This is a genomic window from Fischerella major NIES-592 (assembly GCF_001904645.1).
GTDB lineage: Bacteria > Cyanobacteriota > Cyanobacteriia > Cyanobacteriales > Nostocaceae > Fischerella > Fischerella thermalis.
This window is the reverse complement of the sequence record NZ_MRCA01000005.1, coordinates 1-57,671: the sequence shown is the minus strand read 5'-3', so window position 1 is coordinate 57,671 and position 57,671 is coordinate 1. Positions and strand designations below refer to the sequence as shown.

The 57,671-nt window shown below is 40.2% G+C and carries 37 protein-coding genes and 2 pseudogenes (1 of these 39 running past the window's edge); 19 read left to right on the top strand and 20 right to left on the bottom strand.

The window, feature by feature from the left end; translation table 11 throughout:
* Positions 1 to 5,237, bottom strand: the 5' portion of a protein-coding gene (locus tag NIES592_RS11135) for a PAS domain S-box protein (RefSeq protein WP_073555761.1). It extends 1,588 nt beyond the left edge of the window; 5,237 of the gene's 6,825 nt are visible here — the first part of the coding sequence; it begins with the start codon at positions 5,235 to 5,237; the stop codon falls past the left edge of the window.
* 23 nt (positions 5,238 to 5,260) lie between these two features.
* A complete protein-coding gene (locus tag NIES592_RS11130; protein ID WP_009454175.1) occupies positions 5,261 to 5,461 on the bottom strand; it encodes a hypothetical protein in 201 nt (66 codons plus the stop codon).
* A gap of 542 nt (positions 5,462 to 6,003) precedes the next feature.
* Between NIES592_RS11130 and NIES592_RS11125 the strand changes: the two genes are divergently transcribed.
* Together NIES592_RS11125 and NIES592_RS11120 are read left to right on the top strand one after the other, a co-directional pair.
* Positions 6,004 to 6,564 (top strand): SRPBCC family protein, encoded by a 561-nt coding sequence (locus tag NIES592_RS11125; protein ID WP_062246347.1) that lies wholly within the window; start codon positions 6,004 to 6,006, stop codon positions 6,562 to 6,564.
* 5 nt (positions 6,565 to 6,569) lie between these two features.
* On the top strand, positions 6,570 to 7,145 hold the full coding sequence (locus NIES592_RS11120; protein ID WP_009454177.1) for a DUF924 family protein: 576 nt from the start codon (positions 6,570 to 6,572) through the stop codon (positions 7,143 to 7,145).
* A 95-nt stretch (positions 7,146 to 7,240) separates the two neighbouring features.
* Here the strand turns inward: NIES592_RS11120 and NIES592_RS11115 are convergent, their stop codons facing one another.
* The 4 genes from NIES592_RS11115 to dnaK form a co-directional block, all read right to left on the bottom strand.
* The gene (locus NIES592_RS11115; RefSeq protein ID WP_073555760.1) at positions 7,241 to 7,471 is read right to left on the bottom strand and encodes a Nif11-like leader peptide family natural product precursor; all 231 of its coding nucleotides are present in this window, start codon (positions 7,469 to 7,471) and stop codon (positions 7,241 to 7,243) included.
* Between the two features lie 345 nt (positions 7,472 to 7,816).
* Positions 7,817 to 9,565, bottom strand: a complete 1,749-nt coding sequence (locus NIES592_RS11110; RefSeq protein ID WP_062246344.1) for a protein kinase domain-containing protein — start codon at positions 9,563 to 9,565, stop codon at positions 7,817 to 7,819.
* 1,192 nt (positions 9,566 to 10,757) lie between these two features.
* Positions 10,758 to 11,744, bottom strand: a complete 987-nt coding sequence (locus tag NIES592_RS11105; RefSeq protein WP_009454180.1) for a DnaJ C-terminal domain-containing protein — start codon at positions 11,742 to 11,744, stop codon at positions 10,758 to 10,760.
* 270 nt (positions 11,745 to 12,014) lie between these two features.
* Positions 12,015 to 14,108 (bottom strand): molecular chaperone DnaK, encoded by a 2,094-nt coding sequence (dnaK, locus tag NIES592_RS11100; RefSeq protein WP_062246342.1) that lies wholly within the window; start codon positions 14,106 to 14,108, stop codon positions 12,015 to 12,017.
* A 115-nt stretch (positions 14,109 to 14,223) separates the two neighbouring features.
* Between dnaK and NIES592_RS11095 the strand changes: the two genes are divergently transcribed.
* From NIES592_RS11095 to NIES592_RS11085, 3 genes and pseudogenes are all read left to right on the top strand, one after another.
* Complete coding sequence (locus NIES592_RS11095) at positions 14,224 to 15,069, top strand: M28 family peptidase (RefSeq protein ID WP_073555759.1); 846 nt, start codon at positions 14,224 to 14,226, stop codon at positions 15,067 to 15,069.
* Positions 15,070 to 15,420: 351 nt separating this feature from the next.
* Positions 15,421 to 15,498: pseudogene (locus NIES592_RS25855) on the top strand (DUF2891 family protein); the annotation flags it as partial.
* 498 nt (positions 15,499 to 15,996) lie between these two features.
* Positions 15,997 to 17,424, top strand: a complete 1,428-nt coding sequence (locus tag NIES592_RS11085; protein WP_073555758.1) for a serine/threonine-protein kinase — start codon at positions 15,997 to 15,999, stop codon at positions 17,422 to 17,424.
* 345 nt (positions 17,425 to 17,769) lie between these two features.
* Here NIES592_RS11085 and NIES592_RS11075 read toward each other — a convergent pair whose 3' ends face one another.
* The gene (locus tag NIES592_RS11075) at positions 17,770 to 18,564 is read right to left on the bottom strand and encodes a S1 family peptidase (RefSeq protein ID WP_073555757.1); all 795 of its coding nucleotides are present in this window, start codon (positions 18,562 to 18,564) and stop codon (positions 17,770 to 17,772) included.
* A gap of 409 nt (positions 18,565 to 18,973) precedes the next feature.
* Between NIES592_RS11075 and NIES592_RS11070 the strand changes: the two genes are divergently transcribed.
* Together NIES592_RS11070 and NIES592_RS11065 are read left to right on the top strand one after the other, a co-directional pair.
* Positions 18,974 to 21,694 carry a chloride channel protein gene (locus tag NIES592_RS11070; protein WP_073555756.1) on the top strand — a complete coding sequence of 907 codons (2,721 nt, stop codon included), beginning with the start codon at positions 18,974 to 18,976 and terminating at the stop codon, positions 21,692 to 21,694.
* 611 nt (positions 21,695 to 22,305) lie between these two features.
* Positions 22,306 to 22,701, top strand: a complete 396-nt coding sequence (locus tag NIES592_RS11065) for a VOC family protein (RefSeq protein ID WP_062246332.1) — start codon at positions 22,306 to 22,308, stop codon at positions 22,699 to 22,701.
* 725 nt (positions 22,702 to 23,426) lie between these two features.
* On the opposite strand, the gene NIES592_RS11060 is transcribed toward NIES592_RS11065, so the two are convergent.
* Together NIES592_RS11060 and NIES592_RS11055 are read right to left on the bottom strand one after the other, a co-directional pair.
* Positions 23,427 to 26,687: a hybrid sensor histidine kinase/response regulator gene (locus NIES592_RS11060; protein WP_073555755.1), complete on the bottom strand. Its 3,261-nt coding sequence runs from the start codon at positions 26,685 to 26,687 to the stop codon at positions 23,427 to 23,429.
* 239 nt (positions 26,688 to 26,926) lie between these two features.
* A complete protein-coding gene (locus tag NIES592_RS11055; protein WP_073555754.1) occupies positions 26,927 to 27,697 on the bottom strand; it encodes a hypothetical protein in 771 nt (256 codons plus the stop codon).
* A gap of 526 nt (positions 27,698 to 28,223) precedes the next feature.
* Here NIES592_RS11055 and NIES592_RS25095 point away from each other — a divergent pair.
* The 4 genes from NIES592_RS25095 (at position 28,224) to lpxD (ending at position 31,156) form a co-directional block, all read left to right on the top strand.
* Positions 28,224 to 28,394 (top strand): hypothetical protein, encoded by a 171-nt coding sequence (locus tag NIES592_RS25095; protein WP_178379525.1) that lies wholly within the window; start codon positions 28,224 to 28,226, stop codon positions 28,392 to 28,394.
* Positions 28,395 to 28,491: 97 nt separating this feature from the next.
* A complete protein-coding gene (locus NIES592_RS11050) occupies positions 28,492 to 28,746 on the top strand; it encodes a hypothetical protein (protein WP_009454195.1) in 255 nt (84 codons plus the stop codon).
* Positions 28,747 to 28,749: 3 nt separating this feature from the next.
* Positions 28,750 to 30,000 carry a murein transglycosylase A gene (gene mltA / locus NIES592_RS11045; RefSeq protein WP_073555753.1) on the top strand — a complete coding sequence of 417 codons (1,251 nt, stop codon included), beginning with the start codon at positions 28,750 to 28,752 and terminating at the stop codon, positions 29,998 to 30,000.
* 109 nt (positions 30,001 to 30,109) lie between these two features.
* Complete coding sequence (lpxD, locus tag NIES592_RS11040) at positions 30,110 to 31,156, top strand: UDP-3-O-(3-hydroxymyristoyl)glucosamine N-acyltransferase (protein WP_062246326.1); 1,047 nt, start codon at positions 30,110 to 30,112, stop codon at positions 31,154 to 31,156.
* A gap of 709 nt (positions 31,157 to 31,865) precedes the next feature.
* On the opposite strand, the gene NIES592_RS11035 is transcribed toward lpxD, so the two are convergent.
* The 5 genes from NIES592_RS11035 to NIES592_RS11015 all read right to left on the bottom strand — a co-directional run bounded on the left by NIES592_RS11035 (position 31,866) and on the right by NIES592_RS11015 (position 36,998).
* Positions 31,866 to 32,627: an LEVG family PEP-CTERM protein gene (locus NIES592_RS11035; protein ID WP_073555752.1), complete on the bottom strand. Its 762-nt coding sequence runs from the start codon at positions 32,625 to 32,627 to the stop codon at positions 31,866 to 31,868.
* A gap of 539 nt (positions 32,628 to 33,166) precedes the next feature.
* Entirely contained in the window at positions 33,167 to 33,928 is a 762-nt protein-coding gene (locus NIES592_RS11030) for an LEVG family PEP-CTERM protein (protein ID WP_073555751.1), read from the bottom strand.
* A gap of 637 nt (positions 33,929 to 34,565) precedes the next feature.
* Positions 34,566 to 35,231 (bottom strand): phycobilisome degradation protein NblB, encoded by a 666-nt coding sequence (gene nblB / locus NIES592_RS11025; RefSeq protein WP_073555750.1) that lies wholly within the window; start codon positions 35,229 to 35,231, stop codon positions 34,566 to 34,568.
* A 118-nt stretch (positions 35,232 to 35,349) separates the two neighbouring features.
* Positions 35,350 to 35,814: a CBS domain-containing protein gene (locus tag NIES592_RS11020; RefSeq protein WP_009454208.1), complete on the bottom strand. Its 465-nt coding sequence runs from the start codon at positions 35,812 to 35,814 to the stop codon at positions 35,350 to 35,352.
* 131 nt (positions 35,815 to 35,945) lie between these two features.
* Positions 35,946 to 36,998, bottom strand: coding sequence for a M42 family metallopeptidase (locus NIES592_RS11015; protein ID WP_073555898.1), 1,053 nt, complete (start codon positions 36,996 to 36,998; stop codon positions 35,946 to 35,948).
* 171 nt (positions 36,999 to 37,169) lie between these two features.
* Here NIES592_RS11015 and NIES592_RS11010 point away from each other — a divergent pair.
* Positions 37,170 to 37,700, top strand: a pseudogene (locus tag NIES592_RS11010) (class II aldolase/adducin family protein); the annotation flags it as partial.
* A gap of 12 nt (positions 37,701 to 37,712) precedes the next feature.
* Here the strand turns inward: NIES592_RS11010 and NIES592_RS11005 are convergent.
* Positions 37,713 to 38,696, bottom strand: coding sequence for an SGNH/GDSL hydrolase family protein (locus NIES592_RS11005; RefSeq protein WP_073555749.1), 984 nt, complete (start codon positions 38,694 to 38,696; stop codon positions 37,713 to 37,715).
* Positions 38,697 to 39,068: 372 nt separating this feature from the next.
* On the bottom strand, positions 39,069 to 40,493 hold the full coding sequence (locus NIES592_RS11000) for an S-layer homology domain-containing protein (RefSeq protein ID WP_073555748.1): 1,425 nt from the start codon (positions 40,491 to 40,493) through the stop codon (positions 39,069 to 39,071).
* 827 nt (positions 40,494 to 41,320) lie between these two features.
* Between NIES592_RS11000 and NIES592_RS10995 the strand changes: the two genes are divergently transcribed.
* Together NIES592_RS10995 and NIES592_RS10990 are read left to right on the top strand one after the other, a co-directional pair.
* Positions 41,321 to 42,526, top strand: a complete 1,206-nt coding sequence (locus tag NIES592_RS10995; RefSeq protein ID WP_178379533.1) for a histidine kinase — start codon at positions 41,321 to 41,323, stop codon at positions 42,524 to 42,526.
* Positions 42,527 to 42,960: 434 nt separating this feature from the next.
* The gene (locus tag NIES592_RS10990; RefSeq protein ID WP_009454222.1) at positions 42,961 to 43,800 is read left to right on the top strand and encodes an SPFH domain-containing protein; all 840 of its coding nucleotides are present in this window, start codon (positions 42,961 to 42,963) and stop codon (positions 43,798 to 43,800) included.
* Positions 43,801 to 43,880: 80 nt separating this feature from the next.
* Here NIES592_RS10990 and folP read toward each other — a convergent pair whose 3' ends face one another.
* The 4 genes from folP to NIES592_RS10970 all read right to left on the bottom strand — a co-directional run bounded on the left by folP (position 43,881) and on the right by NIES592_RS10970 (position 48,343).
* Positions 43,881 to 44,726: a dihydropteroate synthase gene (gene folP, locus NIES592_RS10985; protein WP_062246316.1), complete on the bottom strand. Its 846-nt coding sequence runs from the start codon at positions 44,724 to 44,726 to the stop codon at positions 43,881 to 43,883.
* Between the two features lie 43 nt (positions 44,727 to 44,769).
* Positions 44,770 to 45,495 carry a triose-phosphate isomerase gene (tpiA, locus tag NIES592_RS10980; RefSeq protein ID WP_073555897.1) on the bottom strand — a complete coding sequence of 242 codons (726 nt, stop codon included), beginning with the start codon at positions 45,493 to 45,495 and terminating at the stop codon, positions 44,770 to 44,772.
* A 197-nt stretch (positions 45,496 to 45,692) separates the two neighbouring features.
* Positions 45,693 to 46,745 (bottom strand): tellurite resistance TerB family protein, encoded by a 1,053-nt coding sequence (locus tag NIES592_RS10975; RefSeq protein ID WP_062246314.1) that lies wholly within the window; start codon positions 46,743 to 46,745, stop codon positions 45,693 to 45,695.
* A 368-nt stretch (positions 46,746 to 47,113) separates the two neighbouring features.
* Complete coding sequence (locus NIES592_RS10970) at positions 47,114 to 48,343, bottom strand: hypothetical protein (protein WP_073555747.1); 1,230 nt, start codon at positions 48,341 to 48,343, stop codon at positions 47,114 to 47,116.
* A gap of 700 nt (positions 48,344 to 49,043) precedes the next feature.
* On the opposite strand from NIES592_RS10970, the gene ppsA reads away from it, so the two are divergent.
* The 5 genes from ppsA to NIES592_RS10945 all read left to right on the top strand — a co-directional run bounded on the left by ppsA (position 49,044) and on the right by NIES592_RS10945 (position 57,606).
* Positions 49,044 to 51,572 (top strand): phosphoenolpyruvate synthase, encoded by a 2,529-nt coding sequence (gene ppsA / locus NIES592_RS10965; RefSeq protein WP_073555746.1) that lies wholly within the window; start codon positions 49,044 to 49,046, stop codon positions 51,570 to 51,572.
* Between the two features lie 17 nt (positions 51,573 to 51,589).
* A complete protein-coding gene (locus NIES592_RS10960; RefSeq protein WP_073555745.1) occupies positions 51,590 to 53,059 on the top strand; it encodes a dolichyl-phosphate-mannose--protein mannosyltransferase in 1,470 nt (489 codons plus the stop codon).
* A gap of 521 nt (positions 53,060 to 53,580) precedes the next feature.
* Positions 53,581 to 55,884 (top strand): sensor histidine kinase, encoded by a 2,304-nt coding sequence (locus NIES592_RS10955; protein WP_073555744.1) that lies wholly within the window; start codon positions 53,581 to 53,583, stop codon positions 55,882 to 55,884.
* On the top strand, positions 55,832 to 56,278 hold the full coding sequence (locus NIES592_RS10950; protein ID WP_073555743.1) for a response regulator: 447 nt from the start codon (positions 55,832 to 55,834) through the stop codon (positions 56,276 to 56,278). The genes NIES592_RS10955 and NIES592_RS10950 overlap by 53 nt, the downstream gene beginning before the upstream one ends.
* 152 nt (positions 56,279 to 56,430) lie before the next feature.
* Complete coding sequence (locus tag NIES592_RS10945; RefSeq protein ID WP_073555742.1) at positions 56,431 to 57,606, top strand: ATP-binding response regulator; 1,176 nt, start codon at positions 56,431 to 56,433, stop codon at positions 57,604 to 57,606.
* Positions 57,607 to 57,671: the final 65 nt, after the last annotated feature.

Here is a 57,671-nt window from a genome sequence, read left to right as displayed (position 1 = left end):
TGGCTCATGTTGGCTAGGAATTCACTTTTGGCACGGTTAGCAGCATCAGCAGCGATGACAGCTTTTTGGAGTGCGCTTGATTGCTTTTGAGTTCGTGCTAGTAATTCTGCCTGCTGCAAAGCTACTCCCAATTGATTGCCAATTTGCACGACAATGTTAATTTCTCCTTTTTTCCATTGTCGAGAACTGGAATTTTGATAACTTGCTAGTAGTCCCCAAAGTTGATTACCACAAAAGATAGGAACTGTAATGTAGGCTCTGACTTGAAAGCGTTCTAACAGATTGATGTAACAAGGATCAAACCCAGCTGTATAAATATCTGGTACGCACAGGAAACTCGCACCTCTGGTATACACACCACCTTGGGTTTGTTGCAGATAGGTATCAAGTACTTGGTTATCTCCACTATTCAAAGTTGTGACTGTACAGCGTTCGTTTTGGGTAGTAGTTTCTCTGAGATGAGGTTGATCTTGTTGTTGTTCAATTAGCGATACCCAACCGCTTGCTACTGACTCGGCAACAAAATCGCCACTCCAGTCAGGGTTAAAACGATACACAACGACGCGATCGCAATTCAGCACTTGCCGCAATTCTTGGGTAGTGGCAGTAAAAATTGTTGCCAGATCCAGTGTCTGACGCATTCTCTGAATAACTTGAGCTATGGCTCTTTCTCTGTCTGCACTTTCGCGTAAGGCATCTTCGGCAAATTTGCGTTCGGTAATATCTGTGACTGTGCCAATGTAGCCTTTAAATTCACCATCATCTCCAAATTCTGGTAAGGCTTGACCTATGACCCAAATAACCCTGCTATCAGTGTGTACAAAGCGATACTCAGAATAAAAAGGCTTTTTTGTTGATATTGTTTCTTGCCACTCAGCAAAGACGCGATCGCGATCATCTGTATGTATAATTTCATGCCAATACTTATCTAAATCAGCTTTGGAAGCAAGTCCGGTAATCTCACTAAAACGCTGATTGACATACAGGTACTTACCATGAGGATCAGTGTGGAAAATGCCTACAGGTGAGGCTTCTGCTAAAGTTTGGTAGCGACGTTGACTTTCTTGCAAAGCTAGTTCAGTATGCTTACGATCTGTGATTTCTATCACAACTGTACCTACACTAGCGGGGTGATTGTCCTCTCCAAAAATGGGGAAGTAAGAAGTTAAAAAATGCCGTATAATACCAGGCTGCAAAGGTAATGCTGTACTTAGCTCTATGTTGAGAACAGGCTTACCAGTTTGCATGACTTGTTTGTGGATTGATGCGATCACAGGAGCTACTTGGGGTACTATTTCCCAAAGGGTCTTGCCTATATGCTCACTTTGGGATAATCCATTAATACCTGCTAGCACTTCGTTGATCTGCACATATCGCAATTCCTCATCTAATATTGTTAACCCTACAGGAGCGCAGGAGAAAAAAGCATGGAGGCGGGCTTCCCGTAAAGCTAATTCTCTTTCTAAAGTTTTACGTTCGGTGATGTCTTTGTGCGTACCCGTCATCCGTAGCGGTTCTCCCGATTCATCGCGCTCAAAAACCTGAGCGCGAGACTGTATCCATTTCCATTCATCGGATTTAGAACGCAGGCGAAATTCTACTTCATAAACTGGACTTTCACCACGCAAATAAGCATCCAATGCTGATTTGATAACTGGTGCATCGTCTGGATGCACCAACTCCCCAAAAGCGTGGGAATCATCTGTAATTTCCTGTGGTTCGTATCCCAGCATTTTCTTCCATCGCCAGTCACGATAGACTTTGCCAGTTTTGATATTCCAATCCCACAATCCTAAATCACTAGCTTCTAGTGCCAGTTGTAAACGTTCTTCGCTTTGGCGATGGGCTGCTTCTACCTGTTTACGTTGAATGAGCGCCCCTAGTTGAGCTGCGACAGCACCCACTAAATAGAGCAAACGGCGATCCAAAGCATGGGAGGTGTTTTTAAAAAAGGCGAGTACAGCTACTACTTGATTATCAGCTAAAATTGGCACGGCAAAACCTGCTTTTAATCCGATTTGCGCTGCTTGGTGCGTTCGCACAAAAGCTGATTCTGTCACTTGAGAAACATCTTCTATCCATTCTGGCTTTTGCTGGTGCCAAACTCGCCCCAACAATCCCATACCTTTTTCGAGTCTGACAATCTGGGTGTATTGGCAAAATTCTTCTAAGTTGTTGTGGCGTCCATACCAACCTAAGCTATATTCCAAAGCAGTGCCGTTGGCATTGGGTATCCACGCTTCAGCAAAATCCCAATCGATAGTAGTACAGATGAGGCGTAGAACAAGGGCTAGGGCATCGTTGACATCTACAGCACGACTAATGGCTTGGGTTGTTACCAATAATAAACGGCTTTCATTTTCAGCTTGCTTACGTTCTGTGATGTCATGAGCAGTACCAAGTAAGTACTGTTGTCCGTCTATTTCTATCAATTCAGCACTGAACAGTGTCGTCTTTAGCTCTCCGTTGGCAGTACGGAACTCAACCTCGTGATTGCGAATTGCTTTTGTATGGCGCAGAACTTGGGTGAGCATGGTACATTCTTCTTGATTCACCCAAATATTTAATTCTCGATAATTGCGATCAATTACCTGAGAACGAGAATAGCCAAAAAATCTACAAAAGCTATCATTAACTTCTATGTAGCGGATCTCTGGGAAAGTAGTGAGGGTGATGGGATCGGGAGATGAGCGAAAGGCTGAGGCTAGCTTGGCTTCCGACTGTCGCAGTGCTGCTTCGGTGCGTAACCTCTCCCGTGCTTCTAGTGCTAGGGAGACTAAATTGCTCAAAGAGCGTGCAAAATTTTGATCTTCTGGTGTCCAATCACGAGTAGTACCTGTGTGTTCTAGACATAACACACCCACTGTCATACCCTCCAGCTTGACGGGTGTGTCAAGCATTGCAGTAATTCTCAGTGGACTTAAATAAGATTCAGAAAATTCTTTGGTTCTAGAGTCGGTATGGGCGTCTGTGGCTACAATTGGTTGGTCTTGCTGCAGGGCTTGAAAATAAGATGGGTAGTCTGCTACTGCTAGAGAACCACCGTCGCTGTGCCGATTACTACTTTTTTCAAATAAGTCAAGGCATTGGATTTGAGTACGTGTTTCCTCATATAGCCAGATACTGACTCGTTCTACTTCGATATTTTTGGCTGCCGCTTCAGTGATATTACGTAAAGCAGCTTTTAAATCACCTTGATAAAGTACTTGATTTTTGGCAAGTTGGGTTAATACTAAGTTGTGATTGCGAAGCTTGTCAGCACTTGCTGTTAGCGCTTGTTCTGCGCGTTTGCGCTCTGTAATATTGGTGGCTGTGCCTGTAACACCGACTATTTTACCCTCTTCATCTTCTACGGCGATCGCATTCAAAATCAGGTAGACTAAGCTACTATCTTTGCCAATGCGGATGGTTTCATACCCAAAAATAGACTCTCCATTGAGGATACACTCAAATGCGCCAAGGTCTTGGGCAAGTTGTGCCGATGGAACAAATTCAGTGAAGCAACGCCCGATCATCTCCTGTTGTTCATAACCAAGAATCTGTTTGACAGCAGAGTTGACATAGGTAATGCATCCGGAAGTATCCACTGACCAAATGATATCCCGGGAGGTTTCTACTAAGTGACGATACTTACTTTCACTGGCTCTTAAGGCTGCTTCCGCGTTGAGGCGATCGCGAATTTCTTGCTCTAATTTTATCCGGGCTTGTTTTTCCTGTTCTAGTAGTTTGGCTTGGGCGAGGGCAATTCCCAATTGGGCGGCGATCGATTCTAGGAGTTCCATTTCTTGTGGACTCCAGTCTCGGTAGCGATCGCACTGATGTAAACAAATCATGCCATTTGCTTGGCTGTTGTAAGAAGTGCGTACTGCTAGTATGGACTTGATGTTATATTCTCGGCATAATTCTTGACAATTCTTTAATAAGGGATAAGTATAAACATTTTTAACTGCTATAGCTTGATCTTGAGCTAATAACTGTTGAACGTGAGGATTTCCGCTTACAGGTATTTTATAATGACTTATAGAAGTACACCCAGTAGTCAAAAATTCTGCAAATATGGGGATTTGAGGAGTTGGTGAGTCTACGTAACTATGAATCAGGGCACGGCTTACATCCAAAGCCTCTCCTATTTGTTGCGCAGCAGTTTTGATAATATTTTCTGTGTCTAATTCCGAACGGATTTTGTTTGTAATTTTCCTGAGAATATTACTACGTTCTAGTTGTTGTTGTAATTCTAAATCTGATTTATAGCGTTCATAGGCTATAGAAATTGCTCCGCCAACTGCTTGTAAAAAAGCGATCTCTGAAGCTTCCCAAAGACGTGATTCTATACAATTATCAAAGCCAATAAAACCTAAAAATTCTCCCTTAGCAATAATTGGCAAAATTAGAATCGAAAGTATACCTTGCGGTTCTAAAATTGCCCGTTCTGATGCGGGTAATTCTGCGACAATGCCAGAAATAATTTTGCCCTGTGGCAGTAAAGCAGCCCAGCGAGGAAAATATTCTTCATAAGGCAAGTTTTGCAGAATGGGATTATTAATTTCGGAATTAATACCCTCAGCACACCACTCAGCCCGTTGACTCATCAGCAACTTGCCATCATCTGCATAATGATTCTCAAATACGTAGACGCGACTCGCCTTGGAAGCACCTCCCAGAATTGGCATAATATCTTGGTAGCATTTATTGCTGTCATCAAATGACAGCAACCGATGCTGTACTTCTACCAGTGCTGTCAGATATTGTTCGCGCAACTGTCGCGCGGCTTCAATACGTTGACATTGTTGCATTTCCAGCAGCAACTGTTCGTTTTGTTTTTTGAGTTGCTGTTGGAGTTTCTGGATAGTAATTTGATTTTCTACACGTACTAAAACCTCTTCTGCTTGAAAGGGCTTAGTAATGTAGTCTACAGCACCAATTTTAAAAGCTTTAACTTTGTCAAAAACATCATGATACACACTGAGAAAAATTACCGGAATATGGCAAGTCGCTTCATCGGCTTTCAGTTGTTGACAAACTTCATAGCCATCTATATCTGGCATTTTAATATCAAGCAAAATCAGATCCGGTAAAGCTAATTTTGCTACTTCTAGAACCATTGAACCTGTAATTAAACCCCGGACTGCATACCCATATCGGGACAAAGTAGCAGATAAAGCTTGTAAATGTTCCCAGGAGTCATCAACTATGAGGATGCTTCCTTTGCTTGTTTGCTGTGAATTGCTGCTACCCATAATTGGTTTTTAATTGACGTGGTTTAGAAACGCCACCAGGTTTTTTGCAAGTGACTGAGAATACCTATTGCGATCGCTACCAATAACAACATTAAAATAATTCCTCCAGGAAGAAAAGTCAGTACCCCAAATCCCCTTAATACCCAGACGGCGATTGTAATCCCAAGAACAATACCAACTGCTTGGGTTAATCTGCGATTTAATTTAGAAGAAGATTGGCTCATATTGCTACCTATTGTCTCAACAATTAAGCTTATTCCAAGGATGAAGTATGAAGTGTGAAGTATGAAATATTAATCACTATTTTTAAACATCTGTTTTTAGCTTTATACCAATTTAATATGAAGTTACAGACAAATAACCCCACCCCGAAATCGGGGAGGAGATTAAGGGGTGAGGTATAAAGATATTTGTGCAAGGGGTTTATTCTACCGATGAATATGGCAGTTTTTGGATTTTTAAGTATTATTATTTACAATTTTTAGTGATTAAAATCACTTTAGGTTCATGAAATTTTGGGCATAATAGCCGAGAAAACAGCATCTCCGGAAATTATATATCTGGAGTTGGAATTAGAATTGATCGGATAGACTCTATCAATTGAAGTGATCACACCTTATAAACCGATGAAATAAGTAGCTATCATGAACTGCATAGGCCAGGAAAGAGTTAAAGATCAAAAGCTAGGAAAGAAACTTTTTCCTTCTACCTTTTGCATAGCTAACTACCTTCTGCTTTCGATGTGTTGAGGAGTGAGTGAAACGTTATGTCTGCATCTTATATTTCAGACTCATTTACCACAGGTTTGCCAATGACTTGGAGTCAAGACAAGCAACAGAAAATCATCCAGGGTGAAATTTTTACAGAAACGCGAACGCATACGTCTTGGGGTGGTTGTGTTACTGCTTGGATGTATTTACCCCTGCTGCGATCGCAAGTATTTTCCCAACTAACAGATTACCCTCGTTGGGTACAGTATTTTCCTGATATTACCAGAAGCGAGGTTTTGCAAATCAAAGGTGAAGCCAAGCGTCTGTATCAAGCAGCACAAAAAGTCTTCTTGTTTTTCACAGCCCATGTGGAAATTTACCTAAACGTCATTGAAGAATTAGGACAAAGAGTGCAATTTCGCCTAGAAAAAGGTACTTTTCACGACTTCAGCGCTGAATTATACTTACAAGATTATGCTAACGGTACTTTGTTGAGCTATACAGTACAAGCGACTCCTAACATCCCCATACCGTCTATTTTTATTCAACAAGCAATGAATTTTGAATTGCCTGCAAATATGCGTAAAATGCGACAAGTTATTTGTAATGCTCAGTAAAATCAATGTCACAGGCACAAGAAATATTAGACTTTTGGTTTGGTAAGCCCGATCAACCTAATTACGGTAAACCACAGGAATTTTGGTTCCAAAAGAAACCAGAGTTTGATGAACAAATACGAAATAGGTTTTTTAAAGATTATCAAAAAGCAGCAGAGGGTTACTTAGATGACTGGATGGAATTTCCAGAGTCTTGTTTAGCACTAATTTTACTGCTAGATCAGTTTCCTCGTAATATGTTTCGTGATACTCCACAAGCCTTTGCCACCGATTGGGAAGCACTTTCAACAGCTCATCATGCTGTTGCCCAAGGATATGATCAAAAATTGCTACCTGTACAGCGTTGGTTTATTTATTTACCTTTTGAACACAGTGAAAACCTAGAACATCAACGTCAAGCAGTTAAGTTATTTAAACAACTCAGTGATGATCCTGATAGTGCTAGCTGTATTGAGTATGCAATTCGTCATATGGAGGTGATTGAACGTTTTGGTCGTTTTCCTCACCGAAACGCAATTTTAGGAAGAACTTCAACTCCAGACGAAAAGGAGTTTTTGAAACAATCTAATTCGTGGTTTTAGCTAAGTTTCATCTCAAGCAGAGGGGTTCATTGGGACAGCCCTCTGCCTTCTGCCTTATCCCAACGACAATGATTTACAATAGCTAAATTATCATCTCACTGCGTAAATCCTACACAAAGACTTATATCTCCACCAAACCATGCCAAATCCAGTTCAGTTTCAGTGAAGTTGTAACCAATAGAAGCAGCAAAATCAACTATTTTGCTTTTGTCCCAATTCCAGACACCAAAAACGCCTTTGTTAGAACATTTGTTATAGTATTGCTCGTAGAGAACTTGATCAGAATTTAAAAGCTCATAAAAAGCATTAACCTGTTCTAGCGACATAAAATGTTGTTTCCAATAGGATTTTGTGAACTTACTAAAATCTACACGGCTTACTAGAGGATTTCCGTTAAGACAGTTTTTATATTCAATGTATTTGCTTTGTCACAAGGATAAATTTTTCGGCAACGTCAATTCTTCCAATGGTCACTAAAACATTTTGTTTCTTAATAACCCACTAGCCAAATCTATCGCAAGAAGGAAAGTGTGAAAGGAGGTGGGGAGATGGGAGAATGGGGAGTGTGAGGGGTGGGGGGGAGTGTGGGAGAATCAATATTAACAAATGACCCATGACAAATGACAACTAACTACTAACTATTAACTACCAACAATCAATAAGCAACAAAATTACCAAGTACGATAATTACGTGCTGTTTTGTTGCAAGGCTGAATTTCGTCTCCAAATACCCACCCTTGTGTACCATCAGCAAGTCGTACTTGAACAAAATCTCCCCTTGCTTGAATAAATAAAACTTTTTCACCAAGATTCAATTGTTTTAATGCACCAACTTCTGTTTGTGGTTCTGGACGCAGTTTTGCTAATAATTTGCCGCCAGAGGGAGATACAAGACGACACATTTGTGGTGCTTGGGAAATGAGATTTTGTTGGGAATTACCTCTGCTTAAATTAACGGTATTTAATACTATGATACCCGCGATCGCACTCATGAAAGCAGCCGTACCTGTCTTGAGTAATGGTCGTTGCGCTTTTTTGGGAGCGACTGAAACAATCATAGACCGAGGTGGTAGTGAGGGCTTAGCTACTTCTTCGGACTTTTTAAATTGAGATACCCGTATTGTCTTTAGTACAGGTTGTGGTGATGCTAATGTAATTGCAAAACGTTTAGCATACTCTATCGGGGTGTAACCATCACTATACTCTTTGCAGGTTATATCTTTAACCCTAAAATCCTGTTGACCCAAACGTATGTGACTACCAACAGCAAGAGGTATTTCCCCAGCTAAAAGCAACTGTCCATCAACGATTGGCGGGTTTTGCTGTCGTAAATTTCGTAAATAAAATCTTTGCTTTTCGGTATGAAAAAATATCTCAGCGTGCAGTCCAGATATTGTCGGATCTGGTAAAACAATATCGCACTCTTGAGGGTTGCGGCCAATACGTATTTTACCTATATTTTTACTAGCTTGATTCTCAAGAATCGTACGATATTTAATTTGTCCGTCTTCTATCCACTCTATTGTTAATTGATGTAATTTCTTACTGACAATTTCTGATTTTATCTCAACTTCTGCTGCTTCTGTTTCACTAGAATTAATTAATAATTCTCGCAGTGCTTCTAATGTCTCAGTCGCCGTTTGGTAGCGGTCTTTGAAATGATAACGAGTCATCTTAGTAAGGACATCAGCAAACTCTGGAGTCACAGAGGTGAGTTCTTGCCAAAGTACTTCTCCTGTCTCCGGATCATCTTGTAGTGTATGCGGATGTACTCCTGTTAATGCTTGAATACCCATCATCCCCAAAGCATAAATATCACTGCTGGGACGAGGTACACGCCGGATTTGTTCAGAGGGCATATAACCACGAGTACCAACAACAATTGTCATATTTTGCTTTCCTGACCCAATTATCGTTTGGTTTCGCAATTGTTTAATTGCCCCAAAGTCAATTAAAACTAATTGATTATCACTAGCACGTCTAATCAGATTATCTGGTTTGATGTCGCGATGAATTACTCCTTGACCGTGGACAAATTCTAAAATGCTTAATATTTCAATAAGCATTTTAATAGTTTGTTTTTCTGTCCATTTTTGTCCGACAAAAAATTCTCTACTGAGGGGATGTCCCTCAATAAACTCTTGAACTAAGTAGAATTGTTGGTCTTCTTCAAAGTAAGCTAAAAGCCTTGGTATCTGGTCGTGGTTACCTAACTTTTGCAGGGTTTCGGCTTCTTTTTGAAATAGCCTCCTGGCAATTTCTAAAGATTCTGAGTCCGTACTAGTAGTTTTAAGATGTTTAAGAACACACTTAGGTTTTCCGGGAAGATGTATGTCTTCAACGATATAAGTTTGACCAAATCCCCCCTCACCCAATACTTTAAGGACTTGATAGTGTCCTGCGAGTAACTGACCAATCATATTGTAAAGGTGATGATGAAAAAGTTAATCCAAATTTGCTTCACAATTTAGTTGTTTAACTTGTTTTCCCCTCCCCTATTTATCTCAAGTGCTACATCAAAAAAAGATTAAAATTTGGCGATTGTAAGGCATCTTATTGTCATTGATTGGCATTTTTGTCACTTTTTTGACCATCAGTAGACATAAATAAAAAGCCTGGTAAATCAATGAATAACAAATCTACAGAGTTTATGTTGCCAAACTGGCAACTATCATCGTAAACTATATTTTTACTTAAATTTAATATTTGTTTTATTCAGAAATAATCACAAATTTATAAATTTTGATTTTCATAAATTCCGCTGTTTATGCTACTAAATTTATAAAAAATAAAATTTTAATTTTAAGACAGAAAAAGCTGATTACTAGTATTAGATTTACTAGCATTGTGGCAAGATTATTTGAATAATTGTTCTATGGAAATAAAAACATTATAAATGTTTCCTGACAAAATAGAGTAAAAAACTTGTAAATATCCAGTTAAGTTGGCGATTTGTTTAAATTTAAGCCAACACGATAACACAGATTAGCGGCTGACATCCTCTCCCAACTAGTAGAGATAATTGCTGTAACAATGGTAACTATGATGCAATTGCAAATAAAATTCTGTTACACCGATAATCATGCAATTGTTACAAAAATCACAAAAAAGTTAGACAAAGTTATATTTGGCTTGAAAATCAATTTAATTACTTAAAATATAGAAAAAAATAGACACTTTTGATTGTCAATCAAGATTGAGATAGTTTTCAGCTGGTGCGTATAAAGTTGTATACCTTACAGCAAAAAGATGTATACTCACTCTTTTAATCTATTTTGGGGGCAATTCATATGCGATCGCACCAATGTTTTTTTGCTGATATCTTGCACCTACGCCATATCTTGCCTTGGAATTTATTTCAAGGCTAATAGCACAAGTCCGTTTCCAACAGACTCAAAGACTTGGCATTCTGAAAATTTAGTGCAAGATATCAGTAGACATCACGTGCTACAAGCCGGGAAACCCGTCCAACGCAGTCGCTCCGCTGCCCGTCGATTGCGAACTCCCGTAGACGCACTCATAAGCTTAAGGCAGAGAGAGTACCCGCAGGGCTTAAGGTAAGGGTGGAGTGGACATTGGGCGTTGGAAATTACCAATAACCAACTAACAACCTTATGAAAACAAATCAGCACGGGGTCTAAAATTTTCAATCTGTCGTATTTTTTCGTATAATTGCCGTTCTTCTTGGCTAATATTTTTAGGAGTAACTATTTGAATTTCTACTAATTGGTCGCCGCGTTTACCTTTGTCGCTGGGATAACCCTTACCAGCTAAACGTAATCTTTGTCCAGATCTAACTCCGGGAGGAATGGTCATTTTTACCAAACCATCAAGGGTTGGTGCTTCAACTTGACCTCCCAATACAGCTTCACTGGGAGTAATGGGGATTTGACAGTAAATATCTGTGCCTTCTATTTTAAAAAGAGGATGAGGTTCGACAGTGATTTTTAAGTATAAATCGCCACCATTGATGCCTTGATTACGGAGACGAATAATTTGACCTGTTACCATTCCTGCGGGCATTTCTACTTCTAGCGATCGCCCATCCTCTAGGCGGATTCTTTCCAAACCACCGTGATAAGCTTTTTCTAGAGGTAGAGATAATCTTGCTTCGATATCTCGCTTTGTAGGGCGTTGGTTTGGGGTATATGCAACTTTTGTTCTCGGGGTACGAAATGGATCGGCGTTGGTGGTATTAGCAGCTGTAGATGTGGCGTTTCGACCAGTTTTTACACCAATGACTTCATTAATAAAGGTTGTAAAATCCGAATAATTACTAGGGTTTACATCCTGGGTACTGCGACCATTGCTACGGCTATCCGCGCCCCAAGGTTTTTTCTGTGCTTGTTTATCAAAGCCTTTTTGCTTCCAGTAGCGGCTGAATTGGTCGTATTGGGCTCGCTTTGTGGGATCGGAGAGGATTTCATAAGCTTCACCGATATCCTTAAATTTTTCCTCTGCTGCTTTGTTCCCTGGATTCAGATCTGGGTGATACTGCCTAGCTAAGCGTCGGTAATTTTTTTTAATTTCTTCATTGGTGGCATCTTTAGATACTCCCAAAACTTCGTAATAATCGCGAAAATTCCGCAAATTCTGCATAATCAGTTTTAAATAAAGATTTAGTTTTTAAGATAGTTGGTTGTTGGTTGTTGATAATGAATGATCAATTGTTAGCGGTTGGTAGTTGTTGGAAAAAACAAATAACCACTAATCATTAGCTACTGACTATTACTGATTACCTATTAATATCGACTAAATCCGAAATTTAAATCAATTTCATCACCTTTTTCTAACTAAATATTCAGTATTTTGCACTAGCAATACATCTGAACAACGAAGGAGTGATAAATTTTTACCTAACAAGCTTGATTACCAATCATCGTCATCATCCCAGTTATCCTGATAGGTGGGACGAGAGCGGCGTGAAGAACCACCGTCAAAAGCAGAAGAACGGCTGTCTCGACCATAGCTTTTGTCGTAGTCTCGGCTAGGACTGCGGTCATAATCTCTGCCATAACCTCGGTCATAGTCTTTGCCATAGTAATCGCGATCGCGGAAAGTGTCTCTAGGATAATCCCGGTCTTTATCACCACCACCTGTAAAAATGTCTTTAATCGCACCTAACAAATCGTCATCTTCTTCTTCAGCGTAGTACTGGCGGACTTCGCGGTTGAGGTCATACAACGCATCTTGCAAGTCGGCGTAAGCTTGATCTATGCCGCGATCATCATTTTCTTTTAAACTCTCGCGCAGTTCCCGACAGATGTTGTCAATTTGTTGACGACGGTTGCGGGCAAATGCCATACCAAAATCTAGTGCCACTTCCCGCAATTGTCTTTCGGCTTGTAAAATCAAAGCCTCAGCCCGCGTACGTTTTTCTACTTTTTCTTTACGTTGTCTGTCTATGTCAGCAAATTTCTCGGCTTCTCGAATCGCTTGTTGAACTTCACTTTCACTCAAGGTAGAAGCACCTTGAATTGTAATACTCTGCTCTCTACCTGTGGTTCTATCTAAAGCAGTTACTTGTAATATGCCGTTAGCATCGATATCAAATGCTACTTGAATTTGGGGGATACCACGAGGTGCTGGAGGGATACCGTACAGCTTGAATCGCCCTAAGGATTTGTTATCTGCTGCCATTTCCCGTTCACCTTGGACTACGTGAATTTCCACAGTGTTCTGGTTATTTTCTGACGTGGAAAAGATGTCAGAACGGCGGACAGGAATAGTAGTGTTGCGGGGAATTAGTACTTTCTTAACGCCACCTATAGTTTCCAGTCCCAGAGATAGGGGTGTCACATCCAGTAACAATACATCCTTGAGTTCGCCAGCGAGAATACCCGCTTGAATTGCTGCACCCACTGCGACAACTTCATCAGGGTTGACGTTTTGGTTGGGTTCTATGCCAATCATAGCGCGTACTAGCTGCTGTACCATAGGCATCCGTGTAGAACCGCCTACTAGTACAACTTCGTCAATATCATTAGGGGTGAGTCCAGCATCTTTTAAAGCGCGTTTGACAGGGACACGTAACCGCCCTAACAAGTCATCGCATAAGCCTTCAAACTGGGAACGAGTCAGGCGAGTTTCTAAGTGGACAGGTCCTTCTTCCGTAGCAGCGATGAAGGGCAAGTTAATTTCAGTGACGCTAACAGCAGAAAGTTCTATTTTGGCTTTCTCCGCAGCTTCCATCAAACGCTGCAAAGATTGTCGTTCTCTTCTTAAATCTACTTTTTCTTGTTCGAGAAATTGTTCTGCTAACCAATCGACAATTTTTTTATCAAAGTCATTACCACCGAGTTGAGTATCACCGCTGGTAGCTTTAACTTCAAATACACCGTCACCAACATCTAGGATGGAAACGTCAAATGTGCCACCACCTAAGTCAAATACTAAAATGGTTTCCGTCTCACCGCGATCCAAACCATAAGCCAATGAAGCAGCAGTCGGTTCGTTAAGAATTCGCAAAACTTCCAGACCAGCAATTCTACCAGCATCCCGCGTTGCTTGCCGTTGGGAATCATTAAAATAGGCGGGAACGGTAATTACTGCTCCTGTAACGGGTTCCCCCAAGTACTTACTGGCATCTTCGGCCAATTTCTTGAGAATCATTGCCGAAATTTCTTCTGGGGCAAAATCTTTATTTAAACGGGGGCAAACAACTTTAATATTGCCAACTTCATCTTTGCGAATGGTATAAGGTACACGCTTCGATTCTGGACTCAGTTCACTGTACCTACGTCCCATGAAACGTTTAATTGCAAAAAAAGTATTTTGAGGGTTGAGGACAGTTTGTCGTCTTGCCATTTGCCCTACAAGGCGTTCGCCGTCTTTGCTAAAGCCAACTACGGAGGGAGTTGTTCGCATTCCTTCTGCATTGGCAATAACCACCGGCTTGCCACCCTCCATAACGGCGACTACAGAGTTAGTTGTACCCAAGTCGATGCCTACTACCTTGCCCATGCGTTAAGTTTCTCCTAGTATTTCTATATAAATTTTTTGTTTAGAACTAATGCTTGATTTATTGTATCTTGCTGTTGATAAATACACCTTCAACCAGGTTCGCTATTAGCATCTTGTGAATTTAAAAAACCAACTGGAAACTCATCTTACTCAAATAGTCCGCGATCGCGATCCTTACATGGCAAGTGCTGGCCATTTTTTTGTTCAAGAATACATTCGCGCCTCATTTGCACAGTGGGGGAGTGTGGATATCCACACCTTTTATGTGGGTGGTAAAGCTTGCAAAAATCTCATCTTGAACTTACCTGCTGCGCATTCACAAAAGAGAGACTTGCCACCAATTTTAATTGGTGCCCATTATGATGCTGTGCCTGGTTCCCCAGGGGCTGATGATAATGCTACAGGTGTAGCAGTGTTACTAGAGTTAGCAAGGATGTTTGCAACACAACCAATTAAATATCCGTTGCAGCTAGTAGCTTTTGATATGGAAGAATATGGCTTGTTAGGTAGCATTGAGTATGCAGCTAAGTTGCAAAAAGAACAGCAACCGCTACGCTTAATGATTTCTCTCGAAATGTTAGGTTACTGTAACTCCAATCCTGGTTCCCAAATTTACCCGCCACCTCTACAACATATCTATCCTAGCCGTGGCGATTTTATTGGTTTAATTGGCAATTGGCGAACCTTAAGAGATTTAATTAACATTAGCCGCAGTATTCGGAAAGTGGGTGTAGCAAGTCAGTGGCTACCAGTACCTAATAAAGGTCATATAGTCCGACAAACTCGACAGAGTGATCACGCCCCTTTTTGGGATGCAGGTTATCCAGCGATCATGATTACAGATACGGCTTTTTTGCGAAATCCCCATTATCACAAACCCACTGATACAATTGCCACTTTAGACTTGGATTTTCTGACTGGTGTTTGTCAGGGTTTGGAAAAGGGAATTCGACGGTTGTGAGAGACAGGGAACACAGACAACTAAATCAGCTATCAGTTATCAAATTAAACAGGTCACTTGTTCACTGATTCATGCCCAATGACAAATGACGATCCCAACTTGTACCAGACACATTTGTACCGACTTACTGATCAGATTTTTGCAATGTGCGATCGCGTACTCAGACCTAAGCTAATTAAATCATCAATACTGCGTTTCATTTAGCTTACTCTATTTACTGTTGTAGTCAGCATAAAAACCAAAGCTATGGAGATAGACGCAGCGATCGCAGCAAAATTGATCCAATTGGTACTTACCTGCATCAAAAAAGAGTATCCCCATAGCGGTATTTACTGATTTGATAACGACGAAGATATCAAGCCACCAGACCAATTAACACCTGCTTTTTATAGTTGCTTGGATTGGCATTCAGCAGTGCATGGACACTAGTTACTCGCACATCTCACTCGTTATTTTCCTAAAGCCTCCTTTCAGACAACAGTTAGAGAATCGTGCTGCTGCTGTTCTACATCGTCAAAGTAGCACAACCGAAGCTGTCAGTGAACACTATTCCAGTAGTCACTGGCTGGGGACTTTTGTAGTTTACTTGCTAACAAGTCGTGGCTTGTGCAGGTCGATATAGGACTTTTCTTGGTGTCTTTGTGTCTTGGTGGTGAAAAAATATTTATTTGAAACACCAAGGCACTAAGACACAAAGAGGAAAATATTCTTAGTTTACTGAGATTTGGATTTTTTCTACCCACTTTGACAGAGCTACCCCATATTCCTATTTTTGACGATAAATCTAAAAAATTATTGAATATTGTGTGTCAAGAACTGCTGCTGATACTTTTATCGTAATAAGTGTCAAACTGTGTCAAGATAACATCAACACATAGACGCTTTGAGTCATAACTTCTAAACTTATTAGCATGTAAGGTGAATATAATGTTGGGTCACAAGCTTCGTGGACGTTACCAAATTGTCCAACAACTGGGATTAGGAGGAGGATTTGGGGCTACTTACATTGCGTGTGACACCGACCGCCCAGGTAATCCTAAGTGTCTGGTTAAGCAGCTAAAACCAAGAACTAATGACCCAAATACTCTACAGATAGCACAGCGCTTCTTTAAACAAGAAGCAGAAATTCAAGAAGAATTAGGGAATCATGATCAGATTCCGCGCCTTTTAGCTTATTTTGAAGAAAATCAAGAATTTTATTTAGTACAAGAATTTATTGAAGGTCATGACCTCAGGCAAGAATTACCTCCATTAGCTAATAGACTCACTGAAGTTGAGACGATTAAGCTTTTGACGGAAATCCTAGAAGTTTTAGCCTTTGTCCATCGTCAAGGAGTAATTCACAGGGATATTAAACCTGCTAATATCATGCGACGACAGGATGGAAAAATTGTCCTGATTGATTTTGGTGCGGTGAAAAAGGTTAGAGGTCTGGAAGTTAATCAACAGGGGCAAACTGTCACCGTGGCTATTGGTACTCTTGGCTACATGCCCAGTGAACAAGCAGCTGGTGAACCACAATATAGTAGTGATGTCTACGCCGTAGGAGTGATTGGTATCCAAGCTTTAACAGGCATATATCCTGACCCTTCCCAAGGAAGTAAACTACCCAGAGATCCCCAAACCGGAGAAATTGTTTGGCGTGACCAAGCGCGGGTTAGCCCTGAGCTAGCTAATATTCTAGATAGAATGGTACGCTATCACTTTGGTGGACGTTATCAGTCAGCGGAGTCAGCACTGCAAGCACTAAGACAAATCTCACACCCAAATCACACTTTTACACATCTGAAACTTCGTTCTTCCACATCTCGTTGGAAATGGTTAATTCCTGTAGGCATAGTTGCAGTGCTTGCTAGCGTATTTGTAGCAATTCGGTCTGGGCAAGAACCCGAAAAGTTTATACCCTATGAGAATTCCAATTACGGTATAAAAATCAAATATCCAGCTAGTTGGCAGCTACAAATTAAAGAAATTGATGTTTTAGGCGTTACTGAAGTAGTAACATTTATATCTCCAAGGCAAAGTGAGACTGATAAATTTCAAGAAAAGTTAAATATAGATATTGAAAAATTTTCCGGAACATTAGCTGAGTCTAAAGAATTATTTGTTGATGAAATAAAAAATACTTTGCCAGAAGCTCAAATTATTAATACGAGTTCAACAACGTTGGCATTTAAACAAGCAAATCAGATCATCTACACAGGTAAAGACGAGGACACTAAGTTAAAAAATTTGCAAATCTGGACTTTAAGAGGCGATAAAGCATACATAATTACCTATACAGCAGCTATAGATGATTACGATGAATTTATCAAAACAGTGAATGAAATGATAATGTCTTTTGAGATTAATTAGATAATTGTCCTATCTTTCTTCTCAACTTTAAAGGAAAGCTGATTTTGCACATCATGTGGAAACGTAATCCTCTAAATGCAAGGAACATTGCATTTGCTAAAAAATCGTTCTTTTTAGAAATCGACCACCGATACACACCGATAAACACAGATGACACAGATGGATTTTCCCTTAGTGGTTGGGTGATAATTAGTATGTTGACTATTCACTATGATCTATTTGTACCTTTTTTCATTGATGTTAGACGTAGATTATATTCTTGGTGTCTTGGTGACTTAGTGGTTCAATCTAATCTTCATCCCTAATTTGTGAAACACCAAGTTTTTTATTACTGTTAAAAGTTCCCTATTTCCTCTTCCCTAATCCAACGGTGTTTGTAAATTTCTCTGTCGGGACAGCCCAACTTAGGCGAATAATCTGTTCATGCAATTTTTGATCTGCTTCGGAACCATCAACGAATACTGAAGGAACATCCCACAAAGGATATGCGTGCATTCCATTCACAGCAACTACTTTACCTTGATGATTGAGGAGTGGCCCTCCACTCATACCTTTTTGGATATCATTAGTGTAGCCAATTTGATAACCACCTGCTAAAGCCTTCGGTAATATTAGTTCTACTTTACCAGTTGTAAAGGTAAAGCCTTTGTCTTTTCCGTCATCTGCATGGGGAAATCCAGCAGCAAATACTTCATCACCGATGGTAGGGTTAAAAGCAATGGATGCCACAGTATAATTTCTCTCTAGGCTACGAAACTGTAATATGGCTAAATCATTAGTGTCAAACTTGACATTTGCCAGCAAATTCGCAGACCAGATCCGACCATCCGGTGTTTGAACCCGATAGGGAGGAGCATCAGCACGCAATACATGGGCGTTAGTTAAAACTATGTAAACTGAGTCTTGCTTTTTTAGTAGAATTCCTGAACCTAAGAATTCTTTTGACATCACTTTTACAGTAATAGCTTGACCAGTATGGCGTATTTGTTCTGTTGACAATCGGTTTGTTTGCGTAGTGTTTAGATTGTCACAGTTAATATTGGTACACTTAGCTGAATATTTCAGGTATACTGCTGATACACAAATTACAAATAACAAGCCAGGAACCAATGTTACTGACTTTGGATTGTACCATTTCATTTGCTATTAGCCATTTCTATAGGGGTTGGAAAAATAAAATCTGTGAACACTTAATAAAAACTTAGCAATATTGGCTACACAATTACCTAATTATAAACCCATTAGGGTGTGCTGTGGTTTTCGAGATTGGGATTACTTGGTTCATTTGTTAAACCTTGATTCAATAACCCCTGATTCATAAGTAATAAAGTCGATAGAAAAAGAGGGTTAACCTTGACTTTAATTATCAGGCATTTTGAGAAAGATTTTGTTAAGGTGAGCGTCGCCTTCCGAGAAGCCCCCTACGCGTCTATGCACTGCAACGATTTTGGGTGTCACAAGGTTGCGGAAGAAGTTAAAATTTCTCCTATAAATGTTAAAAATACTAAATTTTTAATTTTTAATTTTTAATTTTTAATTTTTAATTGCTATGTCGCTCCCTTTTCTGAATCAGTATATTCGCACTGTCTGGCAACCAAGAAGAGGTTTAGCGATCGCACAAGCCTGTATTATTGGTCTGGTTGCCGCTTTTTCTGCTGTATGCTTGAAATTTGGTTCGGGATGGCTAGGAACATGGCGAGTTCAGGGTTCCCAGGTTTTACCAGCCTGGCTATTCCTCCCAGCAGTTGGTTTGGGCTTCGGGTTTCTGGCTGGACTCTTGGTACAAAGGTTAGCACCAGAAGCATCTGGCAGTGGTATCCCCCATGTGAAAGCTTCTCTTGCCAATGTACCAGTCAAGCTTTCATGGCGAGTGGCGATTGTGAAGTTACTTAGTGCCATGATCACTTTGGCTTCAGGAATTACTTTAGGTAGGCAAGGTCCGACTGTACAAGTCGGGGCTGCTTTGGCAGCTGGGATGAGTCGCTGGGTTCCCACATCCCCAGATCATCGACGCCAGATGATTGCCGCTGGTGCGGGTGCAGGTTTAGCAGCGGCTTTCAATGCGCCCATTGCTGGTGTCTTGTTTGTGGTAGAAGAGTTACTTCAAGATTTGTCGGGGCTAACATTGGGAACTGCAATCATTGCTTCTTTTATTGGTGGTGTTGTCTCCCGTCTTTTGGGTGGTCGTAGTTTGCTATTGAACTTGGAATTAACTCGATCTTCTAGCAGTTTTTCGATTATAGAAATTCCTTTTTACCTGGTTTTGGGTGTTTTAGCAGGATTACTGGCAGCATTATTTAATCGTGGATTAATTGAAAGTATCAAAATATATCGAAGATTACATATTAGCTTACCCCTCAGGGTGGCTTTGGCTGGATTTATTTCAGGTATAGTAATTGCCTTTTTACCACCATCTTTCCGTGATAATACGGGATTAAGAGAATTTGTGATCGCTGGTCAGGCTAACGCACCTATAGCGGCGATCGCGTTTTTGGCTCAGTTTCTCTTAACCTTGGTAGCATTTGGCTCAGGTGCGCCAGGAGGATTATTTGCACCTAGTTTGATTTTAGGTTCTTGTTTAGGCTATATCATCGGTATTGTTGAATTCCAGTTACTTGGATTAGCTTCGCCAACAACCTATGCTTTAGCAGGCATGGGGGCATTTTTTAGTGCCGTCTCGAAAGTACCAATCACGGCGATTGTAATTGTTTTTGAAATGACAACAGATTTCAATCTGGTGTTACCCTTAATGATTGGCTCTGTTACATCCTACCTGGTTGCTGACAAGCTGATGCCAGGATCGCTGTATACCAAACTTTTAAACTTAAGTGGCATCAACATTGAAAATGTATCCCCCGTTGAGGGTGCATTCACCAAGTTAACAGCAAAAGACGTCATGCAGCGTCGGGTGGAAACCCTGGATGCAGAGATGTCTGTGGAAGAAGTAGTACAAGCTTTCTCTCGTTCTCACCATCGGGGATTTCCTGTAGTTGAACAAGGTAAATTAGTAGGAATTGTTACCCAAACTGATTTATTAAAAATACGCGATCGCAACTTAGCAAAAGATACTCCCCTACGGGAAATCATGACATCCCAGCCAGTGACAGTTACGCCTACCCATAATTTAAGCAATGTGCTGTATTTATTGGATCGTCATCAAATCAGTCGTTTACCAGTAGTAGAAGGGCAGAGAATTATCGGTATCATCACTCGTGCTGATATTATTCGGGCAGAAGCCGACAGTCTCAACTGTCACACTAGAGAACACGGACCACAACCAGAACCGTCTTACGTTGTTTATCAAACCCGATCGCCCAGCATCGGTAGAGGTAGATTATTAGTACCAGTTGCTAACCCCGAAACAGCCGCCGCACTATTACAAATGGCAGCAGCGATCGCCCGCGATCGTCACTACGAAATAGAATGTCTGCAAGTCATCCTTGTTTCTCGTCAAAAATCTCCTGCTGAAACCCCTGTTAGGACTGCCAAAAGTCGGCGATTACTGCGAAACGCTGAAGTTTTAGGCAAAAAATGGAAAATTCCGGTGCATACACAGATCCGAGTTACTCATGATATTGCCCATGCAATTTTAGAGACAATCAAAGAAAGACACATTGACCTAATTTTAATGGGGTGGAAGGGCAGTACTTCCACCCCTGGTCGCATTTTTGGCGACGTTGTAGACACCGTAATTCGTCAAGCCACCTGTGAGATGGTGTTGGTAAAGTTAGGGAAAACTCCAGAGTCAATCATCAATCATCGAAGACCCTTCCTAACTCATCTTTTCCCTATTCCTCCCCTCTCTCACTCCCCATCTCACTACCTTCCCATCGCCCGATCCCCCCATCTCCCCCTCCCTTCTCCCCAATTCAACAGTTGGCTGGTACCAATGGCTGGCGGTCCCAATGCTAGGGCGGCGATTAAATTACTACCTGCTTTGGTAACGCTAGGAAATGACCCGAAAATTCGCCTTACCCGCGTATTTAAACCATCCGAATCAGAACCAGACATGAAAATTTTAGAAGAAGCAATTCGGATACTTGTCCGTCGCCAGAAATCATCCAGCACTGTAGTAGCTGCACCTGTGCAAGCAGATTCTGTAACCGAAGGAGTAATCAACCTAGTAAACACCGAACATTATGATGTAGTTGTTTTAGGTGCTTCCCGCGAGGGAATGCTACAACAGGCGATAAAAGGAAATATTCCGGAAGCGATCGCCTCTGGTGTAGACAGTACCGTAATTTTGGTTAGGGGAGCGATCAATAATTAATGGCGACAAGACAGACAAGGGAGCGTGGGAAGCGTGGAGAGAATAAGTAGTAACTTTTGACCAATGACCTTTGACCACTAACCATCAACTACCAATGCATAATTTATCAGTGTCTATCAGTGTGCATCTGTGTACCCTGTGGGAAGCCGCCCAAAGCGCGTCTACATCTGTGGTCGATTTCTAAAACATGACTTTTGTTCCAAACGCGAAAAACACAGCATTCCCTACTCTCTACCACACTAATTTTGATAGGTTTGTAGTCAGGACTTTAGCCCTCATTTCAGCACGCGCATTGCTTACTACAAACTTCTTTATGACGGCAAAATAACGCAGATAAACAAAGCCTGCAATTTTTTTTGCTAATCACTTGCAAATTAAACTCATAACGACTATGATTTAGTTAAAAGAGTGAAATTAAAAATCCCGGATATGGACAGCCTTGTTATCGGTGCGATCGCCAGTTTAGGCACGGGACTAGTGACAGTAGTAGGCGCTTTACGGATTTTGTTACCAAGTTAATCTCACCAAGGAGTACAACTTAGACGCAGAGAGGACTTGCTTTATTTTCATTCTGCCCTCTGCCTTCAACTATCAAATCAAAGGACAAAAATATGAACTTTATTCGCTTTGAACACATTAACCTGTCTTGTAAAAAGATAGACGACAGCAGGAATTTTTATCAAACTTTGTTTCCTGATTGGTACGTACGTGCAGAAGGCGTATTTAATGGTCGTCGTTGGATGCATTTAGGCGATCACCAATTTTATTTAGCTTTGAATGATGAGAATAATCAAGAACGTGTCCATAATGCTTACGAAAATATTGGCATAAACCATGTTGGTTTCGTGATTAAAGATGGCGAAACCATGAAAAAGCGGCTTGAGGATAAAGGCATTGAGTATTACACAATGTCAGCAGCAGAAACAAAACATAGAATTTATGTCAATGACCCCGATGGTAATGAGATTGAGCTAGTAGAATATAACCAAAACTATGCTCTGAAATAATAGCGCAGCCAGGCTAAAATGGTGCATTAATAAACCGCATGATTCAAGAGATAACACAAAGTATAGAAGAAGAGATTTTTACATAAAATTAGCTTGGTCACACTAATAGTAGTCTGTCACACAAGCTTTGCCTGGTCATACCAATTTCTAGTTTTATCCTCTCCTCTTCTTCCTCTGCGCCTGGTGCGGTTTTTTATTCAAACCCTCATACGGCGATCGCGCAATATACTTGCGTGGTCGCTACGATAAACGTAATCTAATAATGGTAGGAAATATGAAAGCAATATCCAAATATTGAGCAAAATTGTGTACGTTTATACGATACATAAACAATAAATAAGATAGAATTTAAAAGCCCTTGACTTTTGTAATGTTAGCGGTGCTGTCCGCTAAAAAAACATCAGAGCGCTGGGGAATTTACTTATTACTAATTACGATTAATAACTATTAATCGTAAAAGTTATTATTTGAACAATTTTGTTGCAACAAAAAAGGTGATTTCCTTCGCTCTGGTGATTTACTTAATTTGTATCGCTTATTATTCTTTGAAAATCTTCATCGTTGGCAAAATTAGCAACATTATTGACTGCATTTTTTTTACATCCGTGGAGATAGGAGCAGTTAAATTTTCATACTTGGTTGTGGGATTTTCCCATGATTGACTGAGTTGTCATAACGACAATTTTTAACACCGATCTACTTACTGAACTTATAGTGAAACGTTATTACGTGCGTCCCACAAGGCTAGCTACTACTGTAATTAACTCAGATGGATCGACGGGTTTAGGCAAATGCAACTGAAAACCTGCCTGTATAGCTCGGCGTCGATCTTCTGCCCTAGCATAGGCTGTTAAAGCTGCTGCTGGTATTTTGCCTCCTTGTTCTGGCGCAAGCGATCGCAATTTCCGGAGTAAAGAATAACCGTCTTCCTCTGGCATGCCAATGTCACTAACCAAAACATCTGGTTTCCAATGCTCAACAGCCTCTAGTGCTGCTGGTACTGATGCTACTGCTAGCACATCGGCTTGAGACTGTTTAAGTAAAGTAGTGAGATAGTCACGTGTATCAGCTTCGTCATCTACGACTAGTACACGTACGCCATCTAGAACAGAAGATGAGATCGGCAGACAATTAAAATTTGCTTTTTGGCTATTGACTGTTAATTCTTCAATGTGGACTATTGAATCTTGACTTTTGAGGAGTGGTAGTTTGACTGTGAACGTTGTACCTTGTTCCTTTCCCGGACTTGTGACATCAACAGTACCACCATGCATTTCTACTAAATGACGCACAATTGCTAAACCTAGTCCCAACCCACCATGGGATCTAGTACTAGAACTGTCTGCTTGGCGAAAACGATCAAATACGTAAGGTAAAAACTCAGAACTGATACCTATGCCAGTATCTTTCACTGTAATTTGGGCATAGGCAGTTTCAGAAGAGGTAGAGGGAAACCATTGTGTTCCAGGGGTTCCTCCCATTGTCGCACTTAGTTTGGCAAGAGGCGATGATGCTTTGAAAGACGCGCCAATGTTCAGCCTGGGTGATGCAGAGAATCTATCAAAGACACTTGCGCTATTTCTATATTCCCGTATCCTTGTTTCTTCTTTTACCAGTGATAACACTACCTCTACCTTACCGCCAGCAGGTGTAAATTTGATGGCATTGGATAGTAAATTCCACACTACCTGCTGTAGGCGCTCGCCATCGCCAGAAACTAACGCTGCCTTAGAATCAAAGCTAGTTCGGATGTGAATATCTTTTGCTTGAGCGGCTAGGCGTACTGTATCTAAAGCAGCTTCTATGATAGCAATTAAATTGCAAGTACGTACATTTAAACGTAATTTGCCTCTGATGATGCGCGAGATATCAAGTAAGTCTTCTATCAACTGTGTTTGTGTTTTAGCGTTGCGTTCTATAGTTTCTAGTGCTTTGGTGATTTGAGTTTCGTTGAGTTTGCGAGAACGCAACAACTGCGACCATCCCAGAATGGCATTGAGGGGTGATCGCAATTCGTGGGATAATATCGCTAAAAATTCATCTTTCATCCGATTTGCCTCTTGCAACTGTTCGGTTTGTTCTTGCAAAGAAGCTATTAAACGCGCCCGCTCGATCGCGATCGCTATTTGATCACAAACTGCTTGCATCATTCCCATTTCATTTTGGCTAAATTGCAAGCGAGTGCGACTGCAAAAACACAGAGTACCCAATAATTTTCCTTGGGTGATTAATGGGTAGCCGTAATAAGTCTTAATACCAATCGCACGTAGGAGTTCTGTTTTCGGATCCTTTGATTCCTGGACATTTTCTATAGAAATAGGACGGCGTTGTTGGGCAACTGTACCACACATTCCTTGACCAATCTCTAGCCAATTGGCTGCTTTTGCAGTTTGCTCATCAATTCCGTACCAGGAGGCTAATTGCATTATCTGGGAGCTTTCATTCACTAAAAAATTAAAGTAAACATCTAAACCAATTTGCTCTGCCAGTTTTTGGAATAAACTTTCAATCAACGCGACTGGCTCTTTGCTAGAAAGTAAATCGCTGGCTGTACCAAAGAGTAGTTGTAGCCGTTTATACCCTAACGATAGGGCTTTTTCTACACGCTTGAGATTGGTAATATCTTGGAAGGTTAATACACAAGTAGTTGGATAACCGTGCATTGCTGGTAGAGTATCAGCGTAGATCAGCAAAGAGCGAATACCTGTTGGTGTATGCCAGTCTAACTCTACTCCATCTAAGCGTTCCCCACGGGCTACCCTAATTCCTGGTGCTTGTTCCACGGGAATGGGATTACCATCGGCGTCAGTTGAGTAATAGAGAGCTTGATAATCTGCGGCTGAATCTGCTTTGGGAAATTTCCCTCCTGCGACTTCGTCAGCAGCTTTATTGGCAAAAGTGACTCGTGCTGTCCCTGGTTCTATCAATAACAGGGGTGTGGGCATGAGATTGAGTAAGTCTTCCAACCATTTTTGTTGATTGCGAAGTGCTTCTTCTGCCTGTTTGCGGACTGTAATATCTTCAGCAAATGCCAATATTTGATAAATTTCCCCTTGCTCGTCAACTATCGGCACATATTTAATTAGTGTTGTCAATGTGCCATTATTGGGTAAAGTAATTGTGGTTTCTGTTGTTTGAGTCGTACGTGTTTCAACTGCTTTAAATAAACTCGGCAGATAAAGTTGTGTAATCTCAACTGGAAAGATTTCTTCGTCAGTGCGTCCAATAACTTCCTCTTTTGGCTTGCCAAGATGCTGCAAAGCCGCCGCATTGACAAATTGAAACCTCCGTTGGGCATCATAAATGGCAAAAACATCTGGCATGTGATCAACCGCCAATCTAAATCGCTCTTCACTTTGGAGTAGGGCTGCTTGAACTTTTTTGCGTCCGCTCAAATCTAGGATAAACGCTACCGACTCTTGTTGTTTCTCTCCTACTAAGGTATAACCTACTAAAACCGGAATGCGACTGCCGTCACGCCGAATGTATTCTTTTTCGTAGGGGATGCAAGCACCTTGAGATTGGGCTTGGGCAATACCCTGTGCATCCGTAGGTAAATACTCTGGTGGTGTAATATTTTTCCAATTAATGCCACCTGCTTGTAAATCTTGCCGTGTGTAGCCAATCATCTGCAAAAATTTGTCATTGGCATGGCTGACACCACCGTAAATATCACCAAATAAAACGCCGATGACGTTTGACTGTGCAAATCTTCTGAGTTTTTCCGTATTTGCTTTCAATGCTAATTTAGCGCGATCGCGTTGAGTACTAAGCTTTTGAATCGCTCCTGCATTTTCCCAAATTATGATCGCAAAAATTGTCATCAGAAAAATGGCAAATAGGGAAATTGCAAACTCATACTTGTATTTTCCTGCTTTTTGTCCTTGCAGAATTAACCACCCTGTAATTAAGGGTACTTTGAGTGCGGCTATCAATAAACGACGTGCTAGCAAACCACCATCTGTCGGACTGGTGATTACTTGCATTATTCTCCGTTCTGGCTGCTTCCACAAAATACCCACACAAAGTACAATCAACCTGATCGCTGTATGTAGTGCTGTTGCTACATTACTAATGTAATATGGGCGATATATCAGTTTTTTTTCAATCTATCTTTATGCATATTTTTTCTAATTAGCAGAAAATGATGAATGGTTTGTGGTCAGCTACTACCTACAAACCACTAATTACTAGCTAATAAATCGTAAATATTAACCAATTAATTTTAGAAAAACAATTTAAATCGCACTAGTTGACTTTCAATTGTTGGCAGCAGAATTTTATGTAATTCTACAGTGTCTTGAAATTGTAAAATTTGTGTAGGCGGCAAGCCAAAGGGAAACTGCTCTGGGAAATCAGGGCGCTGCATTTGTGCTAGTAAAATTTGCTCAAACCTTTTGCTCCCAATAGCATAGCCAATTTCTACACAGACGGTTGGGCTGGGTATTGATTGAGCAGTTTGTTTGCTTTCTATTTTGGCAATGGGTGTGGTGTCTGCAATAAATAACAAACTCCTACGAATTTTTCGCATCATTGCGCTTCCTAGTCGTAGAGGAGCTTCTTTAGGGCGGTAAGATTCTACTAATTTTAAAGGCAGGCGCGATCGCAAGTTCAATTTTTCCAAACTAATCAATAATGCTTCCCGCAACGCATCAGTTGCTGGCGGATATTCTACTTGAGAACAGAAAAATATAGTAGGTTCTAACTGTGCTAAGGTTGGTTGCTTGGTGAAATAAATTTCGTGACTAATCAAGTCAATATTAGCTACGCAATAGCCACCACTACCTTCTATATAAAATTCAATATTTTCTCCTTCTAGATAGCGACCGAACCACGTTGATTTTCTGATTTCATCACTGTCTTCCAAGAAATCTGCTCTTAGCCCAGATTTCAGCAGACTCTTTTTACTGAGGCGAATATCCGGTGGACGTTTTTCCAGTTCTTGTATTGGCTGGTAATTATCAAGATACCATGCTCTAAGAGCAATTATTGACATAAGGCGCTATTTCAACTATTTCAAATGTCTCGTGCGATTCCACTTCGTACCAGCTTACACCTAGTAGTCTGAGATGGGGAAAGGTTAAGGAGCAAAAGGCAAAGCAAATGCTAAGAGTAGTGTAAAAAAACAACAACACCTAAGCAACTAATAGCTGACTTACTTCCTCTTATCGTTAATTCTAGCCGGGGATGTACTGGGTGAATCACTTTTGACTTCAGTGAAGTCAAGCAGTCACAGCGCCCCCTTTCTCTCACTATGAGGAAATATCGCTTTTAGAGTTAGGTGTTGTTGTTCTATAACGAGACAGATTGAGTTTCAACAGCGTTTTTACCTCTTTTTGCTTTTGAATTTAGCTGTTTGATCTGCCAGGGAAGCTTTGTTTAGCTTCAATTATTAGATTAGCACTGTTATATTTAGGTATGTTTATTTGAAACTAAACTTTACTAATTTTGGTTGTTGATTGTTGGTTGTTGTACCAGATGTGCCATGGCACGTCTGTACATTGGTTAGTGATTAGTGGTTAGTGGTTAGTGATTATTATTCTACTCCCCACACTCCTCACACTCCTCACACTCCCCACACTCCTCACACTCCTCACACTCCCCACACTCCCCACACTCCCCACACTCCCCACACTCCCTCCACTTCCCCATCTCCCTTCCAATCCCCAAATTGGGAACCCTTAATAGGGTAACAACCGTCATAGTCCCAACTGTGCTTTCTTCACTCTTCCCATTCGGGCAGTGCGTAGTCCAAAATGGGTTGGATGTGTTTCAAATGATTCAGTCAATATGCCTAGAACTCCCAATGAATACGCAGTACACTTACTAATGGCAAGTGGTCATCGGGAAGAAGTACGTTTTCCGACGATTCAGGATTTTCAGAAGTGGTATAGTGGCGAACTGATGCCCAAATCTGCTTCTGATGATTTTATAAACGTGCCGATCAAAAATATTCAAGGTGAATACATGGTTGTGCGTCCCTCGCGGATTGTGGCAATTCGGGTGGAACCACTCTTTAGCTCTAGTGTGGAAAGATTTACATAAATCATGAGAAAAACGCTTGCTTTAGTTTCCTTGAGTCTGGGACTTAGCTTTGTAAATCCTGTTTGCTCTGTGTTGGCTCAGGTTCCTATTAACATAACGCCTTTACCATCACCAGCTAGCCCCATTGAACCGTTACCCCCACCAGAGTTATCACCACCACTAAAACTAGTGAGGTTAGGAACGGACTGTAAACCCGTTCATCAATGTTTGGGTTGGGATGAACAGCTTTGGAGTGGAAAGAGTAAACAGGGCGATCGCAAAGCTTTGTTAGCATCCATTGACCACAGTTTACGTTACCTGACAACAAACAAGGCACTAGCAGCGTATCAAAATTATCCTGTTCCTGAAATCACCCTTGATCGTGTCCGTCGTAGCTTGCAGCGTTTTCGCCAGTTGGTGGTTAGTTCCAAATCGCCAGCTCAACTGCAAGCTGCTGTGCGTCGAGAATTTGATTTTTATCAATCTGTTGGCAATGACGGTCAAGGTACGGTAAAGTTCACCGCTTATTATGAGCCAGTTTATACTGCTAGTAAAGTTCGTACTTCTGTATATAAATATCCTCTTTATAGATTGCCACCCAACTTTGACAAATGGGTAAAACCACATCCTACACGGATCGATCTAGAAGGTAAAGATGGTTTACTGGGTAATAAAAGTCAGTTACATGGTTTGGAATTATTTTGGTTGCGCGATCGCTTAGATGCATATTTGGTACATATCCAAGGTTCTGCCCAACTCAAATTAACTAATGGTAAAAGTACCTCTGTTGGCTATGCAGGAGGCACAGACTATCCTTGGACTAGTATTGGCAAAGAACTGGCCAAAGATGGTAAGTTACCTTTACAAAATTTAACAATGCCTATCTTGGTCAATTACTTTCGCCAGCACCCCAAGGAGATGAATAACTATCTACCACGGTGGGAACGGTTTGTCTTCTTCAAAGAAACTGGGGGTAAACCTGCAACTGGCAGTATTGGCGTACCAGTCACAGCAGAGCGTTCGATCGCCACAGATAAATCTCTCATGCCGCCAGGAGCGTTAGCAATAATTAATGCCTCATTTCCTTATCCTGCTGGTCAGGGAAAATTGGTTAAGCGCCGGGTTAGTCGCTTCGTTCTAGATCAGGATACTGGTAGTGCTATTAAAGGCCCGGGACGGGTAGATTATTTTATGGGAACTGGGAAATTAGCAGGCGATCGCGCCGGTATTACGGGTGGTAATGGTACTTTATATTATTTGCTGCTGAAGGAGTAGTTGGGGAACGGGTAAGGGGTAAGGAATTTGAGCAGCCTTTACCCCTTAACCTTTAACCTTTTGCCTAACCGAAAATAGCACCCTACCCTTAAATCTTCTATGAGGCTTTATGAAATTTAGCGATATACTAGCAAAACTTGGTGATGCTGCCATCTGTAATAGCCTTAATCTCGATAAAGAAAATGATCCAGAAATTGTTGGGATGGCAGCAGTTGATGAAGCGACAAGTGGTACTCTCAGCTACATTGAAGGGGCAAAATTTGCCGCAATGGTAGGCAAAACTGGTGCAAGTGCTTTAATTTTGCCTCAAGATGAAGCATTACAGGCACAAGCACAAGAACGCGGTATTGCTTGGATCGCCACCCCAGAACCAAAACTAATATTTGCAAGAACGCTCAAATTTTTCTACCAGCCTTGGCGTCCTACTCCAGAGATTCATCCTACCGCCGTTATTTACCCGAATGTGAAAATTGGCAATGATGTTTATATTGGACCTCATGTAGTAGTTCATCAAGGAGTAGAAATTGGCAGTGGTGTATGCATCCATGCCAATGTCGTTATCTATCCCGATGCTAAAATAGGCGATCGCACAACTTTACACGCTAACTGCACTATCCACGAACGTACTCTCATCGGTGCAGATTGTGAAATTCACAGTGGTGCAGTCATCGGTGCAGAAGGCTTTGGCTTTGTGCCGACTGCCACTGGCTGGCTCAAAGTCGAACAATCTGGCTACACGGTTTTAGAAGATGGTGTTGTTGTTGGCTGTAACAGTGCCATTGATCGTCCCGCCGTCGGTGAAACACGAGTTGGTCGCTATACAATCATTGACAACTTAGTACAAATTGGTCACGGTTGCCAAATTGGTGCAGGTTGTGCATTGGCAGGACAATCGGGGATAGCAGGAGGAGTGAAAATTGGCAATCGCGTAATTTTAGCAGGACAATCAGGAATTGCCAACCAAGTAAAAATCGGCGATGGTGCGATCGCCTCTGCTAAAGCAGGCATTCACAGTGATGTTGCACCAGGAGAAATTGTCTCTGGCACTCCCGCTATCCCTCATAAACAGTTTATAAAAGTGTCTGCGATTTTGACTCGCTTACCTGATATGTATCAAACTTTGAAACAATTGCAACGTCAAATAACTCAAAAATGAGGGGTTTTGAGTAGATTAGCGGACTTTTTATGAGTAGCCTCGGTTATTTTATACCATTTCACAATACTGATTGATACAAGTTATCCTCTTTGCCTTCCTTCTCCTCCTTGTCTCCTAGTCGCTAAATTTATCAAACTTATAGTGAAAGGGTGTTAGCCGGGGCTTTTATTATTGCTGTATGCAAGCAGCCATGCTGCTAGATATTTTAATTGTTATGCTTGAAATTAAAAACCAGCCTGTTTTGGCTATTTATGACTCTAGTAGTCTGAGCGAAAGAAGGCCATTTCAGTTCGGTAAAAATGATTAAAGTAAATGTTAGTACTATAGCTAGCAAAAGTCTTTCCATCATAGTACTCCCCAAACCACAAAATTTATAAAATAATATCTACTTTTAGTTTTAACTAAAATCTTTTTTTTCTCAACCAAAGTAACAACAATACTCCTCAGGAATGATTTGGATTTAGAAATTCTGTAATTTGTGTCACTAATTTTTCTAGCAAATAAACTAGCAACTGTACTTCTTGCTAAAAAGTTAGCGAAACACAGAAATAGAAGCGATCGCTATGAGTGGGACTACAGCCAAATGGACGATAGATGAGTATCACTGCGTAACATTAAACTTTGTTAGAGTTCACAAAATCGCTTGATATCATCACACAGAGTTCAAAAAAAGCTGCTGATGTGTTCAGCAGCTAAAACTGTATTGGCTTTAGCCTGCAAGCACACTCTTTTTACGTTGTCGTAAGCCAAACATACCTGCAACTGCCAAAGCACCTAAGCCCAGAGTTGTCCCAGCTTCTGGTACAGCTTTTGGTGTCCCCTTGATTCCCGATAAGTTTACACCATCACCATACTTCGGAAACTTACTAGAATAAGCATTACCCAGCTGCACTTCAAAAGATTTGACGTTGTAAAAAGTCAAAGTCTGAATACCGTTGTTCTTGCCAGCAGACAACATCGAGCTGCCAACAGGACTGTTATTGATCAGTAAGACACCAGTGCCTATATCTTCCACATCAAAGAAGTCTAAAGTTATTTCCGACATCACCTCTGTGAAATCAAATAAGAACCGACCAACTTCTAATTGACCATTTTCAGGTAACTTACCGCTTTCTGTGATAGCTACAGGACGTAACCAAAATTCATTGACTCCTGTATTAGTGCCAGCATCTTTTGTTCCGAAACTAACTTTGAGACTTGATCCTACATAGGTGTTAGAAGTGGCTCTATCATCTACAAATAATCGGCTAGCACCGTAGCCACCAGCGCCATCAAAATCTAAACTCGTTACTGTATAACCTAATGAAGTTGTATCAATACATGTAGTTGAATTAAGACAGCCTAGATTAGTCTTGATTTCGCCTTCCCGGTTAGGAATAAGAGAAGCAGCATGAGCATTAGGCATAGCAGCAACTACGCCCAAACCCAAAACTGTTCCTATCATTGTTGCTAAAAAATTAAACTTAGGCATGATTCCCCTTCTGCAAACCTGATATGAAAGTAGCAGTAAAAAAATGATGATGTACTATTGATGCACCACTAAGCTAATAGATAAGTTGCCGAATTTGCTAGAGCAAAAAATATATTTCACACGATCTTTAATTACAGATAAAAATCAAAATTTTATCCGCATAAATACAATGTTTATACGTGTTATTAACTATTTATAAAAATATTTTTTTAACTTAATACTGGCAATTTCCTGATTCAGTTAAATTGATTATTATTTTAAATAATAGTAATAATCAAAAAAATATTGTGGTTTACACTGATAAGTAGACTGATATCTTGCACCTACACCATATACCGCCTTGGAATTTATTCCAAGGCTAATAGCACAAGTCCGTTTCAACGGACTCAAAGACATTCTTAGGCAGATTTATCTGACTAATAATATTGAATTAGAGGTATCCGGTTTCTTAAAAGTTGAGAAACCGGCTTTTTAAGAAATCACACAACAAGTTAAGGTTTCTGCGGTAGACCACGAGTATGTAATCTCATGATCAATTTCTAAGCTACTGATATGGTTTTTCCCCGTCGCCTTAAACCAAATAAACTGACCACTACTAAAGCACCTAAACTGACGGTAGTTCCTGCTTCAGGTACTGGTTTGGGTACCACATTACCTCTGAGATTAACACCATCACCAGTTTTTGGAAATTTGCTAGAAGAAGTGTTACCCAACTGCACCTCAAAAGACTTGACATTGTGAAGAGTTAATGACTGAATACCGTTATTTTTGCCAGCTTGTAAAACTAAATCAGTAATATCTTCACCATTGAGCATCAAGATAGCAGTGCCTATATCTTCTACATCAAAAAAGTCTAAACTTATTTCCGACATCACCTCTGTGAACTCAAATAAGAACTGACCAACTTCTAATTGTCCACTTTCAGGTAAATTACCGCTTTCTGTAATTGCTACAGGACGGAACCAATATTCGTTTAATGCTGGATTTGTGCCTGCATCTTTTGTACCAAAACTAACTTTTAAACCTTGTCCTTCATAGATGTTAGAAGTGCTTCTAGTATCCACAAATAGTCGGCTAGGCCCATAACCACCAGCCCCATCAAAATCTAAACTTGTGACTGTGTAACCTAATGAAGTTGTGTCAATACATTGATTTGGATCAAGACATCCGAGATTTGTTTGTACTTCTCCTTCTAATTGAGGAACTAGAGAAGCTGCTTTTGCTGAGGGCATAGCAGCAGCAACACCTAATCCAACAGAAAATGCTATCAGTGTTTTTGCTAAAGTAGGGATTTTTTGCATGATTTATTAGAAATAACTAAGGATGATTTCGGGTATCAGACACAAATTTTTGTGCTTTTTCTGAAACATATCCGTATGTTATTTCCGTATCCGAGTAATTGTCATCTCAAAATCAGAACATTTACCTGTTCTTAATTTTGAAAATAAGTTTAGGAAAAATACTTAAAAGTGCTAAGTTAAATTATACGCAGAATCATCAACCAATTACTTAAATAAAAAAAACAAGGAGATTGTAAATGATATTAACTACTTGGTTTATGAAAATTATACGTATTAAGTAAATAATTTTCATAAACATCGGTTCACCAATCTAATGATTCTGTTGGTAAATTGCCTTTTAGCATTAAAGCTTTGCTTTTGCACCACTTTCTCGCCTTGCAATAAATTGTGGGCTGATAGCTTAAGTACATTCAAACGCACTCAAATGTGCATGGATTAATGCTGATTGCTTAGATTTGTTTTTAATTCGCCAACAAAATCATCTAACTTGTGAATCGATTTTTGTTTTATTCAATAGACAGGTGAAAGGATACAGCAGATTTCATCTAAGTAAGGTACAGAAGAACCCCACCCTAACCCTCCTCGCCAGTGAGGAGGGTAGGGTGGGGTGTACTCCATCTAGATGCAAGGGGCTGTATTAGAAATTTTCCAGAGATTTTTGCGCTTCTGTTGCAACAGCCTCCACTTCATCATTCACCAATGTTTCTAATATAGTTTTGGCGTCTGTACTTCTCAAACGACCTAAAGCTTGTGCAACTCTATAGCGAATTTGCCAATCTGGGTTTATAGCGTAGGGAGCTAAAAGAGGAACTGCTTGTGTATCTCCTAAATCTCCAAGAGAACTAATAGCAGCAGTTTGCACTAATTCATTGTCTGAGGAAAGTGCCTGTTGAAGTAGTTCAAACGATCGCGGATCACCCAATTCTCCTAAAGTAGCAATAATGCTAAATTTCACAATCCATTCATTGCTAGTTTGATAAAGCTGCTGCAAATCTTCAAAAGCTGCTTTTAGCTTTAAAGCACCCAAACAGTCTGCTGCTGCTGCTTGCACATCTGGTTCTGGGTCATTGAGCAAGCGATCGCGTAATATACTCAAGGACAAATCTAAATCTTGTCCACCCAAGGTATCGAACTGACTAACGGCTGAGTAACGCACACGGGAATTACTGTCATTAATAGCATTTTGAATTAATTCAAAACCAATGGTTGGTTCTAGTTGGCGAATTTGATTCACTGCTCGTAAGCGATCGCCCAAATCCTCAGACACCAGTAATTGTTTTACAGATTCAGGATTGACACTCATTTATTAATCTCACTTTTTAAATGTATTTTGTTAGTAGTTAGTAGTTAGTAGTTAGTAGATAGTAGTTAGTGGTAAACAACCAACTACTAACTATTAACCACTAACCACTAACCATTAACTAATCTTGGCCTGCTGCCATTGCTCTAATCACATCACCACGGGTAAGAATACCAATTACTTGACCCTCGCTGTCAAGAACTGGTAGACGGTGAACGTTGCGATCATTCATAATTTTGGCGGCTTCTCTGAGAGTTTTGTCTGGGGAGACAGTGATCGGTTGTTTACTCATAACTTCGCCAACAGTTTGCCCCAGGGCTTTGTGCAAATCGCGTTCGTATGTCGCCGGATTTTTTAAATAAATCACGCTATCAAGAAACATAATATACGCTGGAGGCGTAACACCTGTCTCTTGCCACATTAAATCAGTTTCCGAAATAATGCCTACCAATTTACCGGCGTCATCTACAACAGGTAGACCACTGATGCGTCGTTCTGCCAGAATTTGGATAGCTTCCTTCAGAGGAGTTTCGGGTCGGACTACAATTGGGTCACGACTCATTACGTCGGCAACGGTCTTAGGCATTTGTTTGCTGATACCTTTTATCAACCACTCTGGGATTATTGTAGAGAATTTTGGTCATTGGTAATGGGTAATGGGTAATGGGTAATGGGTAATTGGTAAACTTCTATTCCCCAATTACTAACAACCAACAATCAACAACCAACAAATGATTGAGTTTCACAAAAGACTTGTAACAAATTAATACAATTGGCGATCGCTCCTAAATGAGCAATTTCATAACCGTGGGTGTTTTGTGTCGGGAAGGCTAAACACGCAGCACGGGCGACATGACCAAATTTCATGGCGATAGAAGCATCGCTGCCGAAACCATTTAAGATTGCAAGTTGCACTGGTATATCTAGTTGTTTAGCAGATTGGCGCAATTGCCCATTTAAGGTTTCATCATACATTCCGTAGGCATCCTGAGATAAAATTACAGGGCTTTTGCCGTCTTCAATGGGGTATTCTGATGATAAAGGACAAATCTCTAAAGCAATTAAGGCATCCAAGCACTGGTTTTGAGTAAAGTAAAGTGCGCCAATTGCCCCCACTTCTTCTTTTGCTGATGCAACCAAATAAACATCAACTGCTGGTTGTTTCATCTTTTCTGCCAGGGCTAACAAAATGGCAACGGAGGCTTTGTTATCCAATGTATAACTGGCAACATGGTCTTTTAGCCGAATTGGATGCTTGCGATGTTTACCAATCACCATTCTACTTCCCGGTCGAATGCCAGCAGCTTCTAGTTCCGCAGTGGTACGTTTAGTTTCAATCCAGACATCTTCCCATTTCACAGCAGTGTCTTCTTGCTGGACTTTTTGTGGTGATTCGTGGGAAACGTGACGAGAACCAAAACTGAGAATTCCGCTGATTGTTGTATTATCGCCTAGTAAATCGACAACGCCTTCACCGTACACCCACGGGAATGCACCTCCTAATTTACGGACTTCGACTCTACCTTGCTCACCAATACTTTTGACAATTCCACCAATTTCATCTTTATGAGCAGTGATGGCGATCGCTTGGTTAGGATTTTTACCAGGTATTTTGGCAATGATGTTATCTGCGCGATCGCACCATACTTTTACTCCCAAGTCTGTAAATCTCTGCATTAAGTATTTATTAATTTCTGTTTCAGCACCACTAGGAGAGTGGTGCATTACCAATTCTGCAATTATTTTGAATAAGTGATCGTAATCCCACATAATACGATTTTGGATTTTGGATTTTGGATTGTGAAGCATTTATTGGATCAGCGTTTGCGATGTCAACTTATCGCAATTTTTTTCAAATGCGTATAAGTATACTCAATGCGTATAAGTATACTCAGAGATATATAAGCTTTTGAATGCAAACAATCATAATATTAGGTGGGTAACCATAAAGGTGATATCATTGCAGGCGATCGCCCCGTCAATCAAGCAGCTTTCACTATTCATTCTCAAGTCCATGCTGCTCGTCCTGAGGTAGTCGCAGCAGCTCACGCTCACTCACTCTACGGCAAAAGCTGGTCTAGTCTTGGTCGCCTGCTTGACCCTCTCACTCAAGATACTTGTATGTTCTACGAAGACCACAGCTTATTCGACGATTATACTGGCGTGGTTCTCGACTTAGAAGAGGGTCAACGCATTGCCCAAACTCTGGGCAATAATAAAGCAGTCATTTTGAAAAATCATGGCTTACTCACCGTCGGTCATTCAGTTGATGAGGCTGCATGGTGGTTCATTACAATGGAACGTACATGTCAAACTCAATTATTAGCAGAAGCAGCTGGTAAACCAGAGCCAATCAAACATGAGTACGCCAGCTTAGCACAAAGCCAGGTAGGTTCCCATTACATGGGCTGGTTTAGTTTTCAACCTTTGTACGAAATGATTGTGCGACAAGAACCAGATTTGCTGGAATAAGCTTGAGTATTCCTACTGTTTCAACAGCAGCAAATCCTCAGATTCTTGATTTGGCCAAGGTGCGGGTACGGGCTGAGTATCCAGCGCGGAAAGTGCTGTTTCTGCTACGATGCTGTGGATGTGTGTCGTCGGATGTACACTATCCCAGAATAAATATTCATTTGGATTAATACATACAGTAAAATTTCCTTGGGCGATATCGTCAAAATCGCCTACTAGACAAGCATCGGTAACATTGGTAAGACCAAATTCGCTGGGAAAACGTCGCACCCTTTGAAATAGGGAATTAACATTAATAGGAATAATATTAACGCCAGGAATTGCACTCAAACTACTTAAAGTTGCTGCCAATGCTATGTTATGTTTGCGGCTTAAACTGGTTAATTGACTGGAATTTTCTTGACCTGATGTCAAAGGAAGCTTGCCTAAATCTGGTAAGTTAACTACCATGATATTTTTAGCACCTGCAAGGGCAAGCAATGTTACTGATCTTGATAAATTTGCAATTGGTTGGCTAACATCATTCACATTACCAAACACATAATCATTGCTACCACCCCAAACAATATAAAGTGCGTTTGGATCAGCTGATTGATTGCTTTCTCGTAAGGAGCGGGTAAATAAACCAACCTGCCCAAGCACTCCTGGTAATAATGATTCAGGAACAAAAGTATTACTCAGACCAGAGCTACTTCCAGCAAAGGCATAATTAATACCATCGGTGGGGGTGCTGTTCTGTAACTCAGTAAATAAAGTCGGGGATAATCCTAGCTCGTCTCCAAGATATTCTACCCATACCTGGCCATTGGACAAACGTCCGTCAGAGTAGGGTGGACTTGGTGGTATTTGGGATTTGGTGGCGTTGTACAGATTACCAGGATCAGAAAGACTATCACCAAATACGTAAATTTTACTAATCTGTGTTGTAGCTAAAGATTTCAGCGGCGACAGAACAGATATGAGCAAAAATCCTGCCGCAATGAGTTCTTTTTTCATATTAATTTTGTCCTTATTATTGATAGCTAGATCTGCAAAAAGACTAGTTTTTCTAAACAAATTAACTCATACTAAGTTATGTTTAAAAACCTCACCCCATCCCCTAATCCTCATTTCCTTGAGGGAGTGGGGGCCCGAGTTCCCTTCTGGTGAACCCACACAGAGGGATGCCAAAGGCGGAGTGAGGTAATATCTATGAATGCAACTCGGTATCAAATATTTTTGTTATCTAATAAAGCTTGCTCATTAAAAAAAACTACGTAGCTTTACGTAGTCAAAAGGATTTTATCATGAGTGAGTCAAATCTTCGTCAAGATTTATCTTTACTATTTCTTATTTATTCATTTGCTCATGGCTAAAAATGAAAAATATTCACTGCTGAGCCTGACTCTGTGTTAATTTCAAAGCCTCAGTTGCCGATATACCCTCGCCTTGAGTACCAAAGTACCATAACGCCGCCGCCGCTTCAGCCCGAGTTACTGGTTTTTTAGGTTGGAAAAGCGTCGTATAGCCATAGACTCGACGAATATTTGATTGTTCTCCATTTTGGAAATCAGCCAGTATCGCTCGTAACGCCTTGGGGTCAATTTTTGCTGCATCCTGGAAACCCCAAGTTTGGCTGACTGCACTGACACTAGCAGTAGGTAAAGCTTGGCGGGTATCCAGAGGTACTTTCGACATGAGTAATTGTTCACGCGTCAATGGTGCATCTGGACGAAACAAAACTTGTGTAGAATCCCCAGACAAAAGACTCGGAAATAAACCACTTTCAGCTAGTCCTTGAATAACTGAAAAATCTGGATCTGTTTTTGGTACATCACTAAAAGCTGGTTGTGCGTTTGCTGATGCCAAGCGAATCCGTTTAGATGGAATGTTGGCATACATAGCATTATTAGCAGCTACTAGCCAACGAGCATATTCTCTACGAGTGATGTTTTTATTTGGTTCAAACAGGTTGGTTGTAGCTGTGGAATTGTTTTTCGTAGCTTGAGGCTCTACAGACAAAACACCTAAACGAGCGACATCTTGAATATATTTTTGCAGTTCTTGGGGTGCTTTGTTTAAGTCGCTGAATTCTTGAGTGCTGGATGTTACTGTTGGTGTAGAGTTACTAGTATTGGATGTACCATTTGGTTGGGTGAGTGAACCTTCTGGTTGTACAGGGCCAATGAACTGTGGATTGCCTGGTTGAGGGGCATTATCATTACTGGTAATTTCGCTGCTGGGATTTGGGCTAGCTTGAGCTGTTGTTGTGGAGTTTGGCTGATACTCAATGAGGAGTTCGGTGGCTGTCTGTGGTTGATTGGGTGCAGCGTTAATGACTGACTTTGGTTGAATAGAAACTACAAGTTGCAAATCATTGCGCTTGGCGATAAAAGTACCACCACTGTCATCAGCAGGCTGTTGAGAAACCTGCCAATTATTACTTGGCAACTGATTGCGATAAAAACTGGCAATGAAATTGCTTGGATCAGAACTCAGCCAGCGAGTAGTTACTTTGTTTTCTGAGTTAGTTGCAGGAGACACTTCCTGTATTTGAGCGTTGGGATATATGGGGATATCTTTGGGGAAATCCGCTGGTAATTGGACTGTTGGCTGGGTGGATTGGTTGGGATTTTGGCGATCGCTATTAGGCTTTTGGTTAGCGCCAAAAATAACTGGGTTATCTTTGAGTCGAGGATCTGCCGCTAAAGACTGCTCAAGGCTTTTACCAATATTACTATTGGTACAGGCTGTGAGTGAAGTAAGTAATACTGCCAAACTGAGAAGGACAGCTGAACGTTGAAAGTACAGCACAGGAAATCAAAAATTGAGTGTCAATTCCTACCCTAGCGTATTTGAACAGGGAACGGGGAAAGGGGAATGGACAGACAAGGGAGAATAATACACTAACGCCCCAATTCCCAATCCCTGATCCCAGGTGTGAACTGTAGTCGAAGGTGCTAAGCTGGAAATAAGACCACACCTGCTTTAACCAACTACAGAAAAGGAAAGCGATCGCTAGGACTATGTAGCTGAAGATGGTAAGCTATATAAGCCAAAAGCAAAAACTACCAGTGCTAGTCATTTCAAAAACTTGATGGTATTGCACGGCTGGTGGTAGCTTGCCTATTTTGTTGTTAGCACTAAAGTGCAATTAAAAACCCATCAGTAATTGTTTTGACATTCCGCTGCAAAGCATTCAAGCCTGGTAGTGTTTCCCAAGAATCTTGAAATCGTGTGATCGGGAAAATGCGGTTGTGGTTTGTACTCAATTTAGCTGTGTGATTAACAGCTAGATCAATGTGTTATTGGTGATGCGATCGCCCTTACTTGGGGCTTAGTTTACATCCCCAATAGCCTGTTCTTATCACAGTCAAAAACCTATTGTATAAATCAATTCATCTGCTCTTGACGAAAGATTTTGATTCGGCGAGGATCGCAACTTAGGCTCTAGAGCATAAGACCTGTCACTAAAGTGGAGTAAACAGTTAAAAAAGACATGATTTTATCTCAAAAACCAATGGGTAATAGGAGTATGAAAAATCTAAAATAGATATTAAATTGAAAAACAAGAAAGACCATTATCATCGACATACGCCAATCGATTTTACTTTTTGTTAAGCGTCGTCGGTTTGTTACCAGTGCTAAAACACGATTACATGCAAGCTTCCCAGGATCAGCCTATTTCTTCTGAAGCTCCACTACAGTTGTTACTTTTTGTTGATGGACGACCAAAGTCTCGACAACAAGTCCAGCGAATTCGTGCGTATCTGAAAGAATTGCAGGCTGACTACAAGTTTGAACTCCAAATTGTTGATGTCGGACAACAACCCTATTTGGCTGAACACTTTAAACTGGTAGCAACACCAGCTTTAATCAAAATTCACCCAGAACCTCGACATGTTCTGGCTGGTAGTAATATAATTACGCAGCTCAAAAGCTGGTGGCCTCGCTGGCAAGCCGCAGTGGATGCCTATGTAAAATTACAGACTGACCTGCAAGAAAATACAGAGGATAACGGTCGTACTGCTTCATCTTCTAAATCCTCTATTCGTTCAGTGGCTCTTTCCGCCGAACTGCTGCACCTGTCAGATGAAATTTTTCGCTTAAAACAAGAGAAAGAGCAACTCGAAGAGCAATTGCAATTTAAAGACAGGGTGATTGCTATGTTAGCTCATGACCTTCGCAATCCCCTAACAGCCACTGCCATAGCTATAGAAACTCTACAATCCAACTATAATCCAGACAAAGCAGGTTTTGAGCGGCTAACGCCAACAATGACAACTAACTTATTTAAGCAAGCTCGTAACCAGACTCGCATCATAGACCGTATGATTACTGACCTTTTGCAAGTAGGTCGTAATAACGAGAGAGAATTTCCAGTCAAGCCGCAAAAAACGAATTTGGGACAACTGTGCTTGGATGTATTGGAAGAATTGAGCGATCGCTATGCAGCTAAATCCTTAAAAGTAGAAAAGGATATTCCCAAAGATTTACCCCAAGTTTACGCCGATCCAGAACGCATCCGTCAGGTATTGATAAACCTCCTGGATAATGCCATTAAATATACACCAGAAGGCGGTACAATCTCTGTGGCAGGACTGCACCGCACAACCCAAAAAGTTCAATTTAGTATTGGTGATACAGGGCCTGGCATACCCGAAGAAAATCGCGATCGGATTTTTGAAAACCATTTCCGCCTAGAACGAGATGAAAGTAAAGAAGGCTATGGCATCGGTCTGTGTTTGTGCCAACGTATCATCCGCGCTCACTACGGTCAAATATGGGTAGATTCTTCACCCAGTAACGGTGCATGGTTCCACTTTACATTGCCAGTGTATATGTAGTCGTTGATTGTTGGTCGTTAGTGGTTTATTACCCCTCATACTCCTCATAGTCCTCAGACTCCCGACCTCCCCATCACTCCACCCTAACCCTCTGATACCATTTCACTATATAAGTCTGATACATTTAGTGGCTAAGGAGACAAGGAGGACAAGGAACAGAATTTGTATCAAAAATTTTGTGAAATGGTATCAGCATACCTTTACACCCTATTACTTGGTAAATTTAATCACAAGATTGGCGCTTGCAACTATGGGTGCGAAAGTGCTTTAATAGCCTTGCTTCTTGCTCGAGTATCTTGCTCGAATAGACTGTGTGTGATATTAACTTACACATTCAACTATATTCAAATCATGAAGACACAAAAGTAGGACAGATTATAATTAAGTCCTTAAAGTAAAAGGTAAATCCCCTCAAAGCTTAATTAGGAGCATATATGGAACCAATCATTGCTATAGTCTTAGTGCTTATGGGCTATGCCTTAGGCTCTGCTAAATTAATTAACGAAGGCAATGAAGCTCTTGTAGAGCGTTTAGGTAAATATCATCGCAAACTAGACCCTGGTCTAAACTTTATTATTCCCTTGCTAGATCAAATTGTGATGGAGGATACGACAAGAGAACAAATTTTAGACATCAAGCCTCAAAATATTATTACTAAAGATAATATCTATGTAGAAATTGACGCAGTATTATTTTGGCGGATTCAAGATATTAAGAAAAGCTATTATGAGATTGAAGATCTGCAAACAGCGCTGTCTCAATTGGCTACAACCACTATTAGAGAAATCCTGGCTCAACACACCTTGGAAGAAACTAATGTCTTGCGATCTGATATGGATAGAGCTATATTAGACAGCTTAAATGCTATTACACCCAAATGGGGAGTAGAAGTCCTGCGCGTAGATATTCAAAGTATTACCCTACCTGAAAGTGTGCGGAAGTCGATGGAAGAGCAGCGAGCAGCTGAAATTAAAAGCCGTGCTGCTATTTTAGAAGCAGAAGGGGAACGGCAAGCCGCAGTTAAAAAAGCAGAAGGAACCAAGAGGTCGATGGAAATCATTGCTGAAGCTTTACGTGATAACCCTGGAAACAAGGATATTTTGCGGTATCTTGTAGCACAAGATTATATTAATGCCAGTTACAGACTAGGTGAAAGCGAAAATGCCAAAGTCGTGTTTGTAGACCCTGGAAAATCTGCTGATATGATGGAATTGATTGCTCAGACGGTATCTCAAGAAGGTAATAACAACAAATCAGAGAATGGTTCTGTATAAAAAAGTCATTGGTTACTTGTCACTTGTCATAATCACAACTAACAAAAACAAACAACCAACTAACAACAATCAACAAATAGTCACGACTGTCGAAAAATTGCATCTGCAACTAAGCAAACATCATGCATTTGTTTGACATCGTGAACTCGAAGGATATCAGTTCCTGCAAAGATAGCAGCACAACATGCCGCTGCCGTTCCCCAAACACGAGCCTTCGGGTCTGGTTGGTTTAAAATATGACCAATAAAACTTTTACGCGATGGGCCCACCAAAATCGGACACTTAAGCTTTCGTAATTCCGGCAAACGGCGAAAAATTTCTAAATTTTGCTCGTAGTTCTTGGCAAAACCGATGCCAGGATCGATGATAATTTTTTGTTGATCAATACCTGTAGCTATTGCTGTTGCAATTCGTTCTGAGAAAAAATTGCCAATCTCCCCCATTAAATCTTGATAATCAGTCATTTTTTGCATGGTTTGAGGGGTTCCACGCATATGCATTAAAATAATTGGCACACCCAACTTGGCTACAGATGGTAGCATTTCTGGGTCAAACATGCCTCCAGAAACATCATTAACTATATCTGCACCTGCTTCTCGTGCAGCGATCGCGACTTCTGAGCGTGTAGTATCTACAGAAATTGGTAGGGAAATTTCTGGGCGTAAGACCTGTAATACCGGCAAAACACGGTTGAGTTCCTCAGTCACAGAAATTTGCTCTGCTCCAGGGCGAGTTGATTGACCGCCGATATCGATAATATCTGCCCCAGCTGCTTGGAGTGCTCGCGCCTGGGCTAAAGCAGAAGCGATCGCATTAAATTCGCCACCATCACTAAAACTATCAGGCGTAACATTTAAAACGCCCATCAAATAAGTCCGCCGTCCCCACTCGAAACAGCGATCGCGAATAGTCAAGTTGCTTGTCATCTCACTAGGCTAGGTGGGCATTGCCCACCTCACTACTTGTAATTCACTTGTAATTCACAATCCGGGCAAAACTTGCTGGTTCTAGACTTGCTCCTCCCACCAACACACCATCGATTTCTGGCTGAGCCATAATTTCATCAATATTATTCGGTTTGACTGAACCGCCATACTGAATCGGCACATTAGGGTTTTTTAATTGCTTGCGAATAACACCGATGACTCGATTGGCTTCACTGGCTTCACAGGTATCGCCAGTACCAATCGCCCAAATTGGTTCGTAAGCAATCACCAAATTACCCTGATCGATATTTACTAAGTCTGTTTCTAGCTGACTGATAATCAGTGATTCTGTTTCCCCCGCATCTCGTTGTTGTTTAGTTTCGCCTACACATAAAATCGGAATCAAACCATGTTTTTGAGCAGCTTTCAGGCGTAAATTGACGGTTTCATCCGTTTCCCCAAAATACTGGCGTCGTTCACTGTGACCGACAATTACATAGCGTACCCCGATTTCTTGCAACATCGGTCCGGAAATTTCACCCGTATAGGGACCACTGTCTTCCCAGTGGACATTTTGCGCCCCCAGTTGTACACGGCTACCATGCAAACTTTTAGATAAAACATTTAAATCAGTGAAGGGTACACACAATACCACTTCTCTATCTTGGGGGGTATCTTCTAAGGTAGGCAGAAATCCCTTGAGAAACTCCTGGGACTCTACCTGGGTTTTGAACATTTTCCAGTTTCCGGCAATTACTATTTTCCGCACAGGTGATTCGTCAAGCTCAAAACTATACACAATGCAATCTTCAGTTTAGGACTTTTTGTTAATCATTTGTTAAATTTTTGGTCATTTGCCATTTGTCTTCCGTGTCTCCTTATATTCCCAAGCAAAAACAGAAGGCGACTTTCACAACAAACCACCTTCTGAATTGGAATATTATGAAGTGCGATCGCCTACTAAAACTAAGTAAACTCGATAGTATCCACGAAACTGATAATCTGCTGCTTAAGATTTTCGGCTTCTTGTTTGACACTCTTAGGAGTCTCACCATCACAAAAGCTACGTTGGCTACTGACTATATACAAAAAGTCTCCATCAATAAATGCTAATAGTCCTCGATAGGCATCACATTTAATGGCAGTACCATTGTTCCCTGTTTTGGGAACTGTTGAACCTTCGGGCATATTCACTAATGCGAAATAAGCGCCCTCTAATATATCTGGTAGGTATTGCGTGTAATCCACAGAAGCATCCGCTAAATTAGATGCGATCGCACTAGGTACATACTTATTCAAAAGAATAGACCTTAAATATTCCTCCTGTCCCACAGCTTCCATGTCATCCATTTGTTGAGTGGGCAGGGGACTATAATCGATTCGGAATAAGGAACCAAGATCATCAGAAAAAGTCACTACTCCTTCTTGAGTATCAATTCTAGCACCCTGTTGCAGGCTAGATGGAACAGGGACTGCAAAATTACCAGCAGGTGACTCATATATTTGCTGGCTAGACATTGATTCTAGTAATGGTTCATTGTCTTCATCGAGTAATTCTTCGTCTTCTGCTTCTTCAAAAGCGGTAATAACTTCGTCTACAATTTCCTTGGCTTCTTCATCTTCTAGTTCTAAGGCTTGTTGTAGTTTCTTGAGTAGAGTTGCTTTCCCTCTGGGGATACGCAGTTCTTCTTCATCCACCAGCATACTCACCCCCGCAGCAAAAGCATCTGGTATTAATTCATCATCCAAGGATTCATAAGCAGTATTAAAAAGTGTTCCGACTCCTTCATCTTCAGCAAGCGCTAGCAGTTTATCGATCATTTCTAATAATTCATCATCGGAATATTCGTCAAAAACCTCAAACCCCCAGAGAATATCCGTTAATAGATCTGCATCCACATCTTCTATGGAAGAATCAGCAATCGCAGTCACAATAGCGACTGCTGCGACTGCTTCATTGGGAGTGAGTGATTCTTCCAATACCTCTTCTGATTCAAAAAATTTATCGTACTTACCCATGATTTTTCCTCCGTTGTCTGGTGTTATTGGGTAGTTTACCAATGCCTGAAGTCATTAGTCTTCAATTGTTAGGCTCAAATAGAAAATAATTTATAAGTAGTAATAATTGAATTTGTAGGTTAATAACCCATTCTTAATCTTCTTACAAACCATCAATCACTAAACTTTATATGGACATACTATGTTCAGCAAAGGTCTTGCCGTAAGTTATACCATTAATGAAAGGGTAAGGTGGAGTTCTCTCAAGGAAAATCGAGGTGTTCGCACAGTGGGGATCAGGTGCAAAGGGCAGGGTGAAAGAAATGGAATTTTCCTTTACCCTACCTCTTGAAAAATTGCTTCTGCAAGAGATCTAATGAATAACTGTACTACTCATTTTTAGTTTCTAGAAAACGTTGGGCAATATCTTTGTAGAAATTTGGATCTGTCCAGTAACCTAAATGTGCTTTTTCTCCCCATGAAGTTTCATATTCCAGCAAAACGTTATCTAAACTGTTGTAATAATCTAAATGACCACTGATTGGATCTTGTAAATGATAATAATTGACCCAACGGACTTTTTCTAGTTGACATTCGACTGGATTTTTAGTCAAGTATGGAGTTATCTGAATATATAAAGGCTTCACACGAAAAGAATTTAAGTGTTCTAAAATTCTCTGTCTAATATATTGATGTTGCTGTGCCATTTCTCTCAAGAAAAAAGCAATTTTATCTAATGGAGATGCGAAAGTGATTAAGCCTGTAATTTTATCAACCAGTAAGCTTTTACCTTTATCTTTGGATAGGCTTGCTTCTATGCATAAAAGATTTAAGGTATCGTAAGCAATACAGCTACCGAGAGAATGCCCAGCTATAATTACTTGGTCGTAATTTGCTTCTTTATCTTTGAGAATAGCTTTCAGCAATGCTAATGATTCTGCTAGTATTTGTCCACGAATTTTATGGTAAGGAGATTTTACATTAGTAGTAGTGTAGATAGCAACATCTCCCACAAAATTAACTAGCAATGGAGTAACTAGTTTTCTACTCAATTTCCAAGCTGGTTGGAGAAATTGACCATGCAGAAATGGATTTAATAACAGCAGTAATATACAAACAATCAATCGTAACCAAGGATATACTATATTAAATAGTCGTAAAAATATAGTTAGCCAGCGTAAGCGATATTTAAAAAATTTCTTCCATTTATTTTCTTTCAAAATTTCGTCTAATTTATCTTGATTTTCCTCTCGACTATAAAAGGCAATTGTCCCTTGTAGTGTCTGTTCTGTCCATTGTAATACTTCCGGTACGCTAATTTTATTTTCCGTATCAGCTGCCCAATAATATTCATGAATATCTATAAAATCATCTGGTTGAAGTTCAGCAGAGCTAACACGTACAAAGCTTTCTATCCAAGGATTGCCATTTGCTAGTCTTCGCTTAGCAATTAAGTGTTCTAACTTAATAGGTAAACTTTGCCCTTGATAGTGTTTGATTAAATTTTGAGCAAAATAATCTACTGTTTCATAAGGTATTTGTTCACCTACGCCGTGGATAATAATAAATGCCGTACGCCCTTGAGGAAATTTAACTTTGTTATCTTGGTTATTTATCATAAATCAATAGAATGAGTAATTTGTTGTATTTATTGAGTTGTTGATTGATTGTGAAAGTAAATATCTGACATTACATATATATAGGATATTTTTAGTTAATTTTAAATTTCTACTCTAGGGTATATGAAGTAATCTTTGTGATTTAGTCTTACTCCCTATTTTACGTAATGTCAAACATCTACTAAGCTACAATCAGTAATAAACTTAATGATTATCATAAATCAAAAAAAGTAGCTATTTTTAGTAAGAAGTGGTTACAATGTGTAACTAATGTATTTGTAAATGCTAATTCTGCATTTTTTCTTGCAAGAATTTCAATTATGTGATTATAGATTTCTGTTAAATAATCAAACACATAAGCTACCAACCAGATAAGAGACTATTTATCAAGATGATTTATATGTATATACAGCATGGATAAATGTCATTTCGGATTTAAGTTTGAGGTAAATTGAGTGGAAGAGGGAAACTTAGAATCAGTTATTAGCAATTATCTATTACCGGGTGACGTGACCTTTCATCCATAATTTATCAAATGCAAAATTAAACTATAAGCTTAAATAATATTTGTTCTATAACTTTGGATATAGTGATCCCCAATAAAATATGGAGTAAATTACGAAATATAAAGAGATTGATTATGATATATCGATAAACTCAATTGAGTAGAAATCAAAGAATTTACTAGGAGTAAATACTAGTGTCTACAGTTATAAAAGAAACTTCTCACATAACTACCAAAGAACGATCACTCATTCTCTGGTTCAATGAAATTGGTATTAATGACATCCAGCTAGTTGGTGGAAAAAATGCATCTTTGGGTGAGATGATTCAGCAGTTAACACCTAAAGGTGTGAATGTGCCAATGGGGTTTGCAACCACTGCTTATGCTTATCGCTATTTCATCGAGTCTGCTGGGTTAGAAGCGCAGTTGCGCGAATTGTTTGCTGACTTGGATGTTGATAATGTTAATAATTTACGAGAACGAGGTAAAAAAGCGCGATCGCTACTAATCCACACACCATTTCCACCAGAATTGCGAGATGCGATCGCCCAAGCATATCAAACTCTGTGTCAACAGTATTATATGGATACAGATGTAGCGGTTCGTTCTAGTGCTACCGCCGAAGATTTACCTGATGCTAGTTTTGCTGGACAACAAGAAACCTACCTCAATGTCACCACAACTGCGGGAGTTTTAGCAGCTTGTCATAAATGCTTTGCTTCTTTATTTACTGATCGCGCAATTTCTTATCGTCACATTAAAGGCTTCGATCACTTTAACATTGCTCTCGCCGTCGGTGTACAGAAAATGGTGCGTTCTGATTTAGCATCTGCTGGGGTAATGTTCACCATTGAAACCGAGACAGGTTTCAAAGATGCAGCACTCATTACAGCTGCCTATGGTTTAGGAGAAAATGTTGTCCAAGGGGCAGTTAATCCTGATGAATATTATGTTTTTAAACCGACATTAAAAGCAGGATTCCGCTCAATTATTGATAAAAAATTGGGCAGCAAAGAATTAAAAATGATTTATGATGACGGCACTAAATTTACTAAAAATGTCCTAGTTACAACTAGCGAAAAAAATAAATTTGCCCTTACAGATGATGAGATTTTACAACTAGGACGTTGGGGCTGTTTAATTGAAGACCATTATTCCCAAGTTCACGGTGTCTACACCCCGATGGACATTGAGTGGGCAAAAGATGGCATTACCAACGATTTATTTGTTGTGCAAGCACGTCCAGAAACAGTGCAATCTCAGAAAAGCCAGAATGTGTTGCGGACTTATAGACTCCGATTGGGAGATGGGGAGGTTGGGAGTTGGGGAGGTGAACAGAAACTTTCACCCCATCCCCTAGTAACGGGACGGGCTGTTGGTTCGGCTATTAGTCAAGGTAAAGCACGAGTAATTTCCGAAGTCAGTAAAATTGACCAATTCCAACCAGGGGAAGTTTTGGTAACAGATAGAACGGATCCTGATTGGGAACCAATTATGAAGCGCGCACGTGCAATTATCACGAACTCAGGGGGACGCACGTGTCACGCCGCAATTATTGCTAGGGAACTTGGTGTACCTGCTATTGTCGGATGTGGCAATGCTACAGAAGTGATCAAAACTGGTCAAGAGGTGACAGTTTCTTGTGCTGAGGGAGAAGAAGGAAAAGTTTACCCAGGATTACTACCTTTCGATGTGCAAGAAGTTGCTTTGGAAGACTTACCTCGTACCCGCACCCAAATTTTAATGAATGTAGGTAATCCCCAGGAAGCTTTTAGTTTATCTGCTATTCCCAATGATGGGGTTGGTTTGGCGCGGACTGAATTTATTATTGCCAATCATATTCAAACTCATCCAATGGCATTGATTAAATATGACCAAGTAAAAGACCAATTTGTCAAAGAAAAAATAGGAGAAATTACTGCTCTTTATGATGACAAACCGCAGTATTTTGTTGATAAATTAGCCCAAGGCATTGGCAGAATTGCAGCAGCATTTTATCCCAAACCAGTAATTGTGAGAATGTCAGATTTTAAAAGTAATGAGTATGCCAATTTACTCGGTGGTAGACAATTTGAACCCAAAGAAGAAAACCCCATGCTAGGTTGGCGAGGAGCAGCCCGCTATTATGATCAAGGGTATCGCGAAGGTTTTGCTCTAGAGTGTCAGGCGATCAAAAGAGTCCGGGAAGAAATGGGTTTAGTGAACATCATCCCCATGATTCCTTTTTGTCGCACTCCCGATGAAGGACGGTTAGTGTTGGCAGAAATGGCAAAAAATGGCCTAAAACAGGGTGAAAATGGCTTGCAAGTTTATGTGATGTGCGAATTGCCTAATAATGTCATAATGGCCGAGGAGTTTGCTGAGGTATTTGATGGTTTTTCGATTGGTTCTAATGACCTAACTCAGTTAGCACTAGGAATAGACAGGGATTCAGCGTTAGTAGCACGGTTGTTTGATGAACGCAGTCAAGGGGTAAAGCGGATGGTGAAAATGGCGATCGCTGCTGCGAAAAAGCATAATCGCAAAATAGGTATTTGCGGACAAGCACCCAGTGATTACCCAGAATTTGCTCAGTTTTTGGTGGAACAAGGAATTGATTCAATTAGTCTCAACCCTGATTCTGTGCTGAAGACCATGCTAGAAGTGGCGAAAGTAGAGGAATTAGGGAGGAGTGTGGGGAGTGTGACAACGACCAACAAACAACCACCAACCACCAACAACTAACAAATGACTAATGACCAATGACTAAAAAGTGGTTTTGGATAGGCATTGTAGGTATATTTCTTCTATCACTTTCCCTGCGATTTTGGGGATTAGGGAGATTTGGTCATCTTGTTTTTGATGAAGTTTACTATGCTAAATTCGGCAGTAACTATCTCACCCATACCCCATTTTTTGATGGTCATCCGCCTTTAGGTAAGCTGATAATTGCTTTGGGAATGTGGATTAGCGATCGCATTCCCTGGTGGAAAGATCAAGTCAATGGGTTAACAGGTTCATTGCGCCCGGCTTGGAGTTATCGTTGGATTAATGCTCTGTTTGGCTCATTTATTCCCTTAATTATCACAGGAATTGCTTATCAATTAAGCCAGCGTCGTAGTTTTGCTTTACTGGCAGGTTTGTTTACAGCTTGTGACGGTATATTTATTGTCGAGTCTCGCTATGCTCTGATCAATATATATATAGTTGTCTTTGGGTTACTAGGACAATTGTTGTTCTTATTAGCATTGGCAAACCATAGACAACAGCGCAGGTTTTACCTGGTATTAGCTGGCGTTGCTTTTGGTGCTTCTGCTGCGACAAAATGGAACGGTTTGTGGTTTCTTCTGGGTACTTATCTCATCTGGATTTTTGCCTGGGGATGGAAAATAATAGGAATAATTAGTAATGCAAATACTTCCAGAGAAAGCCGTAATTTGTGGGAAAGTGAACCAGAAAAATCTCCATTACAAAACTTGACGCAGCTAAATATTGTTAGCTTTGGATTTTATTTAGGAATTATCCCAGTATTAATCTATAGTTTGATTTGGATTCCTCATTTATTAATAGATAAAAGATATAATTTTCTCCAAGTTCATCAACAAATTTTGTTGTTTCATGAACGTTTAGGTGGTAACAGTCCCACAGTCCACCCTTACTGTGCTGCTTGGTATAAATGGCCCTTGTTGACTCGACCAATGGCGTATTTATATGAAACAGCAACTAGTCTCAAAGAACCTCTACCTGTAGTCGGTCCACCTTTGCCAAAAGGTTTTGGTCAAGTCATCTATGATGTCCATGCAATGGGAAATCCCTTTTTGTGGTGGTTTGGTGTCGTTGCTCTGCTATTGTTATTACTAATGTTGGGGTGGCAAGCTGTAAGTTTTCTGGTTAAGAAAAAGCGTTTTACCACCACACCAATACTTTCTGTTGATACTTGGATTGCTTTATATTTGGTTTTAAATTATGCTGCCAATTTGCTGCCTTGGGTAGGGGTAACTCGCTGTCTTTTCATTTATCACTACATGACAGCTGTTGTGTTCGCATTTATGGCGATCGCTTGGTTTGTAGATCAATGTCTTGGCAGTTATTATAAGCTACTCCGGGCTGTGGGCGTTACGATTACTTTTATGATTTTGACGGCTTTTGTTTTCTGGCTACCGCTTTATTTAGCTTTACCTCTTTCGCCTCATGGCTATAAATTGCGGATGTGGTTTAGTTCTTGGATTTAGATTTGTAGATTCGACCGCAATTTACTTACGGGCGATATTGTGGTTATACCCAATATTTTGTGATTATAACGAACACCGATGCACACAGATAAACACAGATGTTTTATCTATATGCATTTATGTTTAGATTTTCTGTTATTACGCCTCTAGAGTAAGTATTTGAAAAGCATTTATAAATAATAAATAATTGAAATAAAAGTTATCACAAGTCAATTAAAATACATATTTTATAGGTGTAACAATAAACTACTTTTAATCTTTTTTAGCTAAATACTTTTGTTCTGTTTGTTAGACTGAGAACGCAATGTGATTGGGAAGTACTGTAAAAGCAGATAAGGAAGTCAAAAGTCTATCTTTCAAGCAAAATTTTCTGTCTTGACCAGTTTAGGAAGATTGTTGTCCTGTTGTCTGGCTCTAACTATAACTGCGATTAAAAGATAAGTTACAAAAGTTAATCTAGTTAGAATGCTAAACCTAATCGTTAAAGATTTGATGATCCGCAAGGAAAGAGGAGGATCGTGATGGTAATGGAATTTGAATTGCAAAGTCTAAACTTAACAAGCTTAAAAGAACCATCAATTCATAATATTAGTCAAATTCAACCCCACGGAGTGCTTCTGGTTTTAGAAGAACCAGAGTTAAATATATTGCAAGTCAGCAGTAATACCTACGATGTTTTTGGGATAACTCCCGAAAATATGCTGCAAAAAAAACTAGAAGATTTACTTGATCCGTTTCAAATTGAGAAAATTAAAGCTGGACTTTTACAAGAAAGTCTAGACATGATCAATCCCACAAAAATTTGGGCAAGAGTTAAGGGTGATGAGTATATAGTATTTGACGGCATATTCCACCGCAATGCAGATGGATTTTTGATTTTGGAATTAGAACTTGCTTTCTCTCAAGAAAATATTCCATTTTTAAGTTTCTATCATTTAGCAAGAGCTTCTATTAATAAATTAGAAGAAACGGGAAATTTCCACGATTTCTGTCAAATTCTTGTGCAAGAAGTCCGGAAAGTCACAGGATTTGACCGAGTAATGCTATATAAATTTGATGATGATGGGCATGGTTCTGTGATTGCTGAAGAAAAATTAGCAACTATGGAATCTTATCTGGGTTTACATTATCCAGAGTCGGATATCCCTAGACCAGCAAGAAAATTATTTGCATCTAATTGGATTAGGATCATTCCAGATACTTATGCCGATCCTGTAGAAATTTTCCCTGCTATTAATCCCTTAAGCCAGCGTCGCCCAGATTTAACAAATTCTATTCTCAGAAGCCCTTATTCATGCCATATTGAATACTTACATAATATGGGTGTTGGTGCTTCTTTGACTATTTCTTTAATTAAAGAAGGAAAACTCTGGGGGTTAATTGCTTGTCATCACCAAACACCTAAATACGTCTCTTATGAGATGCGGAAAGCTTGCGAATTCTTGGGTAGAGTGATATTTTCAGAACTTGCAGATCGAGAAGAAACTGAAGATTATGACTACAGGATGCGGCTGACATATATCCAATCAGCATTGGTTGAATATATGTCCCAAGAAGAAAATTTTATTGATGGATTAGTTAAACATCAACCAAATTTACTAGATTTAACTAATGCTCAAGGTGCAGCAATCTGTTTTGGTGGTAATTACACTTTAATTGGTGAAACTCCCAAAGAAGAAGACTTAAATTTTTTAGTCCAATGGCTAAAAAATAATGTAGAAGAAGAAGTATTTTATACCGATTCTCTGCCACGTCTTTATCCAGATGCCCAAAACTTTAAAAATGTGGCTAGTGGTTTACTAGCAATTCCAATTTCTAAACAGAATTACGTGTTGTGGTTCCGCCCTGAAGTTATTCAAACTGTGAATTGGGGTGGTGATCCAAATCGGGCGTTTGAGGTGAATACTTCCGATGGAAATACGCGCTTGTGTCCGCGTAAATCTTTTGAATTGTGGAAAGAAACGGTTCGCTTAACTTCTTTACGTTGGCAAGCAGTGGAAGTGAAAGCAGCATTGGAATTGCGAAAAGCAATCGTCAATATTGTACTGCGCCAAGCTGATGAATTAGCACAGTTAGCGCATGATTTAGAACTTTCTAACGCGGAATTGAAAAAGTTTGCCTATGTCGCTTCCCATGATTTGCAAGAACCGTTGAACCAAGTAGCAAACTACGTGCAATTGCTGGAGATGCGCTATGAGCAATTACTCGACGAAGATGCAAAAGAGTTTATTAGTTTTGCTGTCGAGGGAGTTAGCTTGATGCAGACGTTAATTGATGATGTGCTAGCATACTCGAAAGTAGATATGCAGGCAATAGAATTTGAACTGACGAATGTAGAAACAGCTTTAGAACGTGCTTTAACTAATTTGCGGAAACGCATCAGCGAAACGGGTGCTGTGATCACCCATGATCAGTTACCAACCGTCATGGCTGATGGTACTCAGTTGATGCAATTGTTCCAAAATTTGATAGGGAATGCTATCAAGTTCCGCAGTAATCAAGCACCAGAAATTCATATCGGTGCTTCTCGCTTAGAGGACGAATGGCTATTTTCAGTCCGGGATAACGGTATCGGTATTGATCCACAGTTCCGCGATCGCATTTTTGTTATCTTTCAACGCCTGCATACGCGGGATGAGTACCCAGGTACTGGTATGGGACTAGCTATCTGCAAAAAAATTATCGAGTGTCATCGGGGACGTATCTGGGTAGAATCAAAACTTGGTGAGGGTGCAACATTCTACTTTACTATTCCCGTGGGAGGACGCGATCGTGAACGCAGGAACGGACGAAAAGCACAGAACCATATTTTTGGTCGAAGATAATAAAGCCGATATCCGTCTGATTCAAGAAGCCTTAAAAAATAGCATGATACCACACCAGGTTATTACTGTTAGAGATGGTATGGATGCTATGGCTTATTTGCGCCAAGAGGGCGAGTACGCTGATGCACCCCGCCCTGATTTGATCCTCTTAGATTTGAATCTGCCCAAAAAAGATGGTAGAGAAGTTCTGGCTGAAATTAAAACTGATCCCAAACTGAAACGCATCCCTGTAGTCGTGCTGACAACTTCCCACAACGAGGAAGATATCTTCCATAGCTATGACTTGCATGTGAATTGCTACATCACCAAATCCCGCAACCTCAATCAACTATTCCAAATCGTCAAAGGTATAGAAGATTTTTGGTTGTCTACTGTCACTTTACCATCAGAGTAAAACAGACCGAAGATCAGAAAGAATTTTAGATTTTAGATTTTGGATTTTAGATTGAAATCCAAAATCGCAAATCCAAAATCCAAAATATCTTGTCCCCCTTATCTCCCATCTGTTTATCCCCTATCCCCTATACCCAATTCCCAAACCACACTATGATTGCAAGCTCAATCAAAATTTTATTGATTGAGGACAATTTGGCGGAAGCTAGATTGTTACAAGAGTTTTTGAAGCAAGCCCAGTCTCATAAATTTACTCTTCTCAACGTCAAGAGATTGGGAGATGCTTTGTCCTTACTCAGTAATTGTAATGAAATAAGCTGTGATTTTGATGTGATTCTGTTGGATTTGACTTTACCAGATAGTGAAGGATTAAGCTCACTTCCACCGTTGATTAGCCAAGCTCCTACTGTACCAATTGTAGTATTAACAAATACCAACGATGATGAACTTGCCATAGAAGCAGTACGCCAGGGAGCGCAAGATTATCTAGTCAAGCGACAGGTGAATTTAGAAGTACTGATTCGTGCTTTAAGATATGCGATCGAGCGCAAGCATACTTTAGAATCATTACGCGCAATCAATCATGCCTTAGAAATGCGGGTAGAAGAAAGAACAGCAGAGTTAATCAAAGCCCAACAACTCAATCAGTTTAAATCCGAATTTGTTTCTATGCTCTCCCACGACATCCGCAATCCTTTAAATACCATTTTATTGGCGGCGGGTTTGCTACAAAACAGTGGTGACAAACTATCTACAGAAAAAAAGCTCAATCATTACAAACTTATTCGTTCTGCCATTAAAAATATGACACAACTATTGGATGAGGCTTCCCTATTGGGTAAAGCTGATTCCGGTAGACTTGAGCGGGAATTTACTTTACTGAATTTACAAGATTTTTGTCATCAATTAGTTGAAGATGCCCAATTAATTGCTGTTGATAAACGTATTACAGTTGTATTTACAACTACTGGACAACCAACTGAAATATTGAGCGATGAGAATTTATTGCGGCATATTTTAGGAAATTTACTTAGTAATGCTATTAAATATTCGTATCCAGATAGTATTGTTTATTTTGAATTAAGGTTTAAAAATCAAACTGTAATTTTCAATATTAAAGATGAAGGTATTGGTATTCCTTTAGAAGATCAAAAACAACTTTTTCAACCCTTCTATCGTGCTAATAATGTTGGCTCAATTCCTGGTACTGGTTTGGGTTTGGCAATTGTGAAAAAGTGTCTAGAAGCACACGGAGGCGATATTACAGTTAATAGTGAAGTGGGAGTGGGTACAACGTTTACAGTGACGCTACCTTTGATTAAAAGTTAATCAGATTCCTTCGGGAGCATCTCACCTTTGCAAAAATATCAGGTAGTAAGCTGACCATTGAGATA

Bases quoted from the DNA above. Each gene is read 5' to 3' on its own strand.
- NIES592_RS10975 (WP_062246314.1), bottom strand. From the start codon at position 46,745: ATGGGTAAGTACGATAAATTTTTTGAATCAGAAGAGGTATTGGAAGAA.
- NIES592_RS11070 (WP_073555756.1), top strand. From the start codon at position 18,974: ATGTCGCTCCCTTTTCTGAATCAGTATATTCGCACTGTCTGGCAACCA.
- nblB (WP_073555750.1), bottom strand. From the start codon at position 35,231: ATGAGTGTCAATCCTGAATCTGTAAAACAATTACTGGTGTCTGAGGAT.
- NIES592_RS11020 (WP_009454208.1), bottom strand. From the start codon at position 35,814: ATGCCTAAGACCGTTGCCGACGTAATGAGTCGTGACCCAATTGTAGTC.
- NIES592_RS11125 (WP_062246347.1), top strand. From the start codon at position 6,004: ATGTCTGCATCTTATATTTCAGACTCATTTACCACAGGTTTGCCAATG.
- lpxD (WP_062246326.1), top strand. From the start codon at position 30,110: ATGAAATTTAGCGATATACTAGCAAAACTTGGTGATGCTGCCATCTGT.
- NIES592_RS11015 (WP_073555898.1), bottom strand. From the start codon at position 36,998: ATGTGGGATTACGATCACTTATTCAAAATAATTGCAGAATTGGTAATG.
- NIES592_RS10960 (WP_073555745.1), top strand. From the start codon at position 51,590: ATGACTAAAAAGTGGTTTTGGATAGGCATTGTAGGTATATTTCTTCTA.
- mltA (WP_073555753.1), top strand. From the start codon at position 28,750: ATGAGAAAAACGCTTGCTTTAGTTTCCTTGAGTCTGGGACTTAGCTTT.
- NIES592_RS11085 (WP_073555758.1), top strand. From the start codon at position 15,997: ATGTTGGGTCACAAGCTTCGTGGACGTTACCAAATTGTCCAACAACTG.
- NIES592_RS11005 (WP_073555749.1), bottom strand. From the start codon at position 38,696: ATGAAAAAAGAACTCATTGCGGCAGGATTTTTGCTCATATCTGTTCTG.
- NIES592_RS11035 (WP_073555752.1), bottom strand. From the start codon at position 32,627: ATGCCTAAGTTTAATTTTTTAGCAACAATGATAGGAACAGTTTTGGGT.
- NIES592_RS11115 (WP_073555760.1), bottom strand. From the start codon at position 7,471: ATGTCGCTAGAACAGGTTAATGCTTTTTATGAGCTTTTAAATTCTGAT.
- NIES592_RS11030 (WP_073555751.1), bottom strand. From the start codon at position 33,928: ATGCAAAAAATCCCTACTTTAGCAAAAACACTGATAGCATTTTCTGTT.
- NIES592_RS10955 (WP_073555744.1), top strand. From the start codon at position 53,581: ATGGTAATGGAATTTGAATTGCAAAGTCTAAACTTAACAAGCTTAAAA.
- NIES592_RS11110 (WP_062246344.1), bottom strand. From the start codon at position 9,565: ATGATTGGTCAGTTACTCGCAGGACACTATCAAGTCCTTAAAGTATTG.
- NIES592_RS11075 (WP_073555757.1), bottom strand. From the start codon at position 18,564: ATGAAATGGTACAATCCAAAGTCAGTAACATTGGTTCCTGGCTTGTTA.
- NIES592_RS11065 (WP_062246332.1), top strand. From the start codon at position 22,306: ATGAACTTTATTCGCTTTGAACACATTAACCTGTCTTGTAAAAAGATA.
- NIES592_RS11060 (WP_073555755.1), bottom strand. From the start codon at position 26,687: ATGCAAGTAATCACCAGTCCGACAGATGGTGGTTTGCTAGCACGTCGT.
- NIES592_RS11050 (WP_009454195.1), top strand. From the start codon at position 28,492: ATGCCTAGAACTCCCAATGAATACGCAGTACACTTACTAATGGCAAGT.
- folP (WP_062246316.1), bottom strand. From the start codon at position 44,726: ATGACAAGCAACTTGACTATTCGCGATCGCTGTTTCGAGTGGGGACGG.
- dnaK (WP_062246342.1), bottom strand. From the start codon at position 14,108: ATGGGCAAGGTAGTAGGCATCGACTTGGGTACAACTAACTCTGTAGTC.
- NIES592_RS11130 (WP_009454175.1), bottom strand. From the start codon at position 5,461: ATGAGCCAATCTTCTTCTAAATTAAATCGCAGATTAACCCAAGCAGTT.
- NIES592_RS10945 (WP_073555742.1), top strand. From the start codon at position 56,431: ATGATTGCAAGCTCAATCAAAATTTTATTGATTGAGGACAATTTGGCG.
- NIES592_RS11105 (WP_009454180.1), bottom strand. From the start codon at position 11,744: ATGCAGAATTTGCGGAATTTTCGCGATTATTACGAAGTTTTGGGAGTA.
- NIES592_RS10970 (WP_073555747.1), bottom strand. From the start codon at position 48,343: ATGATAAATAACCAAGATAACAAAGTTAAATTTCCTCAAGGGCGTACG.
- NIES592_RS11055 (WP_073555754.1), bottom strand. From the start codon at position 27,697: ATGTCAATAATTGCTCTTAGAGCATGGTATCTTGATAATTACCAGCCA.
- NIES592_RS10990 (WP_009454222.1), top strand. From the start codon at position 42,961: ATGGAACCAATCATTGCTATAGTCTTAGTGCTTATGGGCTATGCCTTA.
- NIES592_RS11120 (WP_009454177.1), top strand. From the start codon at position 6,570: ATGTCACAGGCACAAGAAATATTAGACTTTTGGTTTGGTAAGCCCGAT.